This is a genomic window from Myxococcus sp. AM010, assembly GCF_013372585.1.
Lineage (GTDB): Bacteria > Myxococcota > Myxococcia > Myxococcales > Myxococcaceae > Myxococcus > Myxococcus vastator.
Map to the genome: position 1 here is coordinate 1 of NZ_JABXEO010000036.1, position 55,470 is coordinate 55,470.

Genomic DNA, 55,470 nt, shown 5'->3' on the forward strand with positions numbered 1-55,470 from the left:
GGGCTGGTGGGCGCGGGCGCCGTGGGCGGCGGCGACTCCCCGGGCGCCGGTGCGGTCGCCGAGGACCTTGGCGCGGGAGTGAGCTGCGCGGTGAGGTCGCGGTTGAGGGAGCGCACGTCGTCCTCGCCCAGCACCACCGTCTCCTCGGCCAGCGTGCGCTCACCCTGCGCGAGCGCCACGCGGTACGTCCCCGCGCGCAGCGGCAGCCGGGCCGGCGTGAGGTCCATGGGCTTGCCGTCCACCCGCACCATCAGCCCGGGGGGCGTGGACGTCACCAGCAGCAGGCCGCCGCGCGCCTCTTCCGTGGAAGTGGACTCCTGGCGAGGCTGAGCCCGGGCCGTGCCGCGCGCTGGCCGCGTGCGCTGGACGGAGCGGGCGGGGGCCGGCGTGGGCTCGCGCTGGGCCCGGGCCTGCTCGCCTTGCTGGCGCGCCTGTTCCCGCGTCCGCAGCTCGGCCGCGATGCGCAGCAGCTCCACGAGGTCGCCCTGGTCGTCCTTGCGCAGCCGCAGCGCCTCCGTGAAGTCGGCGACGGCCGCGTCGTAGTCCCGGTCCTCCAGCGCGGCCAGGCCCGCGGCGCGGCGGGCTCTGGCAAGCCCTTCATTCGGGTCCTCCCGCGGCGGCTCCACCGGCGCGGCGGGCGGCGGAGGCGTGGGGACCCGGGTGACGGCGTCCGGCGTGAGCTCGGGAGGGCTGTCGCGCCGACCGCGCACCACGCGATAGGCCACCACGTTGGCGGCGAGCGTGCCCAGGATGATGACGGCAATCCACGTCTTCTGTTTCATCGGAATCTCGTTGCCGCGCCGGCCGCGCCGGGCGGCAGCCGCTCAGGGGGCCAGGTACCAGAACAGCGCTGTGCCCACGGCCGCGCAGCCCGCGGCCAGGGCGATTGCCCACGGAAAGCCCTGGGCGCTCCCTTCGCGTGGCGCTTCCACCTCGCCATGCGCCCGCGTGGTGGCGGAGGTGCCGCTCGGCTCGCGCTCGGCGCTGGGGGCGGGCGTCCGGCCCGTGGAGGAGCTGCTGCCATGGGAGGTGCTGGAGGCGGGCAGCGCGGTGGGCGGCGGGCCCGTGACGCTGGACGGAAACAGCTCGGCGACGAGCGCCGCCATCTCATGCGTTCCCGACGCCCACTGCTGGGCGGCGCGGAAGCGCTCCAAGTCGTCCCGCAGCTCCCGGGCGCTCTGGTAGCGCGCGGCGGGCTCCTTCCGCAGCAGCCGGAGGATGATGCGCTCCAGCTCCGCGGGGAAGTCGGGCGTCCCCTCCGACGGCGGCGGCACGTTCGCCTGGGACGCGGCCATGATGGTGGCCTCCAGCGTGTCGCGCTTGAACAGGCGGCGCCCGGTGGCGGCTTCGTAGAGGACGATGCCCAGCGAATACAGGTCGGAGCGGTGGTCCAGCTCCTTGCTGGTGATCTGCTCCGGGGACATGTACGGATACTTGCCCTTCACCACCCCGGCGACGGTGCGCTCCGCGTTGACGGCGCTCTTCACGATGCCGAAGTCCGCCAGCTTGATGATGCCGTCGCGCGACACCAGCACGTTGCCCGGCGTGACGTCGCGGTGCACCAGCTTGAGCGGCGTTCCATCCGGCAGCGTCTTCGCGTGCGCGTACGCGAGCGCGTCCGCCACCGCGAGCCCCACGTCCACCGCCACGCGAATCCCCACCACCCGGCTGCTCCGGAGCGCCTGTCGCAGCAGCCGGTCCAACGAGTGGCCCTGAATCCACTCCATGGCCAGGTAGTACTGGCCGTCCACCCGCCCGAAGTCGAAGACCTGCACGATGTTCGGGTGCGTCAGCAGCGCGGCGACCTTCGCCTCGTCCGCGAACATGCGGCTGAACGACTCCAGGCTGGCGTACTCCGGCAGCACGCGCTTGATGACGCAGGACTTGGAGAACCCGTCGGGGCCGTCGATGGAGGCCAGATAGAGCTGGGCCATCCCACCGGTCGCCAACTGCTGGACAAGCCGGTACTTGCCGAATGAGCTGTCCTCGTTGTCCAACGTCGTCCCCAGGTATTTGCTGGAAAACGAGTAAGATATTGTCAGTGCCCCTACCCCACAAGTTTCCAGTCGGGTGGCAAATCTGTTGGAACCGTGGGGGCTGGAGGCGGCGCGGGCTCAGCGGCGCTTGGGCCGGGACTTCTTGGCGGCGGTCTTCTTCCGGCGGGACTTGCGCGGCGGCTCCGTCACCTCGGCGAAGCGCGCGCCGGTGATGCCGGCATGCTCCAGGGCCTCCTTGATGCCCTCTGACACGATGAGGCTCACCGGCCAGCCCCAGGTGCGGAACACCCGGGCGCCGTTCGTCTTCGTGGGGTCCACCCGGAGTCCGCTGACGTTGCGGTAGTGCCCCACGCGCTCGGGGAGGCCGTCCTCGGCGGTGTAGTGGATGACCTCCGCGCAGGCCCGGTCGTCGATGCAGCGCACCAGCCGGGTGGCGACGAGGATGAAGTGGGGCTCGTCGCGGTCCTCCACCTCCACCGGGAGCAGCTGTACGTCATCGGGCGCCAGCTCCCGGAAGACGGAGGCGACCCGCGCGGAGACGACGGGGGTGAGCCCCGCGCCCGCGAGCGAGAAGTCCAGCGGCGGTCCGGGCGGCGTCACCGTCAGGCGCAGCCTGCCCACGCTCCGCACGCGGGCGCCGGAGGTGAAGAGCCAGACGGAGTCCAGCTTCCGGTGGAGCTCCACCGCCACCGGGTCGCTCAGCTCGGGCCGGCCGGGGATGCGGAAGTCATCGTGGAGGTCGAAGTAGCGCGCCAGCCGGGTGGTGCGGGGGGGAGACCGGCGCGCGGCCGGCTTCTTCGTCCGGGGCCGCGCGTCAGCGGACACGTCGGCGAGGAGCATCTGCCGGGGGGCACCCGGCGTGGGGCCGGGACCTCTTGTCGGGGAGCGTCGCGTCAGGACGCGCAGCGCTTCCGTGAGCCGCCTGAACATCCGCCAATGTTACTTCCCCCTCCCGCGGGATGGGGGAGGAAGAAGCGGCGGACCTGGCTCTCCGCCGCCTCCCCGCCCGCTCGCGGGCCAGAGGCTACCAGGTGGTGTGCAGCGAGTAGCTCGCGGCCCGGGTGTCCAGGCTGAGGAAGGAGAACTGCCCCTCCGAGCACGTGCCGCTGTTGAGGAACAGCTTGCTGCCGTGCTCCACCCGCAGGCCCAGGTGGGTGTGGCCGGTGACGACGACGTCCGCGTGATGCGCGTTGGCCCGCGCCATGGCCCAGCGCTGGAAGGTGCACCGCTCCGGGTCCGGCAGCGCGTTGGTGATTTTCAAGTCCAGCGCCTGGAACCAGCGGAACATCGCCCGCATCCGCATCCGCCGCAGCCACGCCCCGGCCCACACCGCCGCCTCCGACAGCAGGCGCGCCTTGCGAATCATCCAGTCGTGGTGGTGTCCGTGGGTGAACAGCATCCGCACGCCGTCCGCCTGCAGAATCAGCTGGTCGGGCGCCCCCAGCACGGTGCCCGCCACCAGGTCGTGGTTGCCGTGGATGTAGTGGTAGCGCGGCAGCTCGAAGCGCCGGACGATTTCCGGGTGCGCCGCGCGGGCCGCCAGCAGCTCCGCCACCTTTCGCCCGGGCGTGCGCGGGGTGAGCGTCTCGAAGACGTCCCCGAGCAGCACGATTCGCTCGAAGTTGCCTTCCAAGAAACGGAGGAACCGCAGGAAGCCGGAGTCGTCGTGCCCGAAGTGGTCGGCGGCATCACGCCGCCCGAGATGAAGGTCCGAAATCACCGCGATCCGCATGCGCTCTCCCGAAGTGCTCCCGAAAGGTAGGAACTGCGTGCGGCGGCGGAATGGCCAGCGCGCGAAAATCCCGCTGCAACCGGATGCCATTCGTGTGTCGCCACCCTGTGCCCTTCCTCGTGGCCCGGCATCACTGACGCCAACGCCGGGGCTCCTGCCACCCTGCGCACGACCGGCGCATTCGTCCATGAGCCCTGTGTGCTTTGTGTCGCAACGCGGATGAACCGTGATTCGGCACCGGACATCCGCGGGCCCGCACCTCGCGCTTCCGCACATTGACTTGAAATCGTGTTTGTTTGACACTAACTAGGTGTCCTGAAGACACGAAGGCGGGCGGAGGGCCCATGGTCATCGGCTACATGAAGGCGGCACCGACGACGTACGTGATGCGGTTCGAGGGGGGAAAGGTGGTCCAGGAGGGGGCGGGGCTCTCGTTCTTCTACTGGAAGCCGTCGGCGACGCTGGTGTCGGTGCCGCTGTCCAGCGCGGACGTGCCGTTCGTGTTCAACGAGGTGACGCGGGACTTCCAGGCGGTGACGCTGCAAGGGCAGCTCACGTGGCGGGTGACGGACCCGCGCCGGCTCGCATCGTTGCTGGACTACTCACTGGGCTCCACGGGGCGCTACCGCTCGGATGACCCGGAGAAGCTCCAGGAGCGGCTGGTGCAGGTGGCGCAGGTGCGGGCGCGCTCGGTGGTGCAGGGGCTGACGCTGCGCGAGGTGTTGGTGCGCTCGGACGCCATTGAACAGCAGGTGCTGGCGGCCCTGGCCGTCGCGGAGCCGGTGAAGGCGCTGGGCGTGGAGGTCATGGCCTTCTCGCTGCTGTCGGTGAAGCCGGCGCCGGAGATGGCGCGGGCGCTGGAGGCCGAGTCGCGCGAGGCGCTGCAACGCGACGCGGATGAGGCCATCTACGCGCGCCGCAACGCCGCGGTGGAGCAGGAGCGGCGCATCAAGGAGAGCGAGCTGGCCACGGAGCTGGCGGTGGAGGCGCGGCAGCGGCAGATTCGCGAGGCGAAGATGGCCGCGGACATCGCGGTGGAGGAGCAGCGCGCCGCGCTGATGACGCGCTGGAGCGACAACGAGCGGCAGGCCGCGGATGCCCGCGCGTACGCGCTGGAGAAGACGCTGGCCCCCGTGCGCGGGGTGGACTGGAAGACGCTGATGGCCACGTCCGCGGGTGGTGGGGACCCGGCGCTCAACATCGCCCTGGCCTTCCGGGAGATGGCGGAGAACGCGCAGCGCATCGGCGAGCTGAACGTGTCGCCGGACCTCCTGCGCTCGCTGATGGGCGGCAAGGGCCGCGAGCGCTGAGGCCGGGGAGGGGACCATGTACGAGAAAATCGTGCTCGTCACGCGCCGCACGCGCATGGCGGGCCTGGTGGAGCGCTTCAACACCAGGAAGCAGGCGAAGTTCTACGTGGAGCACGCGGGCCAGGACTTCGACGAGTTCACCCGCGAGGACGAAGCCTACCGGTGCAACGTGGACACGCTGCGGGAGTCGCTGTCCTTCGGGCTGCCGGTGCAGCAGGTGGACCGGAGCCTGGTGCCCACCTTCCTCTTCACCGGCAAGGAGGTGGTGGTCGTCGCGGGGCAGGACGGGCTGGTGGCGAACGTGGCGAAGTACGTGGGCGAGCAGCCGCTGGTGGGCGTGAATCCGGACCCGGAGCGCTTCGACGGCGTGCTCTTGCCCCATGCGGTTTCGGGCGCGCGCGGGGCGGTGCGGCGGGTGTTGGAGGGCAAGGCGGCCTTCAAGCGCGTCACCCTGGCGGAGGCGCGCCTGGAGGACGGGCAGCGGCTGCTGGCCTTCAACGACTTGTTCATCGGGGCGCGCTCCCATGTGTCCGCGCGCTACCGGCTGCGCACCGGCGACGAGGAGGAGTCCCAGTCCTCCAGCGGCGTGGTGGTGTCCACGGGCGCGGGCGCCACCGGGTGGCTGTCCTCCATCTTCAACCTGGCGCGAGGCGTGACGGCCCACGCGGGTGGGGTGCCGTGCGCGCCCGTGCGCCTGGGCTGGGAGGACCCGCGGCTGATTTTCGTGGTGCGCGAGCCCTTCGCCAGCCGTCACTCGGGCGCCAGTCTGGTGATGGGCGACGTGACGGAGGAGCGCGAGCTGGTGCTGGAGTCGCGGATGGCGTCGGAGGGCGTCATCTTCAGCGACGGCGTGGAGGAGGACTTCCTCCGCTTTGGCGCGGGCGCTACTGCCCGCATCCGTCCCGCGCGGCAGCGCGCCAGGCTGGTGGCGGGCTGACGGCGCGCCACCTCGCGCGGCAGGGCGGTCCGCGCGAGGCTCGCGTCCTTGCCGTCAGGGCGTGACGGTGACCTCCACCACGGGGCACGGCACTTCCGCCGGGCGGAACCCGCCATTCGGAGCGGGCACCGGCTCGCCCTCCCGGGCGACGTCCATCAGCGGGCCCCGGAACGCGATGCGGTACGTTCCGGGCGTCTGCAGGTCATAGTAGCGGGCGACGTCCACCTTGCCTTCCACCGACGTGCCGGGGGAGAGGGTGAGGTAGCTGTCGGCCGTGGGCGGCGCGCGCTTCGCCATGGGCCCCCGGTAGTCGAGCGAGCCTCCGTCGCGAGACACGTCGAAGATTTCGTTGAGGACGCCCTCCAGCGGCGTGTGCCAGCCGAGCACGCGCAGGGCTTGCGCCGTGGGATTGCCGAGCTCGAACACCAGCTCCACGGGTTCGCCCGCGCGCACCTGCGCCGGGCCACTCAGCATGCACGTCAACGTCGTTGCCATGGCCGGGGCCTCCTGCGTCGCCTCAGCGGATGGCGCCACGTCCTGCCGCGCCGCGCACGCACCGCCCAGCATTCCCAGGGACAGCACCGCGACGCCCCACCGCCTACCGGAAGAGATGAACATGGGCCCACGATAACGCGCGCGGAACGCGCGCAGCCCGGTGTTCTGCATGACGAAGCCGTGGCCGTCCGCCGCGGCGCACTCCCCGCGGCGGCGCTCCGGGGCGCTGGGTCCCGGAGGCACCGCGCGCGTGCCCCTTCCGTCCGCTACTTGGCGGCGGAGGCCGGCGCGCCACCTTCCTGCGCCAGCGTGCGCACCAGCTCGAGCGCGCGCCGCACGTGCTCGCCGACGCGAACCTGCGACTCGAAGCTGTCGCGGACGACGCCCGACCGGTCCACCACGAAGGTGACGCGTCCAGGCAGCAGGCCCAGGAAGGACGAGGACACACCGAAGGCCTCGCGCGCCTCGCCGCGCGCGTCGCTGAGCAACTTGAAGGGCAGCCGGTGCTTCGCCGCGAAGCCTTCGTGCGAGCCCACCGAATCACCGCTGATGCCCACCACCTCCGCGCCCGCGGCGACGAAGTCCTCGTACTGGTCCCTCAGTCCGCAGGCCTGCGCCGTGCAGCCGGGCGAGTCGTCCTTCGGATAGAAGTAGACGACCAACACCTTCTGGCCCACCAAATCACGCAGCCGCACCGACTGCCCCCCCGCGCCGGTGAGGGTGATGTCGGGTACCGCATCGCCTTGCTTCAGCAACTTCGTCTTGGCCATGACGTCCTCGCGTCGCCCCGGAGTCAGGCCGGTGCGTTCAACGCCGGGCACATCCCATCCGGCCCGCCGCGTCCCCACAAGTAATCCGCCGTGCTGAAAGCGGCCGTCAAAGACGACCTCCGGATGCCTGCTCGCCGCCCTGGCGGTTGATACGGCGCCTAATGACTAACGTTCATTTCAACGCACCCTGAAAGTCGCCACCGCATCTCGTAGAGTGTGGGGGAAGCGGTGTCGCTCCCCCGTCCGGCAGGCGACAGCCCTGTGCGCGGCCGGACCCGAAATTTCGGGCACCACCGCTGTGGTCGTCTTAGCTTTCGAGGCAGGAAGAGGCAGCTTAGGTCAGAGGTCAGGGCGGAAACTTTCGCCGGAGTTGCGCGGCGCAGCGTTCAGGCGTAGGACGCAGCTTCGGGGGGTTGGTCAGGAGCGGACATGGTCGGCCTCGTCGTCGCAGCGCACGGACGTCTGGCGGAGGAGCTGGTCTCCACCGCGGAGCAGATCGTGGGAGAGCTTCCCGCGGTGGCAACCTGCAACATCGAGCCTGGGACTCCTGTCGAGGATATCCGGGCGAAGATGAAGCAGGCGATTGCCCGCGTGGATGAGGGTGCGGGCGTCATCATCCTGGCCGACCTCTTCGGAGGTACGCCCTGTAAGGAGTCGCTGATGATGTGTCAGCGAATGAATGTGGAGGTCCTTGCTGGCGTCAACCTGCCCATGCTGCTGAAGGCGAACTCGCTCCGCTCGGAGGAGCTGTCGCTACCGGAGATGGCCAACCAGCTGGCTTCCCACGGCCAGCGCAACATCACCTGCGCATCCGCCCTGCTTCGCGAGGCACAGCAGCCGCGAACTTGACGGACCCGCGCGGGTCGGCGATTCGAGACTGCCGTGATCACCCTGGTCCGCGTCGACAACCGCCTCATCCATGGTCAGGTCGTCGAGGCCTGGCTCCCGTTCCTCAAGGTCTCCCGAGTGGTCGTGGCGGATGACGAGGCGGCCTCCAGCCCTCTCATCCGCGCGGCCATGGCCCTGGCCGTCCAGAGCGCCATCGAGGTGCAGATTCTGCCCCTGTCCCAGGTGGACTTCGCCGCCCTGTCCAAGGACGGTGTGCGCACCCTGGTGTTGTTGAGGGATGTGGCCTCGGTGCCCTTCGCGCACGCGCATGGGCTGGCCATGGATGAGCTGAATCTGGGCAACGTGCACTTTGGCACCGGCCGCAGGCAGGTCTCCCCGTCCGTCTTCCTGGCGGAGGCCGAGCTGACGACGCTCCAGCAGCTGGCCGACCAGGGGGTCCGGGTGGCGGCCCGCGCGGTGCCCGCCGAGAAGCCCGTGGGCCTGCTGGACCTCCGCGAGCGGTGGGCGAAGGCCGGGTGAGCGCGTGAGCGTCGTCTGGACCCAGGTGGCGCTCGCGGGGCTGTGGGGCGGACTGGTGGCGTTGGAGCGCAAGGCGTTCCTCCAGGCCATGCTGTCCCGGCCCCTGGTCGCCGCCACTGTCATGGGCGCCCTGCTGGATGACGTGGCGTCCGGCCTGGCCATTGGCATGCTCCTGGAGCTGTTCTTCCTGGGCACCGCCAACCTGGGCGCCGCGCTGCCGGAGAACGACACCCTGGCGGCCACGGGCGCCAGCGCCGCCGCGGCCACGCTGTCCGCGGCCACGGGCGCGGGCTCCACGCCGGCCATCTGGTCGCTCGCCGTGCTGCTCTTCATCGGACTGGGACGCGTGGGGCGCAAGGGTGACCGGCTGCTGGAAGGCTACACGGCGCGGCTGGCCCGGGTGGCGCTGGCCTCCGCGGAGGCGGGAAATATCACCCGCGCCATGCGGCAGAACCTGTGGGGCATGTGGCCCCACTTCGCCGTGTACGGCACGCTCACCGCGCTGTGCGCGCTGCTGGGCTTCTTCATCGAGCCGCTGCTCCAGGCGCTGCCCCCCGTGGTGGTGCGCGGGCTGGCGTGGGCCTGGCCGGCCATGGCGTCCGTGGCGGCGGCCATCGCGGCGCAGGGCAGCCACGCGCGGCGCGCGCCGCTCTACGCGGGGCTGGGCGCGGCGGCGGTGACGGTGTCCGTCGTGTGTGTCCTCCTCCTGGAGGACCGATGAGCACGCCCCAGGCCGCGCTCTCCTTCGGCGTGCTGCTGCGCGTCTTCCTGCGCTCGCTCTTCCTCCAGGCGTCGTGGAACCCCAAGGGCATGCAGAACCTGGGGCTGGCCTACGCCGTCTACCCCGCGCTGATGGTGCTGTACCCGCGGGGGCCCGCGCGCGAGGAAGCGGTGCGCCGGCATCTGGTCTTCTTCAACACGCACCCCTACGTCGCGGCGGCGATTGTCGGCGGCGTCATCAACCACGAAGAGCGCATCGCCCGCGGCGAGGAGACGCCGGACAAGGTGGTGGCCTTCAAGGCCGCGCTCATGGGGCCCCTGGCCGCGCTGGGGGACGGCTTCTTCTGGCTGTCCCTCAAGCCCGCGACGGGGGCGGTGAGCGCCGCGCTGGTGCCGCTGTTGGGTGTGTGGGCGGTGCCGCTGTTCCTGGTGCTCTACAATCTGGTGCACCTGCTGCTACGGGTGCGCCTGTATTGGCTGGGCCTGACGCTGGGTGACAGGCTGGTGGAAGCAGTGGCTCGCGCCAACCTCCCCGCGCGGGGGGCCCGGCTGCGGGCGGTGGCGGCGGCGAGCGCGGGCGGTGTGGCCGCCTGGCTGGCGGTGTCATTCGGGGCCAACGCGGGTGGGCTGTATGCGCCCCTGCTGGCGGCCGGGTGCCTGGCCCTGGGGGTGGCGTCCTACGTGCTGGTCAGCCGTCGGGTGCCGAACTACGTGGTGCTCTATGTCGCGGCGGGCCTGGCCTGCGTGGCGGGAGCATTCCTCTAAGGAGAGTGGGAGTCGCGATGGCAAGCGTGGTCGAAGGGACATACGAGATCATCAACGCGCTGGGGCTGCACGCCCGGGCCGCGGCGCAGATGGTCAAGGTGGCCAACCGGTTCAAGAGCGAGGTCACCATCGAAGCCCAGGGACAGCAGGCCAATGCCAAATCCATCATGGGCGTGCTGATGCTCGCGGCGGCCCAGGGCACCCAGGTGAAGCTCACCTGCAAGGGCGACGACGCGGAGGCCTGTCTCCAGGAGCTGGCGAAGCTCATTGGGGACCGGTTCGGCGAGGCGCAGTGAAGGGTCGTTCGAAAAACGCGGTAGACGGACAGGAGCGGAAGGAACCGTGAGCAGCCAGGCCACCCCCACTTTGAGGTTGTTGGGCATCGGCGCCTCTCCCGGCGTGGCGGTGGGGCACGCCTTCATCCTGGACCGCAAACGCATCCGCACGCCCAAGCTGCGGCTGGCGGAGGCGGAGGTCGAGCCCGAGCGGATGCGGATGAAGACCGCCATCGACCTGTCGGACCGCCAGCTCGCCGAGCTGAAGGACCAGATTACGCGCACCGAGGGCAGCGACCACGCCCTCATCCTGGAGGCGCACCGGTTGATGCTCCACGACCCCATGCTCGTGGACGAGGTGAACCGGCTCATCATCGAGGACCGCATCAACGCCGAGTGGGCCGTCCGGCGGGTGGCGCGCAAAATCAAGCACCTGTTCGACAACATCCCGGACGAGTACTTCCGCGAGCGCCGCTCGGACGTGGACTACGTCGCCGACCGCATCATCCGCAACCTGATGGGGCAGGTGGTGGACGAGGAAGTGGAGGTCCCGGCGGAGGCCATCGTCGTCGCGCACGACCTGTCTCCGGCGGACGCGGCGCTGATGGCGCGCAGCGGCCGGGTGGGGGGCTTCGTGACGGACCTGGGCGGCCAGACGAGCCACACCGCCATCGTCGCCCGCGCGCGGGAGACGCCCGCGGTGGTGGGCGCCGGCCGGGCCAGCGAACAGATTTCGCCGGGCGACCTGGTGGCCATGGATGGCATCCGGGGCGTGGTGCTGGTGAACCCCTCGGACGAGCAGCTCGCCGTCTTTCGCGAGGAGCAGCGCCGCCACCAGGAGAGCGAGCGGCTGGCCCTGGCGACCAAGGACCTGCCCGCGGTCAGCACCGATGGCTTCCAGATTCGCCTCAACGGCAACATCGAGTTCCTGGAGGAAATCCCCTCGCTGCTGGCGCACGGCGCGGAGGGCATTGGCCTGTACCGCACCGAGTTCATGTTCCTGGACCGGAAGACGGCGCCCACCGAGGAGGAGCACTACCGCGCCTACCGCCAGGTGCTGGAGGCCATGGGCGGACGCCCCGTCACCATCCGCACCTTGGATTTGGGCGGTGACAAGGTGCCGGGCAAGACGAAGCACGAGAAGGAACCCAACCCGGCCATGGGCCTGCGGGCCATCCGCTACTGCCTGTCCAACCGGGAGCTGTTCCGCACCCAGCTGCGCGCCGTGCTGCGCGCCAGCGTGCACGGCAACCTGCGGCTGATGTTCCCCCTCATCTGCGGGGTGAGCGAGCTGCGCGAGGCCCGCAGCGAGCTGGAGGCCTGCCGCACGGAGCTGGGCCGCGCGGGGGTGCCCGTGGGCAAGCGCTTCCCCGTGGGCATCATGGTGGAGACGCCCAGCGCGGCCACCATCGCCGACCGGCTGGCCCAGGAGGCGGACTTCTTCTCGGTGGGGACCAACGACCTCATCCAGTACTCGCTGGCCATCGACCGCCAGAATCGCGAGGTCGCCTACCTCTACCGGCCCCTCCACCTGTCCGTGCTCCGGCAACTGCGCGGCATCATCGACGCGGGCCGGGCGGCCAACATCCCCGTGTCCATGTGTGGGGAGATGGCGGGAGATCCGCTCTACACGCTGATGCTGCTGGCGCTGGGCTTCGACGAGCTGTCCATGACGTCGGGGCAGATTCCGGTGGTGAAGCGCTTCCTGCGCCGGGTGAGCCGCGTGGACGCCATGGAGCTGCTGCAGAACGCCATGGAGCTGACCACGGCGGAGGAGATCGAGCGCTACGTGCGCACGGAGATGGACCGCCGCTTCAGTGAGACGATGGAGCCGGGCGCGCCGGGTGTAGGGAACGCGGAGCCCACGGACCACGAGCCCTCCGAGCACGGGGCCCCGCCCTCGGGACGGAACACGGCTTGACGCCGCCGCGCCCGTGAGGGCGGGGCGGATGGCGGTGGCTTGCCAACATGCCTACCGGACCCGAAGGGGATTCCGGACGCGCGCCGTCGTGTGCACCTTGCCGGGACGAGCGCAGGGGCCCGCCCCAGGAGCAAGCATGTTCAATCCCGCCAACATCCAGATGGGTATGACCGCGAGAGACCGGGACGGTGAGAAGGTAGGCACCATCATCGCCGCGGACGCGGCGGGTTTCTTCATCGGCAGGGGGCGCCTCTTCACGCGCGACTGCCGGAGGTCCTTCTCGGATGTGGCGGACATCGACGGCGAGGATGTCTACCTGCGTGAGGAGTTGTCGCACCTGCCGGACCTCATGCCGGAGGCCCTGGCGCCCGCGCGGCGCGCCTCCACCACGGCGGGCCTGCCGCTCCAGCACGATTTGACGGGTGGACTGGGCTGGGCGCACGACGACGCCGACGAAGAGCCCCCGGTGCCGTCTTCGGCCCGGGAGTCCTCCGGCATGGCGCGGCAGTGGGCCAGCGGGGAGGGCGAAGCGGCGCCTCGTCGCGAGGCGCCTTCCTCGGAGGCGCGGCGGCACACGCGCCACTGAGCGGCCGCCGCGGCGTGGCTCACCAGCTCGACTTGATGACGCCGGGAATCTCTCCCCGGAGCGCCTTCTCACGGAACGCGATGCGCGACAGGCCGAAGCGCCTCAGGTTGCCCCGAGGCCTCCCCGTCAGCGCGCAGCGGTTCGTCACGCGGTTGGGGTTCGCGTCGCGGGGCAGCGCCGCCAGCGCGTCCTGCGCCGCGCGCCTTTCTTCATGGGACACGGTGAGGTCGCGGATGCGGGCCTTCAGCGCCGCGCGGCGCTTCGCGTACTTCGCGACCAGGGCCTTGCGCTGCGCGTTGCGCGCGACCTTGCTCTTCTTCGCCATGGCTGTGTCTTTCTCGCTCAGGGGTTCGGGGGAGGGACGACGTTCAGGTGGGGCGGCGGCGCCGGGGCTTCGTCCGCGTCGTCCGCCGCGACGTCGACGAGCAGCGGGGGCGCGAACTCACGGCCACGAGGTCGGTGCCGCGCGGCGGCTCGGAGGCGGCGCGGACAGGTGGGGCGTCCATCGCGGCGGCGCATCAGAGCTTCACTCCCTCCGCGAGCAGCTCCCGCACCACGCGGTCGATGCCGCGCTGGTTGATGATGCGGATGCCGTGCGCGCTCACCCGCAGCTTCACGAAGCGGTTCATGCTGGGCACCCAGAAGCGGTGCCACTGGAGGTTCGGCAGCGAGCGCCGCTTGTGCCGGTTGTTGGCGTGGGAGACGGTGTTGCCGACGAGCGGCCGCTTTCCGGTGACCTGGCAGACCTTCGACATGGAGGGTTCCTTTAGAGTGCTTCAATGGAAAGAAAGAGTCGCCGCTGGCCACTTCCGGCGATGGCGGGGGAGCGGTGCACGGCGCCGTTGCCCTGATTGCCGGGCCAGGACTCGCCCTTGAGGAGCGCCACGTCGAAGCGCTCCAGCGCGTGGACAGTCGCGCCGGGCCGCGTGACGTCACCTGATGCGCCCAGCGCGCCGCGTACGACGTGCGCATTCTCCAGCCACTCGGTGGCCGGCCCCGCGTAGGTGCAGAGCAGCCGGACGCCCACGCGGTCCACGTGGAAGCGCGGGCACATGTCGCTGGCCAGGATGTGGAGGCGCACGCCCAGCTCCGCCGCCCCGACCAGGTCCGTGTAGAGGTGCAGCAGGAAGTGCACGTCCGCGAGCCAGGCCTCGAACAGAGGGCCCTGCGGCAGGCCGTCCAGCCGGCGCCGCAAGTCCGGCGCGTCGCCCCGCACCCGGGCGATGACGTCCAGCTCGCGCGTGGCCGTCACGTCGCTGAGCCACTGCGCCAGCGGCGCGTCCAGGCCCCGGCGCCAGACGCAGAGGTTGAGGTCCTCGCGGTAGACGTCCGCGAGCTCCTCGGGCGTCCACACGAAGGCGTGGGCGGGCGGCGCGAGGGGGCGGAGGGCGGAGTGCATCAGGCGTGCTCCTCGTCCTCTTCCGTCCGCTGCACCTGCCACTCGGGGAACGGGTCTTCCAGGCGCGCCCAGTGCTGGGGCCCGCGCGCCAGCTCCGCCGGCGTGAGCAGGCAGGCCTCGAGCAGGCGGGCCATCTCCTCGTGGTCCGCGTCCTGGGTGATGAAGACGATTTCCTGCCGCCGGTCGCCGTGCGGGCCCACGCACTCGCGCTCGATGTCGGCGCGCGCCTGGGCATCCTCCGGCCACTCGGCGCGGGGCATCGCGTCCCACCACACGCCGCCGGGCTCGAAGCTGCAGGCGCCGCCCGCCTGGGCCCAGACGCCGGCGATGTCCATCCGCGTGGCGAGCCAGAAGAAGCCCTTGGAGCGCAGCACGCCCTTCCAGCTCTCGTGGATGAAGTCCCACAGCCGCGCGGGGTGGAAGGGCACGCGGCTACGGAAGACGAAGCTGCGGATGCCGTAGGTCTCCGTCTCCGGCGTGTGCTCGCCTCGCAGCTCCTTGAGCCAGCCCGGGGCGCGCCGCGCGCGCTCGAAGTCGAAGCGGCCGGTGTTGAGCACGGCGGCGAGGGGCACGCGGCCCCGCTCGGCAGCGACGAGGTGCGCCTCCGGGTTGAGCTTGCGCAGGATGTCCTTGAGCCGGGCCAGCTCCTCCGCCGGGACGAGGTCCGTCTTGTTGAGGACGAGCACGTCCGCGAACTCCACCTGCTCCACCAGCAGGTCCACCACGGTGCGCTCGTCCTCGTCCGCCGCGGCCAGTCCGCGCGCCGCGAGGTCATCCGCGGCGTTCCAGTCCCGCAGGAAGTTGAGGGCGTCCACCACCGTGACGAGCGTGTCCAGCCGCGCCACGTCCGACAGGCCCTGGCCCTGCTCGTCCGTGAAGGTGAACGTCTCCGCGACGGGCAGCGGTTCGGAGATGCCGGTGGACTCGATGAGCAGGTAGTCGAAGCGGCCCTCCCGGGCGAGCCGGGAGACCTCCAGCAGCAGGTCCTCGCGCAGCGTGCAGCAGATGCAGCCGTTGGACAGCTCCACCAGCTTCTCGTCCACCCGGCTCAGCGCGCCGCCCGTCTTCACCAGCCGGCCGTCGATGTTCACCTCGCTCATGTCGTTGACGATGACCGCCACCCGCAGACCCTCCCGGTTCTGGAGGACGTGGTTGAGCAGCGTCGTCTTCCCCGCCCCCAGGAAGCCGGAGAGCACCGTGACGGGCAGCCGGGTCGCGGGCGCCGTCACGGCTTGCCCTCCACGAACAGCACATGCTTGCGCACGCGCGGGTCGTACTTCTTCAACTGGAGCTTCTCCTGCGACTTCCGCTTGTTCTTCGTCGTTGTGTAGACGTAGCCAGTGCCCGCCGACGACACGAGCTGGATGATGGTGCGGTTTCCCTTGGGCATGGTGGGCTCCGGCCGCCGCGGAGTCAGGCCGGGACGGTGGTAGTGGTTTCCGGGGTGTTGTTGTAACCAAGTTGCGTTAATGGCGCAAGCAGCAGCGCGGGCCGGACGTCCTGGAAGCGGGCGTCGCTAGGCCTCGGCGTCTTCGTCCGGGCCGCGCGTCGCGCTCCGCCGCTTGCGGTAGCGGTTGATGGCGCGCTCCAGGGGGCGCAGGCCCATCAGGCACAGCAGGGCAATGGCCATGGTGGTGACGGCGGCGAAGTAGAAGCCCAGGCCGGCCGCCAGGCCCACGGAGGCGGTGAGCCAGAGGTTGGCCGCCGTCGTCAGGCCCTTCACCTGTCCGTTGTGGCGCAGGATGACGCCCGCGCCCAGAAAGCCGATGCCCACCACCACCTGGCTGGCGATGCGGCCGATGTCGCCCCGGGTACCCTCGGGGGTGTCAGGGCCCAGCGCCACTTCGATGAAGACGCTGGCCAGCGTGAAGCAGCACGCGCCCAGACACACGAGGATGTGGGTGCGCAGCCCGGCCGCCTGGCCGCGCACCTCACGCTCCAGACCCAGCACGCCCCCAAGCAGGGCGGCCAGGGCCAGCCTCAGCGCGACCGTCTGTTCATCCACGAGCGGGGAGCCTACTCACCCAGCTCGATTTTCTCGTCCTTGTCCGCTTCGCTCAGTTCGGGATTGGGCAGGGTGTCCAGCGCGGCCGTCAGCAGCTTGCTGGACGGCACCACGTAGGGCGCCACTTCCTCACCCAGCTCCTGGACGTACTGGCCCACGCGCTGCGCGTAGTCCTCGTCCTTGGAGTTCCAGCTCCCGGCGGCCTCGGCGAACCAGACCTCTTCGCCGTCGCGGCAGCGCACCAGCTTCGCGTGCACCGCGGCCTCCGCGCCGCTGCCCCGGAGCTGAATCTGGGGGGACAGCCAGAGCACGCCCTCCAACCCCTCCACGCACAGGCTCTTGAACGTGGCGTCCGTGGGCACGTCAGGCAGCGCCGCGCTCTCCTTCACCAGGAAGTCGCGGTTCTGGTTCACCCACTGGCGGGCGATGAGGCTCCACAGCTCGCCCACGGCGACCTTGCCGTCGGGCAGCGGCTGCGTCACCACCACCAGGCGCTTCACCTGGTGCTTGTCCACCGTGTCGTAGTCACCGCGCAGCCGCTGATTCTTCACCGCGGAGCACCCGGACAGCAGGCCCAGCCCGAGCACGGGCAACAGTCGCTTCATCATGATGTCCCTCTCCCGGCCCCCTCCCGCGGGAAGGGGGCCTCCTTCAGGTGCACGCCCGGGCCAGGGCGGCTCAGGCCGCCTTCGGCTCGGAGTCCTTGCCACCGCCAGCCGCGCCGCCCCCACCCGAGGACGCGCCCGACTCGCGCTGACGCCGGTCGTACATGAGCTGCATCACCGCGGCCAGCACGGTGAAGGACACCACCAGCGTGGTGATGAGGCCAATGCACGCTACCAGACCCATGGAGCGCAGGCCGTTGTGGGCCGCGGCCAGCAGCGCCGCGAAGGCCACCACCGCGGTGAGCGTGGAGGACGCGACGGCCGCGCCCACGCTGCGCAGGGCCACCAGGGGGGAGGTGCCCTCCAGGAAGCGGTGGAGCAGGTACAGGCCGTGACTCACCCCGAAGCCCAGGAGGATGGGCAGGATGATGATGTTCATGAAGTTCAGGCGCAGCCCCGTCAGCGCCATGATGCCCAGCATCATCGCCACGCCCACGCCCAGCGGAATCACGGACGCCAGCGCCAGCTTCGCGTTGCGGAAGTCCAGGAAGTGCATGGCCAGAATCCACAGCGCGGTGAGCACCACCGTCACCTTGCCGTCCCAGAGGACGATGCGCGCCAGCCGCGCGTAGAGCTGCGTGGCGCCCGCGGCGCGGAACTCCTTCTCCACCGTGGGGGCCTTGGGGTCCCACGCGTCCTGGTCATACCTGCCCGGCGTGTACGCGGCCTTGATGACCTTCGTCTCGTCGGAGAACTTCAGCATCTTCTGGCCGTCCAGCAGGTCCACGCTCGCGTAGATGAACGTGAGGTAGCCGTGGTTCTCCGGCTTCGCGGAGGGCAGGTTGCGGAACTGGGCGGTGTAGTTGGACGGGACGCCGTGGACGTCAAAGGGCTTGGCGTCCAGCACCTTCTTGAAGAAGTCCGCGTTGGCCTGCATCTCCGGCGGCAGCGCGGCGACGGAGAAGCCTTCGTCCTCCAGTTGCTGCATCTCCGCCTTCCACTCCTCCAGCACCTTGGCGTTGGCCGCGGCCGTCTCCGCCGGGGGCACGAAGGTGAAGATGCTCACCACCTGGTCGATGGAGGGGTACTTCTCCGGGTTCTGCGTCAGCTCCCGGTACACACCCTCGGCCTCGTCCAGGTCCTTGGTGTAGATGGCCATCGGGTCGCTGGAGATGTTGAAGCGCTCGTTGATTTCGTCCTGGAGCAGCACGGACGACATGCCGTCGGGGATGAGCGCGCGGGTGTTGTAGTTGAAGCTCACGCCGTACTTGAGGCGCTCGAGGAAGCCCAGCTCCACGCCCTTGGGCGGCTCCTCCGAACCGGCCCAGGGCACCGCGGCGGCGCAGATGAGCGCGACGATGGTGGTGCTGATGCCCAGCACCCACTTCGGCTTGGGGATGCGCAGCTCCTTGCCGGTGGTGGCGGAGTTGGTGGGCGGCGGCTTCATCATGCCGATGAGCTTCTGGGGCAGCTCCGGGTTGATGCGGCCGGCCAGCGCCAGAATCGCCGCGCTCCAGCAGAACAGCGTCAGGCCCAGGATGAGCGTGCCCGCGCCGGCCAGGAAGCCGAACTGGCTGAAGCCGCGGAACTCGCTGACCATCAGCACGAAGAAGGAGCCCGCCGTCACCACCGCGGCCACCGCGGCCGGACGGCCCGCGTTCATCACCGCGTCCCGGATGGCCACGTCGTACGGCTTGCCCGCGCCCAGCTCCAGCCGCGTGCGGAAGACGAAGTGGATGCCGTAGTCGATGCCGAAGCCGAGCAGGATGCCGCCCAGGATGGACGTAATCATGTTCAGCTCACCCACCGTCGCGTAGGTGAAGCCCAGCGTGTACAGCGTGCCCACCACCGTCCCCGTCACGACGAGGAAGGTGGGCGCCAGCTTGCGGAAGAAGAGGATGGTGATGACGAAGATGGCGCCCAGGGCGATGAGCGTCACCGGCTCCAGCGACTCCTCAATCGCGTAGGAGTCATCCACCGTCGTCTTGTACGAGCCGGTGAAGCCGTAGGCGATGCGCTCCCCGTCGCCCATCCGCTGGTAGTCCTCCTCCAGCTTCACCTTGCCCGGCTGCGCGGAGTACGCGTCGAGCTGGCCCTTGAGCCGCTCCAGGTAGGCCTTCGTCTTGCCGATTTCGGTGTTGTCCCACATCGGCTTGACGAGCAGCAGGAGCATCTTCTTGTCGTCAGAGATGTTGTAGTCGTCGCGGATGCTCTTCTTGCCAATGGAAGAGTACTTGTCGACCAGGTCCTGCATGTTCAGCTCGACGGGCTCGGAGCCGCCCAGGTCGATGAAGAACGGGTTGCTGCGCTTCAGCTTGTCGCGCAGGAACGCCATGATGCGGCGCTTGCCCTCGACCAGGTCCTCCGTCTTCACGAAGAGGACCATGTTCTGCTGGATGAACTCGACGGGCAGCTTGTAGGAGACGTTGCGGACGTACTCCGTGTCCTCCTGCATGAGCTTCGCGAGGTCGTCGGCGGTGCGCTTGAGCGCGGCCTCGTCCGAAGAGCGCAGGGCGACCATGAGGAAGCCGCTGCCGCCCACCATGTCGATGACCTGCTTGACGTCCTTCACCTCGTCCAAATCCTGGGAGATGAGGTCGAGCTGGTTGGAGTTGATGTGCAGCTTCGACGTCCCCCACAGCGACACGGCCAGCAGGGCCAGCATCACCAGGAGGACCGCCCCGGGCCTGCGGACCAGCAGTCCGGCGAAGGCTTGGGCGAAACGGGAGTGGGAGTTCGGGTTTCTATCGCCGCTCATGCGGCGGCGACCCTACCGGCAAACGCCCGGGCCCGAAAGGCAAAGCCCGGCCGCCAGGCCGCTGCCCTGCCTCGGACGCCCGCGTCATGCCGGAGGGCGCCCCAGGCCCGTGCTCAGGGAGCGGGCGGCGCGGAGACCCGCAGCACGTCGTTTTCCGGTTCCTTGGGGGGCAAAAGGAACGAGCGCGGGTCCTTCACGAGGTGCGCGAGCACGGCGCGCAGGAAGGGCAGGGCCTCGCGGGTCGGGACGTCACGGGCGCGGACGGCCACCCCCAGCGCGAGCGAGAAGGACACCCCGAAGTTGATGAGGCCGGTGAGGGCCATGCCCGCCAGCGCGGCCAGGAACTCCGGCTGGAGCACCGCCCCAGGCCCCAGCGCCGTGCCCGCCAGGGAGAGCGAGCCCAGCACGAAGGTGACGTGGCGCACGTCCAGCCCCAGCCCGAAGAAGCCGCCCACCACGGGCCCCAGGGCCAGCAGGAAGCCCAGCGTCACGTTGGCCCCCAGGCCGGAGGCCGCGTGCTGGAAGCCCTCCGCCAGCCGCCGGGCGCGCGCCTCTCCCAGAAGCCGCCGCAGCACGCGGTGGTGGGCCAGCGCCTCGGGCAACCGCCGGTACACCACGAAGTTCTCCAGCCACCCGCCCGCCACGCTGCTCATCCACAGCATGACGCCCGTCATGACGGCGAAGATCAGCGTGCCGCTCTTCCACGGGTGCAGGGAGGCCACCGTGGCCTGGGCCTTGGCCGGGCTCATGAAGGCGTTGCCGGTGCTGAGCTGGTACCCCAGCGCGAACACGACGGCTGCTGGGGCCACCACGCCCAGGTTGCCCACGAAGGCCGCCAACTGGGAGCGGGTGATGCGCGGGATGAGCTCCACCAGGCTCGCCAGCCGCTCACCCCGGGCGCCTTCGCCCACCGCGCCCGCGAGCGTGGCCGCCGTCACGGACGGCTGCTTGGTGGCCAGGGTGAAGCCCAGCGCCTGGATGAGGAGGAAGGCCAGGGCGTAGTTGAGGCCCACGGCCAGGAAGGTGAAGAAGGGCGCCAGCAGCAAGCCCGACAGGAACGTCTTGTGGGCCACCGCCACCGCCGTCACCAGCCCGCCGCCCGCCGCGGAGTGCACCATGGCGTGGAAGCCCTCGCGGGTGCTGGTGATGTAGTGCTCGCCGGAGTGCCCCGCGCGTTCAATGACCTTGCGCGCCAGCATCCGCACGTTGCGCTTCACCAGCTCCACCACGGAGCGGTCCGCGTGCGCGCGCCGCAGCAGGTCCGACACCAGGGTCATGGCCTCGCGCCAGCGCGGCTCGCCCCGCGCGGCCCCCAGCACGCGGGCAATGGCCTCCATGCGCTCCAGGACCCGGCGGATGCGCTCCAGCCGGTACACCAGGTCCACGCTGACGCCCGCGTCCTCCAGGTGGCGTGACACGCTGCCCACCACCTGGCGGCAGTCCGCCACGCATTGCGACAAGTCCCGCAGCGTGTCCGCCGCCGCGTCGCGCGCCAGGACCGCGTCGCAGACGAGCCGCATCCGCAGGAAGGGCGAGGCGCGGAAGGACGTCTCCGGGCTGCGGTCGCGCACGTCCTCGGCCATGCCCAGGGCCGCCACCTGCACCGCCAGCAGCAGCAGCGCGTCCATCAAGTCCGCGCGCACGCGGGCGGCGGGCATGGGCTCTGGCGACGCGGGTTCACCGACCAGCGCCGCGAGCTGCGCGAGCCGCGCGGGGGACAGCCGCGCCAGCCAGTCCGCGTCGTCCGGGTCCGGGCACAGGCGCAAGAGCAGCTCCGACAGCTTGCCGGGCTCCGGCGGGGCGGGCAGCAGTGAACGGGCGAGCCGGTCCGACGCCTCCGCGAAGAAGCCCTGTCCGGCGGGCAGGCCCACCTGGGCGAAGAGCTTGAGGCCCCGGCTGCCCTCGAACACGGCGGACACCAGCCGGGTGAGGGTGGCGCGCATGGCGGGCTCGCCTTCGAGCACGCGCACCATCAGGGCCAGCCGGCTGTCGGCGGCGGAGGCCTCCGGTTCGGAGGCGTCCACCAGCGCGTGGGCGGGGATGCGCTCGCGCAGCCACTGCATCCAGCGCTCCACCCACTGGAGCCGGTCTTCCAGGCCGCCCTCGGGCACGTCGCACAGCAGCCGGTACAAATCCCGTACGGCGGAGTGGCCCGGCCGCCGGGCAGGTGCGGGCTACTTCTTCTTCACCTTCGCCAGCTCCGCGCGCATGCGCTCCAGCAAGAGGTCCCAGCCGCCCTTCGCCATCAGCGGCTTCACCTGCGTGTCCCGGATGTCCTGGAGCATGGACGAGCCCAGCACCGTCACGTCCACGACCTTCCAGGCGGCGGCCTCCTTCACCAGCCGGTACTTGAGCTTCATCTCCTGCGTCTTCAGCGGGTGCTTGATGAAGACGGTGGAGGCCACCGTGGCCTCGGCGCCCTGCACCTGGGAGGGCTCGTAGGTGATGGTGTCCAGGTTCTTGAAGTTCTCCCGCACGCGCGGGAAGGCGATGTTCGCGAAGAGGTCCTGGAACAGCGTGACGAACTCCTTGCGCTGCGCCTCGGTGCCCTCGGCCCAGTTGTCGCCGAGCAGGAACTTGCCCTGCTCCTCGCTGCCGAAGTGCTTGAGGGCCAGGGCGTCGCGCTCGTAGCGCACGGACTGCACCACGGTCTTCACCGGCTTGGCGACGGGGTCCTGCTTCGCGGCGAGCGCGGGGAGGGCGACGGCGAAGGTGGCCAGGAAGGCGAGGGTACGGTAGCGGGCGTTCATGTCGGGCTGTTCCTCCAGAGCGGATGCGCGGACGTCTGTTAGCCCAAGGGAACGTCCGGCGCCTCGCGAAATTCATGCGGAGGCGGAGAGCGGCCATGCGGCCGTCGCCGCCGGGACGCCGGGTGCTGGCGGATTCCGAAAAGTTGAATGATGCGGCCCGCTTGCGCGTTTGACTCCTCTAGGACGCCACGTTTAGTGTCCGGCTTTCGCGCACTGTCAGCGCAGCCTCTGAGACGACATGCCTACCGACTTCCTGTTCACGTCTGAATCCGTCACTGAAGGCCACCCGGACAAGATCGCCGATCAGATCTCCGACGGTGTGCTGGATGCCATCATCGCCAAGGACCCTCAAGCGCGCGTCGCAGTGGAGACGCTCGTCAAGACGGGCCTCGCCATCGTCGCGGGTGAGGTGACGACGAACTGTTACGTGGACATCCCGAAGATCGTCCGCGGCACCATCTGCCGCATCGGGTACACCGACAGCGCCATGGGCTACGACGGCAACACCTGCGGCGTCATGGTGGCCATCGAAGGCCAGAGCCAGGACATCGCCCGGGGTGTCGACAACAAGAAGGACCAGGGCGCCGGCGACCAGGGCATGATGTTCGGCTTCGCGTGCGACGAGACGCCGGAGCTGATGCCGGCCCCCATCCACTACGCCCACGCCATCACCCGCCGCCTGGCGGACGCGCGTCGCAAGCAGCACCCGTGGATTCGCCCGGACGGCAAGAGCCAGGTGACGGTGGAGTACCGCGACGGCCGCCCCGTCCGCATCGACGCGGTGGTGGTGTCCACGCAGCACTCCGATGAGGTCTCCAACAAGAAGATCCAGGAGGCCATCCGCGAGGACGTCATCGCGAAGGCGCTGCCCAAGAAGCTCATCGACAACAAGACGAAGTTCTTCATCAACCCCACCGGCCGCTTCGTGGTGGGTGGCCCCATGGGTGACTCCGGCCTGACGGGCCGGAAGATCATCGTGGACACCTACGGCGGCATGGGCCGTCACGGTGGCGGCGCGTTCAGCGGCAAGGACCCGTCCAAGGTGGACCGCTCGGCCGCGTACATGGGCCGGCACATCGCCAAGACGGTGGTGGCCGCGGGCTTGGCCCGGCGCTGCGAGGTGCAGGTGTCCTACGCCATCGGCGTGGCCGAGCCCGTCAGCGTCATGGTGGAGACCTTCGGCACCGCCACGGTCCCGGAGGAGCGCATCGCCCTGGCCGTCCGCAAGACGTTCGGCCTGCGCCCGCGCGAAATCACCGAGTACCTGAATCTGCTGCGGCCCATCTACCAGAAGACCGCCGCCTACGGGCACTTCGGCCGCACGGAGAAGGAGTTCTCCTGGGAGCGCATCGAGGAGAAGAAGGACGCGCTGCGGGATGCCGCCAAGGGCGCCACGCCCTCGGGTGGCCGCCGCCTGAAGGCCGTCTGAGTCAGGGCGCTTCGATTCGGGCCTCACGCCGCCTCGCCGGCGCGTGAGGGCCCGCAAGCACACGGGCCGCTTCCCAGGGAGGGAGGCGGCCCGTGGTGCTTCAAGGCTCCGGCAGGGCGGGCCCTCGCCCCGGGACAGGCGGGCGAGGGCGACAGCGGACCGCTTAGTAGCGGTAGGTGTCCGGCTTGTACGGGCCGGAGGTCTTCACGCCGATGTAGTCGGCCTGCTCCTGGCTCAGCTCGGTGAGCTGCGCGTTGAGCTTCTTGAGCTGGAGGCGAGCGACCTTCTCGTCCAGGTGCTTGGGCAGCACGTACACCTTGCCGACCTCGTAGTTGGCGCTCTGCGAGTACAGCTCAATCTGCGCAATGGTCTGGTTCGCGAACGAGCTGGACATCACGTAGCTGGGGTGGCCGGTGCCGCAGCCCAGGTTCACCAGCCGGCCCTTGGCCAGCAGGATGATGCGCTTGTTGTCCGGGAAGATGACGTGGTCGACCTGCGGCTTGATCTCCTCCCACTGGTACTTCTCCAGGGCGGCGACCTCGATTTCGTTGTCGAAGTGGCCGATGTTGCAGACGATGGCCTGGTCCTTCATCTTCGCCATGTGGTCGTGCGTGATGACGCCCTTGTTGCCGGTGGCCGTCACGAAGATGTCCGCCTTGTCCGCGGCGTAGTCCATGGTGACGACGCGGTAGCCTTCCATGGCCGCCTGGAGCGCGCAGATGGGGTCGATCTCCGTCACCCACACCTGGGCGGACAGCGCGCGCAGCGCCTGCGCGGAGCCCTTGCCCACGTCGCCGTAGCCCGCGACGACGGCGATTTTTCCGGCGACCATCACGTCCGTGGCGCGCTTGATGCCGTCCACCAGCGACTCACGGCAGCCGTACAGGTTGTCGAACTTGCTCTTCGTCACGCTGTCGTTGACGTTGATGGCGCGGAACAGGAGCGTGCCCTTGGCGGACATCTCCTGGAGGCGGTGCACGCCCGTGGTCGTCTCCTCGGTGACGCCCAGAATCTTCGCGCTCTTGCGCGTGTACCAGGTGCCGTCCTCGGCCAGCTTCGCCTTGATGGCGGCGTACAGCTCGCGCTCTTCCTCGCTCTGGGGGTTGGCCAGGACGCTGGCGTCCTTCTCCGCGCGCTTGCCCAGGTGCATGAGCAGCGTGGCGTCACCGCCGTCGTCCAGAATCATGTTCGGACCTTCGTGCTCGCTGCCCGCGGGGCCGAAGTCGAAGATGCGGTGGGTGAAGTCCCAGTACTCCTTGAGGGACTCGCCCTTGTGCGCGAACACGGGCGTGCCGACCTTCACCAGCGCGGCGGCGGCGTGGTCCTGCGTGGAGTAGATGTTGCACGACGCCCAGCGGACCTCGGCGCCCAGCGCCTGGAGCGTCTCCACCAGCACGGCCGTCTGGATGGTCATGTGCAGCGAGCCCGTCACGCGCGCGCCCTTGAGCGGCTGCGTCTTGGCGTATTCCTCGCGGATGGCCATGAGCGCGGGCATTTCGCTCTCGGCGATGCGGATTTCCTTGCGGCCCCAGTCGGCGAGCGACAGGTCGGCGATGGCGTAATCCTGCTTCTGGGACTTGGTTGCGGCGGTCATGGCAATGGCTCCTGGTCCAGCGGGCGCGGCGCCCCGGGCTCGGGAATGGTCGGTGTGGATGCTGCGACGACTCACCCTCGCAAGAGACGCGGACAGGTGAGCGCCGTTGGGTGATTCCGCTTCGAGCCTGGGGCCGGTTCCGGCCTCGCAGCGCTCCTCGAAGTCAGCGGGGAACCTACGAAAAGGGCCCCTTCATTTCAACGGGAGACTGCCGCCTCCCAGGGCGGGCGGACAGCCTGCTCCATCCACTTTCAGACGCCCACCTGGCGAGGGAACGTGGCGAGCGTGAGGGACTCGGGTGGGACGGAGAGCGCCTTGGGCGCCAGCGCCGTGCCGGACAGGTAGCGCCAGCCGGCGCCGTCATGGCGGAAGTCGGAGCGCTCCACGAAGGAGCGGTCCTTTCCCTTCTCGAACACCTTGGCGAAGAAGAGCACCTGCGCCAGCCCGTCCCCGTCCGGTGCCCGGCGGTCCATCACCACCAGCTTCGGGTACTGGTGCGCCTGGGCGAAGGCGCGCAGCTCGCGCAGGACCTCGTCCTGGGGGCGCGCGCGGTCGGGGTGGCTGGGGTGCAGCGTCTTCCATAGCCAGTCCACCTCGCGCAGGGCGAAGGCGCTGTAGCGGCTGCGCATGAGGCGCTCGGCGTCGGGCGGCTCGGCCTCGCCGCGGTGGAAGGGCGCGCAGCACTCGCGGTAGCGCAGGCCGGAGGAGCAGGGACAGAGGGGGGCAGGGGGCATGGTGCGGTCCGAGCCTACCCGTCCCGCGCGGGCCGTGGGTGTTCGTGCGTACAGAGGCGGTGGAACACCCTTGCTGGGCGGGGAGAGCGGGCATACATCCGGGAGCCGCACCCTATGAGCCTCCTCGAAGCCATTGTCCTGGGTCTGGTCCAGGGTCTCACGGAGTTCCTCCCCATCAGCTCCACGGCGCACCTGCGCATCGCGCCGGAGCTGTTCGGCTGGAGGGACCCGGGCGCGGCGTACTCGGCGGTCATCCAGTTGGGCACGGTGGCGGCCGTGCTCATCTACTTCCGCAAGGACATCGTGTCGCTGGTGGCGGCCTTCTTCCGGGGGCTGGCGCGGCGCGAGCCCTTCGGCACGCTGGAGGCGCGGCTGGCGTGGTTCGTCCTGGTGGGCACGCTGCCCGTGGGCATCGCCGGGCTGACGCTGAAGAAGTTCATCGAGAACGAGTTCCGCTCGCTCTACGTGATTTCGGGGAGCCTCATCGTGCTCGCCCTCATCCTCTTCATCGTGGAGAAGCGGGCCTCGCACCAGCGGACGCTGGCGGACATGCGGTGGAAGGATGGCATCCTCATTGGCATGTGGCAGGCGCTGGCGCTGATTCCGGGCGCGTCCCGCTCTGGCACGACGCTGACGGGCGGCCTGTCGCTGGGCCTCAAGCGCGAGGACGCGGCGCGCTACTCGTTCCTGCTGTCCATTCCGGCCACCACGCTGGCGGGCGTCTTCGAGCTCAAGCACCTGCTGGAGGCGCAGACGCGGCCATCCGCCATGGCCCTGTGGGTGGGGACGCTGGTGGCCTTCGTGTCGGGCATGGCGGCCATCGCGTGGCTGCTGCGCTTCCTGCGCACGCGGACGACGCTGGTGTTCGTGGTGTACCGCGTGGCGCTGGGCGTGCTGCTGCTGGCGCTGCTCCAGACGGGGAAGCTGCGTCCGATGTCGGGCGCGGAGAACGTGGAGGTTCCGGGTGAGCCGGGGACGCCGCCGGTGGAGAAGCAGCTCACCGACTAGCGTGAGAGGACGTGGGCCGTGAGTGTGGACGCGCTGTTCCAGACACTGGAGTCACGGCTGTCCTCGCGGCCGGCGCGTGAGGTGCACCTGCCGGGGTGGACCTTGCGGGAGGCCTCGGTGCTGGTGCCGGTGTTCGAGCGGGACGGCGTGCCGCACGTGCTCTTCACGCGCAGGCCCGCGACGCTGCGGACGCACGCGGACCAGTACAGCTTCCCGGGGGGAGGCAGGGACCCGGAGGACGCCACGCCCCTGCACACGGCGCTGCGGGAGACGGAGGAGGAGCTGGGCATCGACCGACGCGGCGTGCGGGTGCTGGGCATGCTGGATGAGGTGCCCACGATTTCGCAGTACCGGGTGCGACCCTTCGTGGGGGTGATTCCCGGGGACGGGAAGTACCGGCCGAGCCCCGAGGAGGTGGCCTTCATTCTGGAGGTGCCGCTGTCGGGCCTCTTGGACCCGTCCATCCTCCGCGTGGAGCGGAAGGAACTCCTGGGGGCGGAGCGGGACCTGTACTTCTACACGTATGGGACGCACGTCATCTGGGGGGCGACGGCGCGGATCCTGCGCGACTTCCTGAACCATGTAACGCAGGCGCCTGGCGGGCTGAGGTAGGGCGCCGCGTCAGGGCAGGCGGGTCCTGAACTGGAGCCATGGGACGAGTTCAGGGTGCTTCCGCTCCACCTGCGTCTTGTGAAGGGCGTGGGCCAGGGTGTTGAGCCCGTGCTTGATCCTGCGCATGACGAGGAGCTTCTCGATGGGGATGGCGCGGAAGTCTTCCTGCGCCAGCGCCATCCATCGTGACGCTTCCTCCAGCGACATCGTCGTGAGGCGCTGGATCCACGCGACGATGGGCTCCGAATCGAGGACGGGGTCACCTTCGCGTTCGCCAAGCTCGGCAATCATCCATGCGCGGAGGCTCATTGCCGATATCCAGAATGTGTGGGCATCGGCACCTGTAGGAGGCCGCTTCACGAGGGCATCGTAGATGCGAAGGGCAACGTGGGCCCAGTCAGGGCTTCTTTCTTCGCGCGCTCTGATTGCGATGGTGAACGCGAAGACCTCCCAGTTGAAGGGCTTGCCCTCTACGGCCCCACCCAGGGTGAGCTGGTCGAGCCATGCATTCATTTTCGAGAGGGGCCACTCCAGGGCCTCATCAAAAATGTCACGAGTCGGGTTCATTGGGCAGGTCTCTAGGGGAACACGATACCGGCTTGAGAGAAGGCCCGTCTGCCGATTTCCAGCGCCCTGGCGCTTATGGCTGCAGGGGCTTCGAAGAGGTAGTGGCCACTGTGCGGCTTGATCGCCACCCCCATGCGCAGCGTGCCATGGGCGGCGATTTCAGCTTCGCCTGCTGCGAGCACTGGGCGTCCTCCGCTGGCGACCGCGTGCGAGATCTCGGTTGCTCGCCATGTGTGCGGGACAATCAGCAACTCCCCCTCCGCAGTCACCACCCACTTGATGGAACCGTTGTTCACATACCGTAGAAAGTCGGGGTCTGTGACTCGGACGGGGCGAACGCCTACCAACCGTGCGATTTTCTGCTCCTTGTCCAATAGGTGGGGTTGTTGATTCTCAAGGAGCTTCGTGGGGACGCCGTCCGAAGATGAGGGTGCGTCTGCATCGCCGGGCCCGCGAGCGGTCATGGCAACCGCGTTGGGCGCGAGGCCCACAGTCATGACGCCCTCCGCCACGGAGATGGAGCGCACGCCCCCTGCCATCGCCGCGGACAGCCGGAAGCCCGCCTGAGTCTCGGCGGCCAGGGCCGCGCTGGCGAAGCCGGGCAGCGTCGGTCCCTTGGAGGCCATGCTCGCGGCTCCACCACTCAGCGCCGCCGTCAGCGCGAGGATGAGCACGCGCGCTCCGTTCTCCCCCATGACCTGGCCGAAGCGGTGCCCCGCGTCCTCCAATTCCTGGAACGACACCGCGCGTTCTGCGTCCGCGGACAGTCGCTGCCAGCCAGCCACGAGGCCCATGAAGGCGTCCACGCCGAGGTAGGCGAGGACGAAGGTCGTCAGGGTGATGGCGACGAGCTTCGTCACGGGCTCGGGCGCGACGACGAGGAGCATGTACGCGGCCAGCGCCGATGTCAGCATGGCCTTGAGCGCGAGCGGGTTGACGACCTCCTCCACGGCGTCCTGCACGCCCTCCCACACGCCATCCCAGGCGAAGGTGAGCGCCATCTGCCGGCGCGCCTTGGCGTCCAGGAAGGTGAAGCCACCCTCCAGGAGCGTGAGGCACTCGCCAGGGCTGTCCTGGCGGGAGCACCAGGCGCCGTAGTCGCGTCCGGCACCTTGGGGCTCCGAGTTCCACGAGGCGTGGCGGACCCGTGGACGCTCCGCCTCCTCGCGAAGGGAGAAGCGCATGTCGAGCACGAGCCGGGTCATCACTTTCCGGAACGCGGCTTCGTCCACCACGACGGGCTTCGCGTTTTTCGGAGGGAGGTAGACGATAGGCTCGCCTTGTCCAGTGTCCAGGCGCACGACTCGCGGTGTCGCGCAGCCCACGAGAAGCACACTCAAGAGCAGTGCACCTGCTTCACGCAACGTCATGCCGTCCCCCTGACGCATGCTCCGAACTCATGGGAGCGCCCATCAGGAGTTAACACCCGGCTCTGACGACGCGAGGAAGCCCGGAAGCACCGGGCCTCATCCCGCCGCGCCTCACGCCTTCTGCTTCTGCTCCAACTCGGCGCGCAGCTTGTCCTCCTGCGCGCGCAGCTCCGGGGTGAACTCGGCGCCGAAGTCCTCGGCCTCGAAGACGGGGCGAATCTCCAGCTCCGACTCCTCACCGGGCATGGGGGGCGGGCAGCGGCGCGCCCACTCCACGGCCTCTTCCATCGACTTCACCTGCCACATCCAATAGCCGGCGATGAGCTCCTTCGTCTCCGCGAACGGACCGTCGATGACGCTCTTCTTCCCATCCGCGAACCGGATGCGCTTGCCCTTGCTGCTCGGGTGCAGCCCGTCACCGGCCAGCATGACGCCGGCCTTCACCAACTCCTCGTTGTAGTTGCCCATCTCGGTCAGCAGCTTCTCGTCGGGCATCACGCTGGCCTCGGAGTTCTTCGTCGCCTTCACAATGACCATGACGCGCATCGGTGCTTCCTTTCAGTTCGGGAGGCGCTGCGTCCTCGTTCAAAATGGCGACGAATAAACCCGGCGAGGATCGACACGCGGCAGAAAAATCGCGATTCCCGCCCGCCGATTGCGCGGTTGCGGACCTTGCGCAGCGCATCAGGGCAGGCGCATCGCCGTGCGCGGGGGCGGGTCCGTAGCCTCACCCCGCGGAGTGGGAGGACTCCGCGAGCGGGGCGCGTGCCCGGTGAATGCCCACCCAGGGGCTCTCCGGGTTGCCTGAACCGGCGGCCGGGCCCAGCAGGCCCTCTCCTCGCGCCTCCCGTGCGGCGTTGTAAAGCGCCGATGCCAGCCTCACCGTCCCCAGAGCCAGCGCCGGTGCGAGGGCGCGCCAGGAGGCGGACATGGTACGGGGCGCACGGAATGAAGGGGGCGGGCTGTTCAGCGCGCTCTCGCGCTTGATGGCGATGCCGCTCCAGGCGCTGGCCGCGGACGCGCTGCCGTCGTGGAACGAGGGGCCCGTGAAGCAGGCCATCCTCGACTTCGTCACCCGCTCCACCACGGAGGGGGACGCCGGCTTCATCCCGCCCGAGGCGCGCATCGCCACCTTCGACAATGACGGCACGCTCTGGCCGGAGCAGCCGCTCGTGCAGGGCGCCTTCATGCTGAAGCCGCTCCGTGCCCGCGTGAAGCAGGCCCCGTCGCTCGCGAAGCGACAGCCGTTCAAGGCCGTGCTGGAGGGCGACCTCTCCGGACTCTCCAGCATGGACAAGTCCAAGTTGATGAAGTTGCTGGGGGAGACCCACGCCGGCATGACGGAAGAGGTGTTCATCCGCGAGGTCCGCACCTTCTTCCAGCATGCCCGCCACCCCAGGTGGAGCGTTCCGTACAACCAGCTCGCCTACGCCCCCATGCTGGAGTTGCTCCGGTTCCTGCGCACGAACGGCTTCCAGACGTGGATCTCCTCGGGGGGAGGCATTGACTTCATCCGCGTCATCTCCGAGGACACCTACGGCATCCCGCCCCAGCAGGTCATCGGCAGCCACCTGAAGAAGACGTTCGACGGCGGGCACGCTCCCTCGGTGCTGCGCCGTGAGGCGCGCGTGGCCCACGTGAATGACAAGGCGGGCAAGCCGGTGGGCATCGACGAGCACATCGGCCGGCGGCCGGTCTTCGCGGCGGGCAACGTGCGCTCCGGCGGCGACATCCAGATGCTCCAGTACACGCGCAGGCGCCCGCGCCCGGGCTTCGCCTTGCTCATCCACCACGACGACGCGGCGCGCGAGTTCGCCTACGAGGAGAAGGACGGGGCGTCACTGAAGGCCGCGCGCGAGGGCGGCTGGGCCGTGGTCAGCATGCAGCGGGATTGGAGGCGCATCTTCAATGGAACGCGAGGCGCACGGACTGGGAACGGGAGGGGATGAAGCGGCGGCGTCCCGCTTCCTGCTGGACCTGGCCAGGGCACTGCATCTGGCCTATCAACCCTCGCTCCTGGTGGAGGCGCGCGTGCGCCGGGTGGCGACGGCCTGGGGGCTGAAGACAGAGGTCTTCACGGTCCAGAGCCTGGCCATGACGCAGGTGGTGGCCCCGCGACGGGCGCCCGCGGGCTTCACGCGGCTGCCCTTCAACCCGCACTGGAATCTGGGCCGCGCGGCGGCGCTCCTCCAGTTGACGGACGACATCGCGGCGGGCGGCGTGGCGCTCCCGGAGGCCCGTGCGCGCTTGGAGCGCATCGTGGCCCAGCGCTCGCCCTTCCCGAAGTGGCTCGTGCTCCTGGCCTACGGCGTGTATGGCGCGGCCGTCGCGGCGCGCGTGGGGGGCGGGTGGTGGGAGATGTTCGCGGCCCTCCTCGTGGGAGGCCTCGCGGGCGTCATCCACTTCGGGACGTTGCGCTCGCAGCGGGTGGACCTGCAGAAGAGCTTCCTCGCGGCGTTCCTGGGGACGCTGGTGGCGTTCGGGCTCCGGTTCGTCCTGCCGCCCTTTGATGTGGTCCAGGCGTTGTTTGGCGGGGCGGTGCTGCTGGTGCCCGCGATGGTGGTGACGCTCGGCTCGTTGGAGCTGGCGACGGAGTCCGTGGAGGCAGGCATGACGCGCCTGGTCTATGGCCTGCTGCGCTTCCTGATGCTTGGCGTGGGCATCATGGCGGCCACGACGTTGTGGCGTTTTGTCTGGCCGCTCCCCGTCCACAGCGACGCGCACGTCCTGCCCCCGCTGGTCACCTTCTTACTGCTGGCCGTCGGCGGCGTGGCGCTGGCCGTCTGCATGGCGGGCCGGCCGCGCGACCTGGTGGGGATTGTCGGCGGGGTGCTGCTCGCCTATGGGACGCAGGCCGGGATGAAGGTGGTGCTGGGGGAGCAGGGGAGCCCGATGGTGGCCGCGTTCGTGCTGGGCGTGGCGGGTCTACTCTATGGCCGGGGCGGGCAGCGGATGCCCATGACGGTCATCATGCCCGGCCTGTTGCAGCTCGCGCCGGGCTTCATGGGCACGCAGGCCGTCATCGCGTTGCTTGGCATGGGGCGCCCGGGTACGGAGGATGCCCGGCCGTTCAACGTGCTGCTGGTGGCGCTCCAACTGGTGCTGGGGCTGGTGTTCGCGACCTTGGTGGTGCCACCGCGCGTCACCGTGGACCGCGACGCCGCCGAGCCGTCGGCTTCCGGGAGCGCGTAGCGCCGGCGGTCGCCGGACGCGCACGGGCGGCGGCGCTCCTTCAGCCGCCCGGCGCCGCGGGCAACTACGCGTGCGACTGCTGGGCGCGGCGGACGAAATGCTCCACCTCTTCGGCCAGCGCCATGACCTGGTCGGCGATGCTGGTCTCCTCCTTGCGCTCGTGCGCCTCCGCCAGCTGGCGCTTCACGCGCTCCTTGATAGGGCCGATGCTCAGGCTGCCCGGGGCCTGGCTTGGGGGGAAGTCGAGCAGGCTCTGCGCGAACCTCTGGACCAGCGCCTGCGCGGGCACGAAGGTGAACATGCGCTCGCCGTACCACTTCAGGTACAGGCCGGACCTCGGGCCGTACTCGAACGGGTCCGAGCGCAGGTTGATGAGGTAGGGCCAGGCCGGGTTGAAGCGCTTGCCGCTGAACCACATGTCCGGGCCTTCGCCGTCCTGGTAGCTGAAGATGAGCTTCCAGTCGTCGTACCGGACGGCCGCGAGGTTCCCGCTGTCGAGCACGTAGATGAACTCGCGCCGGCGGCCCTCCTCCTTGCCCGCGAGCAGCCCGGTCTGGTCATACCCATCCAGGTAGACCTTGAAGGTCTTGTCGCCCGCCTTGTAGCCGCGCTGGCACTGCTCCACGAGGTCCGTGGGTCCGCCCGCCGCGGCGACCAGCGTGGGCATCCAGTCCTCGTGCGCGAAGATGTCGTTGATGACGCGCCCGGGCTCCACCACGCCCGGCCAGCGCACCAGGCAGGGCACGCGCACGCCGCCCTCCCAGGTGGAGCCCTTCTCGCCCCGGAACGGGCTGTTGCCGCCATCCGGCCAGCCCATCTTCTCCACGCCGTTGTCGGTGGAGAAGACCACCAGCGTGTTGTCCGCGATGCCCAGCTCGTCCAGCTTGGCCAGCAGCGCGCCGACGATGTCGTCCAGCTCCCGCATGGCGTCCGCGTAGAGGCCGTGGCCCGTGGCGTTCCGGTACTTCTCCTGGAGGTAGGTCCAGACGTGAGTGCGCGTGGTGTTGTGCCAGAGGAAGAACGGCTTGCCGTCCTTCACGGCGCGCTCCATGAAGTCCAGCGTCCCCTTCAGGAACTCCTCGTCCACGGTCTCCATGCGCTTGCGGGTGAGCGCGCCGGTGTCCTCGATGCGCTGCCGGCCCACCACGCCCCAGCGCTTGTCCTCGGTGGGGTCGTCGCGGTCCGTGGCCCAGGTGTGGAGCACGCCGCGCGGCCCGAAGCGCTCCTTGAAGGCCGGGTCCTTGGGGTAGTCCGGGCACTCCGGCTCGTTCTCCGCGTTGAGGTGGTAGAGGTTGCCGAAGAACTCGTCGAAGCCATGCACCGTGGGCAGGTAGGGGTTGGAGTCGCCCACGTGGTTCTTGCCGAAGTGGCCGCAGGTGTAGCCCAGCGGCTTGAGCAGCTCCGCGATGGTGGGGTCGGAGTCCTGGAGCCCATACTTCGCCCCGGGCATGCCGATGGTGGTGAGCCCCGTGCGGAGCGGGTTCATGCCGGTGATGAAGGCCGCCCGACCCGCGGTGCAGCTCTGCTGGCCATAGCAGTCCGTCATCATCGCGCCTTCCTTCGCGATGCGGTCGAGGTTGGGCGTGCGGTACCCCATCATCCCCTGGTTGTAGGCGCTGACGTTCCAGACGCCGATGTCATCTCCCCAGATGACCAGGATGTTGGGCTTGCGCTGCTTCTGCTTGCCGTTGCCGTTTCCATTGCCCGTGGTTTTCGCTTTGCTTGCCATGTGTTGCCTCCTGGACAGGAGGTGCGCACGTGGGGCCACGGGCGCATGGTCCTGGAGGGCGGGGCGCCAGCCGGTCCCCTCGCGAGGGCGCTCGAGCCCCCGCTCAATGCAGGTGAGGGGGCGCAGGAGGTTCTCCGGCGAGGGGGGGCCTGGCGCTGGCGTCCATGAGGAAGCGGCGCACCGCCACGCCCACGGTGGGGTGCATGTTCTCCGGGCCCAGCCGCTCCAGCAGGCCGGTGCGCCGCAGCAGCGCGCGCAGCGGCGCCCGGGCCTCGGCGATGCCCAGCACCACGTCCGCCTCCTCGAATTCGCGGCGCAGCTTCTCCAGCCCCTCCGCCGCGGTGACGTCCATGTCGAACACGGCGGAGGTATCAATGACGAACCACCGCACGGGCGTCTCCGCGCTGGCGACCAGGGCCCGGGCCTGCTCCCGCAGGTGGCGTGCGTTGGCGAAGAACAGCGGCGCGTCGAAGCGGTAGATGACGAGCCCGGGCACCGTCTCGGAGTTCTCGGACCGCTCGATGTCATGGTAGCCGGGCACGCCCTCGCGCTCGCCCAGCACCGCGTCGTGGGGCCTGGCGGCGCGGCGGATGAGGTCCGCCAGCGCCAGCGCCACCGCGACGAGGATGCCTTGGAGGATGCCCAGCACCAGCACCCCCAACATGGTCACACACGCGAGCACCGCCTCCACGTGCCGCACGCGCCACAGGTCGACGATGGCGCGCACCTGCAGCAGGTACACCGCGGCCACGAAGACGATGGCGCCCAGCGTCACCATGGGCAGGTCGCGCAGCAGGGGCGTGAGGAACAGGGCGAACACCAGCACCACCCCGGCGGCGAGCACCCCCACCAGCTGGGTCCGCCCCCCCATGGTGACGTTGACGGCCGTGCGCGAGTCGCTCCCCGTCACGGGGAACCCCTGGCTGAACGCGTTGGCGAGGTTGGCGGCCGCCTGTCCGAGGAACTCCTGGTTGCTGTCCAGCTTGTATCGGAACCTGTCCGCGTAGAGACGGCCCGTCAGCACGGAGCCGGCGTAGTTGACGAGCGCCAGGCTGAAGGCGGCGGGGAGCAGCGCCCGCACGTCCTCGAAGCGCAGGGATGGCAGGCCTGGCGTGGGGGGCTCCGCGGAGAGTGGGCCCACGACCTTGATGCCCCCGTGCTCCAACTGGAACAGCGCCCCGCCGCCGTGGTGAGGGCCACCAGGATGAGCGGACCGGGCGCCTTGGGGAGCAGCCGCCGTAGCAGCACGAGCGCGGTGATGACGCCCAGCCCCAGCAGGAGCGTGGGGACGTGGGTCCGGTGGAGGTTGGCGGCGACCTCGAACACCTGACCGGAGAACGTGTTGGACTGGCGCTCCAGGCCGAAGAGCCGCGCGAGCTGGCTGCCGATGATGATGAGCGCCGCGCCGTTGATGTAGCCGATGAGGATGGGCTTGGACAGGAAGTCCGCGAGCGCGCCCAGCTTGAGCATCCCCCCGAGCAGACTCAGCGCGCCGACCAGCAACGCCAGCAGCGCCGCCAGCGAGGCGTAGCGGGCGGTGTCCTCCCCCGCCGCCATCGGCGCGAGCGCCGCGGCGGTGAGGATGGCGGCGCCGGCCTCTGGGCCGATGATGAGGTGCCTTGAGGGGCCGAACAGCGCATAGGCCAGCATCCCCACCACGCCCGCGTAGAGCCCCGCCGCGGGGCGCACGCCCACGAGCTGCGCATACGCCAGCCCCTGGGGGATGAGCATCGCGCCAATGGTGAGCGAGGAGAGCAGGTCCGTCCGAAGCCAACGGCGCTGGTAGCGGCGCGCCTGCCGCAGCCCCGGCGGGCCCCGCCGTACCGCCCGCCACGTCCGCGCCGCCAGGTCGCTCACCACCATTTCCCTCTCGTGCCGTCGACTCGTGACACGCTGCGAACGCCGGGCGCGCTTCGCAACGCATGGCTCCCGCGCATGCGGTGCCCGGAGTGGCCGGCTGCCCGGGGTGAATGGCGCGCGGGGGACGTCGTCCCCAGCCCTGCTTCGTTCGCGGGCCGCCATGCGCTGATTGCGGGGCTCCTCTTGCTGTTGGCGGGCGTGCTGCGACTGGGGCGAATCGCCCAATGCTCCTGTCCCTCCGGCTTCGCCTTCGGCCACGCCGGGCGCCGTCGTCTGCCTCAAAAGCCAATCGCGGGCAGCGGAGGCAAGGGGCTCCCCTCCATCGCCCGCTCCAGTGACTCCGCGTAACGGCGGATGCCCGCAAGCCACGAGGCGTCCTTCTGACGATGCTCCGTGGCCGCCAGGATGCGGTGCAGCACCTCACGCGCTGCCCGGTGCGCCTCTTCCTTCCGCGTGTGCTGGCCCACGGCGCCCACCAGCCGCAGCAGCCGGAGCACGACAGCGGGTTCGGCGGCGCCGTAGCGGAGCGTCTGGTCCGTGACCAGGTCCAGGTAGTCGCGCAGCGACGGAGCACGAAGGAAGACGCGCGGGCGCCCGGACATGTCTGGCACCACGCGGAGGCCCAGCCGCAGCCGGCTCAGTTCGCACATCAGGAAGGTGAGCTGATCCAACGCCTCCACCGCGGTGTAGGGGTCGTTGATGCCCGGCGACAGTGCCTTGACGGCCACGTCCACCAACTGGCGCACGCCCAACGCGACGTCCACGTCCTCGTCCCGCCAGCGGTCCGTGCGGATGGCCCGGAGCAGGAGGGCCTCGGCCTCCTCACGCGAAGCGGGGGATGGGCGGTCATCCGCTGCGAACCAACCCACTTCGCCGCCTTGAATCACCGGCTCGCCGATGGCTCGCTCCAAATGGACGACGAGCCGCCTCGTCGTCGCCACTTCCAGCAAGGCCCGCGCATTCACGGAGACGACGAAGCCGTTCTGCTGTGCTCGAAGCGGCCACAGCTCACCCGTGGGCGCTGGGACCTCGGCTGGCGCCTTCATGTCCCCCGCGCGCAGGCGCTCCATCCTGTGCGCGACACGCAGCGTGTCCACGCGCACCCGCTGGACGATGTTCTCCACGCGCATTGTCTGAAGCGTATGGAGCACCTGGAAGATGAGCGCGCCCTCGCACGCCACGAGCAGCAACAAGGCCAGACTGAGCGCCGGACGCGGCGCGCGCCCCGAGTCCGAGACAAGCCCGAACTCGTGCGTGGCCACGAGGCAGAAGACGCTCGTGGCGACGAACACCGGAATCACCACGCGGATGCCCGCTCCGTGCAGGAAATGGCGCAGCAGCCGTGGCGAAAACTGACCGGCGGCGTTCTGCACGACGAGCATGGAGAGGGACAGGACGATGCTCAGCGACGTCAACGCGATCCCCAGCGCGGTGGAGAGCATGTCTCGCGCCTCCGGGGCGGTGGCCTGCCACGCGACACCGCGGAGGACTCTTGCCACGAACGCGGGCGGGTCTACGAACACTACGCCCAGGCCTGCCCCGACCACCGCCCCCACCACGGGCGTGAGCCACAACCGGCGCCGCAGCCACCAACGGAGTGGCTGGGTATTTCGGGGTGGACCGTGCCTGGGGGCACCACGTCCCATGACCGTGCGGGACAGTGCCCGGATGCCCGCCATGCGCAGTCCCTCCGTGACGGCACTGGCCCTGCGCCAGCGCGCTCAAGCCGACCGGCCCCGGCGACCAGGCGTGCCCCTGGGGGCCCTTCCTGGCTCCCAGCGACGAGCCCACCCACCAGAGACTGGGAACGCGCAAGCCTGGCGGCAAGACGCATGAACGGGGCGGGGACCCGCGGGCGGAGCGCCCCTCCTCGGGTGTTCCCGCGCCGCGTGTGGCGCCAGCCCCGGCGGCAAGGGCCCGGCGGCCCGCATCCCCGCCTAGAACTGCAGGTACACGTACGGGCGCGTCTCCACGGAGGACAGGTGGCGGATGCCCAGGCCGAGCACCACCAGCGCCGCGGCGCGCACCGGCACGGGCATGCGGACGAAGAGGTCCGACGACACCGTGTAGAGCTTCATCGGTACGGCATGGAAGAACACGGCCGCGGCCAGCATGGCCCACACCAGCGGGCTCACGTTGGCGATGCCGGGCACGCCCGCCATCATCCGCTCGTAGAACTCACCCGCGTGCGTCATGTCCGCGGCCCGGAACACCACGCGCGTCAGCACGACGATGGTGAACGTCGTCAGCATGCCCAGCGCCACGCGGGGGACGCCCGGGGACTCGGGCTTGCCCACCGACCACTCCCAGCAGCGCGACACGCACAGCGCCACGCCGTGCACCGCGCCCCAGACGGCGAAGCGCCAGTCCGCGCCGTGCCACAGGCCGCCCAGCACCATCACCGTCATCAGGTTGAACAGCACCCGCGGCTTCGACACGCGGTTGCCGCCCAGCGGCCGGTACAGGTAGTCCCGCAGCCAGGTGGACAGGCTCAGGTGCCACCGGTTCCAGAACTCGCCGATGTTCTTCGCCAGGTACGGCCGGTTGAAGTTCTCCGGGAACGTGAAGCCGAACAGCGCCGCCACGCCAATCGCGATGTCCGAGTACCCCGAGAAGTCGTAGTAGAGCTCGAAGGTGTAGGCCACCGCCGCGACGATGCACTCCGCGGAGGCGTACTTCTCCGGCGCGGCGAAGACGGGGTCCACCAACCCCGCGCCCAGCACGTCCGCGATGACCAGCTTCTTCACCAGGCCCACCGCGATGCGGAACAGGGCGTGGGCACCGGCCTCGGGCGTGAGGCCCGGCGTCTGGCGGAAGTGCGCCATCAGCTCCGACGCCCGGACGATGGGGCCGCTCACCACGCGCGGGAAGAAGAGCAGGTACAGCAGGTGCTCCAGGAACGAGTGCTCCGCGCTCGCCTTCCGCCGGTACACGTCCACCGTGTAGCTGATGGCCTGGAAGACGAAGAAGGACAGGCCCACCGGCATCAGCAGGTTGAAGGGCTCGGCGCGGACCTCAATCCCCCACGGCGCCAGCAGCGACAGCAACGTCTGTCGCAGCATCTCCAGGTACTTGAAGCCCGCGAGCAGGCCCAGGTTGGAGACGACCGACACCGTGACGAGCGCCTTGCGGACCCCCTGTGACTGCGCGCGGGCCATGCCCTTCACGCACAGGTGGTCCACCGTGACGCCCACCAGGAAGATGAGGATGGGGAAGGGCGTGAAGGCCGCGTAGAAGAAGAGGCTGCCCACCAGCAGCACGCCAATGCGCGGCCAGTAGTGTCGGTGCACCGCCCAGTACAGGGCGAACACCGCGATGACGAAGACGAGGTACTGGACGCTGTGCGACAGCACGTCAGTTGTCCTCCACGCGCGAGGTGGGGCCCGACTTCTTGTGGACCTCGTACGCCGTGAGCAGCTCCCGGGAGAAGGCCCCCGCCAGTCGCGCGTAGCCTTCCGGAGTCAGTTGGACGCCATCCGCGTGGCCCAGCGCGGGCTGCGCGCGCTGCCACCGCAGCATGGCGCGCTCTCCGCCCATGGCCGCGCGCGGCGACCAGTACGCGCACCCCGCGTCCTTCGCCACCTGCGGCAGCGTGTTCAGCACCGACGCCAGCGAGGGCGCCTCGCTCCACCGGCCGTTGGCGCCCCGCGCCAGCCGGTCCGTGGGGCCCATCACCAGGCACTCCGCGTGGGTGGCCTTGCGCAGCCGCGTCAGCAGCGCGGTGTAGTCCCGGCGCAGCGCCGAGGCATCCAGGCCCGGCTGGTTCGCCTCGTCGGTGCCGTACCAGAACACGAGCAGGTCCGGCCGCCGCGACGCCAACTGCGAGTCCACCGCCGCCGCGTCCATGGCCCCCAGGGTCGACGCCGTGGCGCCGGGGAGCCCCAGCGCGTCGTACACGACGCCCGGCGTGTCGTACTCCAGGGACGCCCCCAGCACCGTGACGTGGCCGTCCTTCGGCGCCGTCACCTCCACGGTGTGCGAGGCCCCCGTCACGGGGAAGGAGCGGACGCGCACGGTGGGCTGGGTCAGCGGCTCCGGCAAGGGCGCGTCCGGCGGCAGCAGCTCGCCGTCCACCGCGATGTCCGGCGCGCGCACGTCCGGCGCGTCCAGCGCGTACAAATCCAACCGGCCCGAGGTCTCCTTCGCCTCCGGGCAGTCCTTGCAGAACTGGATGCGCAGCTTCGCGCCCGGACCGCCCACGGCGCGGATGCCCGTCAGGCCCCACAGGCCTCCAGGGGGCGCGTCCTTGGCGGCGTCCTCCAGGGTCCAGTCCCCCTCCAGCGCGCGCGTCACGCCCGCGGGCTCCAGGCGCGCAGACGCCTTGCCGGCGGCGATGAAGCCCCGGCCCGCGTCGCCGAAGCGCTTCGTCAGCACCTCGCGCACCGCGTCCGTGAATTCATGCGATGCGGTGTGCGTGCCGCCCAACTGCGCGACGCCCACGCGGAGGGCCTCGCCGGACTCGCGGCGCTTCAGCTTGTCGAACGTGCGCGCCAGCGCGGTGTCCGCGTACTGCAGGCCGGTCGGGTCCGCCGCGGCCACCAGCGGCGCCCGGCTCTTCGCGAACGTGCGCTGGAGGGACAGGTCGAAGAGGTGGCCCAGCAGGTCGGAGCCCCGGGCGCGTGGGTGGACGAGGTCGTCCAGCATCAGCCCTTCCTCGAGCCAGCGCAGCGCGGAGCCCTCGCCGCCCATGGCGGCGTAGGCGTCCCAGAACGCGCAGCCGGCCGCGCGGGCCTCCTCGCGGTAGATGTCGCCAATCTCCCGGGTGCCCCGGCGCGACACCACCTCGCCGCTCATGGTGCGCACGCCCGCGTCGATGGGCGCCATCAACAGGCACGCGGCGTTGGGCACGTTGGCGCGCACGCGGGACATCAGCTCCTTTATCTGCGCGCGCACCTCGTCCAGCGTGGTGCGGCCGCGCGAGTAGAAGAAGGCCTCGTTGCCGCCCACCATCATCACCACCAGGGACGGCTTGCGCTGACGCAGCTGCGCGCGGAAGGCGGCGGGCTGGGCGCGCAGGTACACCTCCGCCATGCCGCCCAGCAGGCCCACCGTGTCGTAGACGACGCCCGGCGTGCCCGACTCCAGCGTCATGCCGTGCAGCTCCACCTTGCCGGACGTGGTGAGCGTCAGCGACTTCGCGCCCCGCGGCAGCGTCACGCGGGCGAAGGCCGCCTCCGACTTGCTCTTGGAGAAGCCTCGCGTGTGGATGCGCTGCAGCGGCTTGCCGTCCACGGAGAACTGCACGGAGCCGCTGGCGGGCTGCGCCAGGAAGAAGAGCTCCGCCACGCGCGAGCCCCTCACGTCATAACGCGTGCTCTGGGAGCCCTTCTCCGTGCTGAAGGCCACGCCCGTCCAGCCCACCCGGTCGCGGGGCCACTTGGAGTCCACCAGCCGCTCGATTTCCCAGCCGTCCGAGCCCCGGCCCGAGCGCGTCCAGCGGCCCGCGCTGGCGGGGCGGGTGATGAAGAGGAAGCCCTTGCCGCCCGCGCCGAAGCGCTCCTGGAGCCGGTCGCGCACCAGGTCGGTGATGTGGTCGGAGGCCACCAGCGAGTCGCCCAGGTGCACCACGCGCACCGGCGTGCGCCGGGTGTCCTCGCGCAGCTCGGCCAGGGCCCGGGTGTAGGGCGCCAGCCCGTCCTCCAGGCAGCTCCCGTCCGGCCCCGCCTTGCGGCAGTTGAGCTCGATGTCCACGTGCTGGGAGCCCATGCGCTCGCGCAGGGCCTCCAGGTCCTTCGCGCGCGCCAGGGTGGGGGCGCTCAGCTCCTCCAGGCCGATGCCCGGCGCCGTGGGCACCGCGGGCAGCGGCTCCGCCACCAGGGCGCCGGCGTCGACCTCGTCCTCCACCTCCTCCGTCTCTTCCGGCGGGCGTTTGGCCGCGCCCGCCCCCGCCGTCATCACCTCTCCGGGCGGACGCGCGGCGCGCCCGCCCGACAGCGAGGTCGGCAGGACGAGCGCCACCAGCTTCTCGGGCAGGGGTCCCCGCTGGAGACTCGGGAGGGGCCGGAGGGCGTCTGGGACCGGCGCAAGCGACAGCCCCAGCGCCAACGCGACGGTGAGGATGAGCGTCAGCCCGGTGGATCTGGCCTTGAGGAAGTCCAACAGCGCGGCATGAGACTGGCTTTTGGGTGGCGGGTCAAAACTCTCACCACCCTTCGTGGCCTCGCCGTCTGGAGGGCGGGCAGGCGAGTCCCTCTTTCCCGGCGAGGCCGAAACGGTATGGTGCGCCGCCATGGCAACACCCGCAACAATGGCCCTCTACCCCGTCATCATGGCCGGTGGCTCCGGCACCCGCTTCTGGCCGCTGTCCCGTCAGGCGCGGCCCAAGCAGTTCCTGCCGCTGGCTTCCAAGCTGCCGCTCATCACCGACACGTCCGCGCGCCTCAAGGGGCTCGCCTCGGTGAAGGACACCTTCATCGTCTGTGGTCCCCTGCACGCGAAGGCCGCGGCGAAGCTGGTGAAGGGGCTGCCCAAGGCGAACCTGCTGGTGGAGCCGGTGGCGCGCAACACCGCGCCCGCCATCGCCCTGGCGGCGGTGCAGGTGGCCGCGCGCGACCCCAAGGGCGTCATGGTGGTGCTGCCCTCCGACCACCACGTGGCGGACGTGCCCGGCTTCAAGCGCACGCTCGCGGACGCGGCGGAGCTGGCGGAGGCGGGGCACATCGTCACGCTGGGCATCAAGCCCTCGCGCCCGGAGACGGGCTACGGCTACATCCAGGTCGGCGCGGCGCTGGAGGGCGGAGGCCGCAAGGTGCGGGCCTTCAAGGAGAAGCCCGACCTGGAGACGGCGCGCGGCTACGTTTCCTCCGGTGACTACCTGTGGAACGGCGGCATCTTCGTCTTCCGCGTGGACGTCATCCTGGAGGCCTTCGCGAAGCACATGCCGGAGATGCAGAAGGGCCTGGACGCCCTGCGCAAGGCCGCGGGCAAGCGGACCTTCGGCGCGGTGCTGAAGAAGGTGTTCCCCAAGCTGCCCTCCCTCTCCATCGACTACGGCGTCATGGAGAAGGCCTCCAACATCGCGGTGCTGCCGGGTGACTTCGGCTGGTCGGATGTCGGCTCGTTCGCGGCGATTCCCGAGGTGCGCCCCGCCGACGCCCACGGCAACGTGGTGTCCGGCAACCTGGCCGTGGTGGTGGACTGCCACAACTGCGTGGTGCTGGCCGACAAGCGTCCGCTGTCCGTGGTGGGCCTCTCCGACATGGTGGTGGTCGACTCCGGCGACGCGGTGCTCGTGGTTCCGAAGGACAAGAGCCAGGAGGTGCGCAAGGTGGTGGAGGCGCTCAAGGCTCGCAAGCTGACGAAGTACCTGTAGGCGTCCAGGTGGGGCAAGGTGCGCTGGAGAAACGCCCGGTTCCCACCCTGGAAGAAGTACCGGCGGCGAGCCCCTGATTCACCGGTGACCTTGCGCTCTTGGGGGCTTGCTCTGTCGGTGAGTGGACAAGGGTCCTCTGCACGCCGGTTGCAAGGCCCCCCACCGCCTGCCCCGCTCCGGGGCGGCAGAGGGTGGTGGGGTATGGCCTGCATGCGGTGTGACGTGGACCATCCGACCGAGGCGTCTTGCCTGGCGGTGCATGACGGCGTCGCGGTGTCGGCGAGCTGCCTGGAGGGACAGCGGCACGGTCCGCTCGTCTTCCGGCGCTGGTTGGGAGCGGGGGCGCTGGGCACGGTGTACCTGGCGGAGTATCTCCCCACGGGGCACCGCTTCGCGGTGAAGGTGCTGCACCCGCACCTGGCGGCGCGGCCGGCCATGCAGCGCCGCTTCTACGCGGAGGCGCGGGCGCTGCGCGAGCTGGTCCACCCGCACGTGGCCCGCGTGCTGGACGCGCGCCCGGGGCCGGGCGGCCTGCCGTGCCTGCTGATGGAGTACGCCGACGGTGAGTCCTTCTCCCGTCTCCCCATGCCGCTGGCGCCCGTGGAGGCGGTGGAGCTGCTGGGGCAGACGCTGGAGGCCGTGGAGGCCGCGCACGCGCGGGGGCTCATGCACTGGGATTTGTCCGCGGACAACCTCGTCCTCACGCGGGACGCGCGGGGGGAGCGCCGGGTGAAGGTGCTCGACTTCGGCGCCAGCGCCATCCTCAGCTCGAGCCTGTCTCCGGAGGAGCGGGCGCGCGGCATGGTGGTGGGCTCGCCGGCCTTCATCGCGCCCGAGCAGTGGTCCGGTGAGGCCGTGGATGGCCGCGCGGACGTGTATGCGCTGGGCGTGGTGGGCTACCTGCTGCTCACCGGGCGGCTGCCCTTCGGCATCGGTCGCGCGGGGGAGCTGGCGCCGCCGGAGCCGCATGTCCTCAATCCGTGCGTGCCGCCCGCGCTGTCCTCGGTGCTGCTGCGGGCCCTGGCGCCGCGGCCGGCCGAGCGCTTCCCGGATGCCCGCGCGTTCCGCGAGGCGCTGGCGTGTTGCATGGACCCGCGTGCCCTCGCGGCGGAGCGCGAGGCGGCGCTGGTCGATGACGTGGAGTTGCTGGTGGACATCGACCTCGCGTTCGACGTGGACGAGGACGCCGCGTCCCAGGCGCCCATCCTGCTGCTGCCGGAGATGCGCGTGCCGGAAGGCAACGTCACCATCTTCGGCCAGGCGATTCCGGAGGACGGCGCCACGCCGCTGCACCTGGCGCTGCGGGCGGCGGCCCATGCGGAGCCGGTGCTGGAGGCGCCCGCCCCGCGCGTCGCCGCGCCGGCGGGATTGGAGGTCCGCGTGAAGCTGGCGGAGGGCTGGACGCGGGTGGTGGCCAGCGACATGTCGGTGGATGGCTTCTTCGCCGCGTGGGACGGCGCGCTGCCGCCGCTGGCCGCGCGCCTGGGCGTGGAGCTGTCCTTCGCGGGGCGCACCACGACGTGCGAGGGCGACGTCGTCCGCCATGTCACGGGGGACGAGGCCCGGACCTGGGGCGTGGCCGCGGGCGCGTTCCTCCACTTCGACGAGCCCTCGCCGGCGCTGCGCCAGTGGGTGGCGTGGATGCTGGAGGAGGGCCGCCGGCCACAGCCGCGTCCGGATGGAGAGCTGGCGCGGCTGCTCGCCCGGGCCGCGGAGGCCGCGAAGGACCCGTATGCCCTGCTGGGCGCGCGGCCCGACGCCGACTTCGAGGAGCTTCGCCGCCGGGCCAGCGCCGCCCTGCGCCGGCTGGACGGCTTCCGCGCCCGTCCGCTGCCGTCCGGGCAGCGCCGCGCGCTGGAGGCCCTGCGGGGCCGGGTGGAGTCCGCCCGGCGCACCCTGGGCGAGCCGCTGAGCCGCGCCGGCTTCGACGCCGTCCGGGGCAACCTGCCCGGGCTGGCCCGCTGCGTGGAAGCAGGGCTGCCGGACGAGGAGGTGGAGCCCCTGCGCCACGCCTTCCTGTCGGCCCGGCCAGGCTCGGAGGCCCGGGCCCGGGTGCTCTTCACCCAGGGGCACGCGCTGGAGGCGCAGCGGGCCCTGCGCGCCGCGCTCTCCCGGTATGCGAACGCGCTGGCGTTGGACCCGCTCAACGTGGCGTGGCTGCGGCACTACCAGGAGCTTCGCCAGCGGGCCCAGGGGCTGACGCCCTCCATGCCCCCCGTGCTTCACGAGGAGGGCCCGGCTCCTCGGGCCCCGCTTCCGTAGCGCGGGAGCCCTTGCCGGCCCCTTGGCCCTCCAACGGGCCCGGGGCGCCCTCTGGCCGGGTGCCCCCCTGGCCCGCGCTCGTGTAGAGTCCGCCGCCCTCTGCCATGCCCTCCGTCGTCACGGGGGCGGGGACACCTTCATGAACGCGCACATCTTCCGCGAATACGATATCCGAGGCCTGGTCGATAAGGACCTCACCACCGAGGTGGTGGAGCTGCTGGGCAAGGGCCTGGGCACCATCATCCGTCGCCAGGGCGGGCGCTCCATCGCGGTGGGCCGCGACTGCCGCGAGTCCTCCACCCGCTTCCGGGATTCGCTCTGCGCGGGCCTCACCTCCACGGGCCTCAACGTGTTCGACGTGGGCGTGGTCCCCACGCCGCTGACGTACTTCGCCGCCAACACCCTGCCGGTGGACGGCCTGGCGATGATTACCGGCAGCCACAACCCGCCCGAGTACAACGGCTTCAAGATTGGCGCGGGGAAGACGACCTTCCACAGCCACGAGATTCAAGCCCTGCGCAAGCTCATCGAGGCGCGGGACTTCGAGGTGTCGCCCAAGCCGGGCACGGTGACGCCGTACGACATCATCACCCCGTACAACCACTTCGTCCGCCAGACGGTGAAGGTGGGCCGCAAGGGGATGCGCATCGTCATCGACGCCGGCAACGGCACGGGCGGCGCCATCGCGGTGCCGCTGTTCGAGAGCATGGGCTTCGACGTGGTGCCCCTGTTCTGTGAGATGGACGCGACGTTCCCCAACCACCACCCGGACCCGACGGTGGTGGAGAACCTGGAGGACCTCATCGCGGCGGTGAAGCGCGAGAAGGCCGAGGTGGGCATCGCCTACGACGGCGACAGCGACCGCATCGGCGTCATCGACGACCAGGGCAACATCCTCTGGGGCGACCAGATCATGGTGCTCTTCAGCCGCTACGTGCTGAAGGAGAGCCCGGGCGCGGCCATCGTCGGCGAGGTGAAGTGCAGCTACACGCTGTACGACGACATCGCGAAGCGCGGCGGCAAGCCCGTCATGTGGAAGGCCGGGCACTCGCTCATCAAGTCGAAGATGAAGGAGACGCAGGCGGAGCTTGCCGGGGAGATGAGCGGCCACATCTTCTTCAAGAACCGCTACTTCGGCTTCGACGACGCCATCTACTCCACCGCGCGCCTGCTGGAGATTCTCACGCACGAGAAGGCGACCCTGTCGGAGCTCCTGTCCGACGTGCCGAAGACGTACGCCAGCCCGGAGCTGCGCTTCGACACGAAGGAGGAGAAGAAGTTCGAGATGGTGAAGCGCGCCACGGAGACGCTGCGCGCCGCGGGCCACGACATCATCGACGTGGACGGCGTGCGCGTGACGTTCCCCGACGGCTGGGGACTCATCCGCGCCTCCAACACGCAGCCCATCCTGGTGCTGCGCTTCGAGGCCAACACGCCCGAGCGCCTCAAGGAAATCCAGGCCCTCATCGAGGGCACCGTGGAGAAGGTCAAGGTCGAGGTCGGGGGCTGACATGACGACGCCGCGCATCCTCGCCATCAGTGGCAGCCTCCGGACCGGGAGCTTCAACAGCAAGCTCCTGGACATCGCCGTCGCCCACGCCCGCGCGCTGGGCGCGGAGGTGGACGTGGTGGACCTGAAGACGCTGGCGTTGCCCGTCTACGACGGCGACGTGGAGGCCAAGGCCCTGCCCGCTCCCGTGGAGGCGCTGCGCGAGCGGCTGGGCAAGGCCCAGGGCCTGCTCATTGCCAGCCCGGAGTACAACTCCTCCATTCCGGGCGGTCTGAAGAACGCCATCGACTGGGTGTCCCGCCCCCCCGGCAGGCTCTTCCAGGAGAAGTGGGTGGCGATGATGGGCGCCACGCCCGGCGGCTTCGGCACCGCGCGCATGCAGCCGCACCTGCGGCAGGTGATGGCCTCCGTGGGGGCGCACGTGCTGCCCACGCAGGTGCACCTGGCCCGCGCGTCGGAGGCCTTCACTCCGGACGGGAAGCTCAAGGACGAGGCGCGCCAGAAGGAAGTAGAAGGCCTGGCGGCCGCGTTGGTTTCCAAGCTGAATCCCTGAGAGGACGCGCCCATGCCAACGCTCGGAATCGACCTGGGGGGGACGTTTGCCCGCGCCGCCGTGGTGGACGAGGTGGGCAGGCTCATCACCGCCTCGAAGGTGGCCCTGGTGGAGCGCAGTCCCTCGGGGGTCGTGGAGACCATTGCCCAGGCGGTCTCGGACGCGGTGAAGCTCGCCGGCGTGCCACTGAGCGCGTGCGGCGTGGCGGCCGCCGGGCAGATTCACAAGGACTCGGGCGTGCTGTCGGTCGCTCCCAACCTGGGCTGGCGCAACGTGCCGCTGGGCGCGCTGCTCACGGCCCGGCTGGGCCAGCCGGTGCGCGTGGTGAACGACTTGTCCGCGGCGGCCTGGGGCGAGTTCAACGCCGGCGCGGGCCGGGGCTCCCAGGACATGCTGGTGGTGTTCGTGGGCTCGGGCGTGGGGAGCGCCATCATCGCGGGCGGGCGGCTCGTGGATGGCGGCGGCGGCGTGGCGGGCGAGCTGGGCCACATCAAGGTGGTTCCCGGCGGACGCCGCTGCGGCTGCGGTGAGCTGGGGTGCCTGGAGGCCTACGTCGGCGGCCACAACCTCATCGCGCAGACGCGGGAGTTGCTCGCCAACGGGGGTTCGCCCGAGGTGGCTCGGCTGACGGGCGGCGACCCGGCGCGCATCACCCCGGTGACGCTGGAGCAGGCGGCGGAGGCGGGCGACGTGGCGGCCCGTGAAGTCTATGAGCGGGCGGCGCAGTTCCTCGCGTTGGCCGTGGCCAACCAGGTGACGATGCTCAACCCGGCGCGGCTGGTGCTGGGCGGTGGCGTGTTGACGCACTGCCCGGGGCTGCGGCGCCGCGTGGAGGAGGGCGTGCGCGCCTGGTCCTCCACCACGTCGCGCGAGGGCCTGCTCATCGCGGACGCGGAGCTGGGAGACGACAGCGGTCTGATTGGCGCGGCGTTGCTGGTGAAGTAGTCCGCGCCCCTTTCCAGAGGAGGAGGCATTCCATGGCCGAGCACAAGGGCATCGTCACGTTCAAGGGTCAGCCGGTGACGCTGGTGGGAGACGAGGTGAAGGTGGGGGACGCGGCTCCGGACTTCACCGTCTTCAAGGGGCTCAACGACGCCGTGAGGCTGTCCGACGCGAAGGGCAGCGTGGTGGTGGTGAGCGTGGCGCCCAGCGTGGACACGCGGGTGTGCGCGGCGCAGCTTCGCGCGTTCAACAAGGAAGCCACGGCGCTGGGGCCGGACGTGAAGGTGTGGTTCGTCACGTTGGACCTGCCCTTCGCGCTGGGGCGCTTCATTGGCGCCGAGGGCATCCAGAACGTCACCACGCTGTCGGACTACAAGGACCGCGAGTTCGGTGAGAAGTACGGCGTGTTCATGAAGGAGCTGGGGCTGCTGGCGCGCAGCACCTTCGTGGTGGACCGTGCGGGCAAGGTCGTGTTCCGGGAGATTGTCCCGGAGATGACGCACGAGCCGGACTACGACGGCGCGATGAAGGCGGTTCGCGCGGCGCTGTGACGTTGGCTCAGCCGCGCTGGGGTGGTTTCCAACGCCGCAGCGCGGTCTGCTGTTCGTAGGGCTGGGGCGACGGGTAGGTGATGAGTTCGATGAGGGTGCCCCAGGGTGCCCGGGCGTAGCAGAAGGCGTTGCCGGGGCCTTGCTCCAGCGCTGGCAGTTCGTGGGGGCTCGAGAAGACCTCGCCCCCCGCCGCCTGGAAGCGCGCGCGCGCCGCGTCCATGTCATCCACGTAGACGGCCAGGTGCTGGATGCCCAGGTCATTGGGCCGCGCTGGCGGGCGCTGCTCGGGGGCTGTGTATTCGAACAGCTCGATGCTGGCGCCGTTGCCCAGGCGGAGCATGCGCATCGCGCGGATGCTGGAGCCGGAGAGGAAGCGCAGGCGCCGTTGCAGGTCCGCGCCTTCCTGGGGCGGTTGTCCTTTCTCCAGGCTGTCGTAGAGCACTTCGGCGCCAAGGGCCTCGATGAAGAAGGCCGTTGCCACATTGAGGTCCGGCACGGTGATGCCGACATGGTCGATGCCGCGTACTCCGGGAGAGGCCGAAGGCATGGCGCGCACGCTCCTGAATGGGATGGAACGCCAGACTGCTGGGTCATCCAGGGTGCGGTGGGATGAAGTGTCCCGTCAATGTGTGGTGCCCCTCGGGGTGGGCGGGTGTTCATTCATGGGCGGGCCATGCCTGGGAACGAGAAGCCCCGCCCCAGTGCTTCGCGGCACCGGGACGGGGCGGGGTGTGGGTGAAACAGGTTGCGGCGTGACTACAGCGTGGGCGTGCCGACGCGGTTGCTGCAGTACGCGCTGGAGCCGCAGGTGGTGCCGACGTTGGCGTACCAGGCCGTCTTGCGCGTGCCGTACTGACGGTTGTCCGCGTGGACGTGCGCGCCCGTGGAGTTGCCCGTGGAGCCCACGAGCCCCAGCGCGCAGCGGTCGCACGTCTTGGAGCCCGACGACACGTTGGAGTTCAGGTGGAGCTGGCGGAAGTCCCAGCCGCTGCCGCCCGTGACGACGTAGTAGTTGCCCGCGCCGCCGTTGCAGCTCGTGCCGCCGCTGCAGTTGTTCGCACAGCCGCCGTAGTAGGCGTAGTAGCGGCTGACGTTGATCATCCCGCGGTGGTTCCACACGCTGCAGGTGCCGTTGCTCATGTCGAGCGCGTTGTGGCTGCCGCCCGAGCACGAGTAGTACGTCGTGGACCCCACGCGCGCGGCGGTGTCACAGATGGGACCCACTGCCGTCGCGGCCGTGACGGAGGTGGCCCAGCCCGCTGCGGCGAGCACCAGGCCCGCCATGGTCAGCTTCATCGTCTTCATCAAGAGACTCCCTCGTTGGTGTTGCGCTGCGTACTGCGGTGAAGCAGGGGTCACCTCCGGCGGCGCTGCTTCTCGCGCAGCACCAACTCCCACTCCTGGAGGTTGAGCTTCAGGACGGACACCCAGGCGTCAATCTCCGCGTCCATGGCGCGGTCCACGCCGCGCAGGGACTCCAGCACGGGCACCGCGTGGGCCTGCCCCAGCCGGGCAATCCCCTGGAGCGCCGCCTTGCGCACCGCCGGGTCCTTGTCTTCGCGGAACAGGTCCACCAGCGAGCCGCGCGCACCCGCGGACTCACCGCCGGGCACGCCGCCCAGCGCCGTGGCCGCCGCCGCGCGCAGCTCAGGGCTGTCCGAGCGCAGCTGGCGCGTCACCTGCTCCACCGCCTCGTGCCCCACGGCCTCCATGGAGACCTCGCGCAGCAGCTTCGCCGCCACCGCCGGGTCCTCGGACGCCGTCGCCACCGACACCGCCGCCTCCGACACCCGGCGGTCATGGCCGCTGTAGACGTCCGCGCTCTCGGAGACGATGTTGTCCGCCACCGCCGCGCGCACCTCGGGGGATGCGTCGCGCACCAGCTGCTCGTAGGTCACCACGCCGCCGTTCTTCTCCATGAACTCGACGGAGGGCACGCCGCGCAGGCCCCGCACCGCCGCCGCCCGCAGCGCCGGGTCCGAGTCCCCGGTGGCTCGGGCGAGCAGCGGCTGGATGAGGCCGGGGTTCTCCGCGTTGCTGGCCTTGGTGGCCAGCGCCACGCCCAGCGCCTCCAGCACCTCCGGGTCCCGCTCACCTTGCAGCGCCGCCAGCAGGGACTCCGCGGGCATGGCGAGCGCGGCTTCCTTCAGCCGCATCTTCACGTAGCGCTTCAGCGCGGGGGAGCCGTTCTTCATCGCCACGCGCACGTCGTCCAGCATGCCCTGCACCGTGCATTGCGCGGGGCGGAGCGTCAGCTCGGCGCGCGCCGTCACGGGCAGCAGGGACGACAGGGCCACCAGGAGCGCCGCGCGCCCCATTCGCTTCATCGACAGGGGTGACATCAGTGCGGCGCTCCTTCCTCGACCAGGCAGTTGTGGTGCTCGCGCTTGCCCAGCCAGATGCGGGCGAAGTCCACCGTGCCCGACGCGTAGAGGGCTTTGAACTCCAGGTAGTCCTGCGTGAAGCGCGGGTCCTTTGCGGCGAACTGCTCCAGCAGCGGCAGCGCCTTCTCTCCGCCCGCCCGGACGGTGAAGCGGAAGATGGCCCAGCGCACGCAGAGGTCGTGCTCGGCCTGGAAGGCGGCGCTGAGGATTTCCATCGCCTGGTCCGGCTCGCTGGTGACGCCCAGCCGGAAGGCCGCCATCTCCCGCACGTCCCGCTCGCGGTCGCTGGAGAGGATGCGCTTGAGCGAGTCGAAGGACTCCGAGCCGATAAGGGGGTTCGAATACGACGGCATCTCCAGCGCGAGCAGCCGCACGGCCATGTCGTCGGACGAGCCGCTGATGTCCAGCAGCTCCTTCCAGTAGGGCGCGTAGTTGCCGGTGCGCTCGAGGTCCTCCTTCATCACCCGGCCCAGTGTGCGCGTGGCCACCCACGCGGTGGAGTCCAGCGTCTCATCCAGCGCCAGCTTCTTGAGCCGCTGGATGTCTCCCGGGGCCAGCTTCCGCTGCGTCTCCAGCGCGTCCAGCGCGGCGGAGCGCGTCTGCAGGGGCGCGCCGGGGTCCTCGCCCAGCTTCAGCAGGCCCTGCGCCACCTGCTGCGCGTGCACCGCGGGCGCGGCCTTCAGCGCGTCCATGTAGATGCCCAGCTCCGGTCCGCTGGCGCCCTTGGCCCACTCCAGCACCTGGAGCGCGCGGGCCGCGTCGTTGCCCACCAGCTCCGTCAGCCGCTCCTGGAGGTACGCCGCCAGGTACCGGTCGCCGTTGCCGATGGCCGTCGCCAGCGCCTGCCGGAACGAGTCCATGGACACCGCGGCGTCGAAGGCGTGCAGGCCGTCCCAGCACCCGGGCATGGGGATCTGCTCCACCACGGGCTCGGGCTCCGTGGGCGGTGCGCCTGGGACGCCAGCGCCGGGCATGCCGCGAGGACCGGAGGCCGCGGAGGCGGTGGGCTCGGCTGCTCCGGGCTCGCCAGGAAGAGAGGGGCCAGTCCGTGGCCACAGCAACGCCACGGCCGCCGCGACCAGCAGGACGCCCGCGGCCACGGTCCAACGAAGGTTTCTGGAAGTCATCAGGTGGGGGGCTGACTCGGTGAATACTGCGAATTCTTGAATACTTTGAATTTGAGGTCCTTGGCAATGAGAACCCACGGAACTCAGCCTGTGCGCCGCGTCATCGCTTCAAGGGGGGCGGAAATGTCCACGACACGCACGGTTCGAATGGGCGTCATTGGCGCGGGCTTCGCGCGCACCACGCAAATCCCCGCGCTGCGCGCGTTGCCGGGCGTGGAGGTGGTGAGCCTGGCCAGCGCGCGGCGCGAGAAGGTGGAGGAGGCCGGCCGGCGGCTGGGCGTCCCGCATGTGACGACGGACTGGCGTGAGGTGGTGTCACGGCCGGAGGTGGCGTGCGTGTGCATCTCCACGCCGCCCGCGCTGCACCGGGACATCACCCTGGCCGCGCTGGAGGCGGGCAAGGCGGTGCTGTGTGAGAAGCCCACCGCGTTGGACGCGAGGGAGGCGGCGGCCATGTGGCACATGGCCCGTGAGCGGCGTGTGCTGGCGCTGCTGGACCATGAGCTGCGCTTCCTGCCCGCGCGGCAGCGGATGCGGGCCTTGCTGCGCTCCGGTGAGCTGGGCGCGGTGCGCGGCGCGCGTGTCTTCTACCGCAACGACAACCGCGCCTCGCCGGAGCGGCCGTGGGACTGGTGGTCGGACGCGTCCCAGGGAGGCGGCCTGCTGGGCGCCATCGGCTCGCACGCGGTGGACACGCTGCGCTTCCTGCTGGGCGCCGAGCCCGACGCGGTGCTGGGCGAGCTCACCACGCACACGTCCCAGCGGCCGGAGGCGCTCACGGGACAGGCGCGCCCGGTGACGAGCGACGACGAGGCGCGGCTGCTGCTCCGCTTCGGCGCGACGACCGCCGCTATCGAGCTGTCGATGGTGGCCCCCGGCAAGCCCGTGCACGGCGTCGAGGTGGCCTGCGCGCGCGGGGGCCTGCGCGTGGAGGGCCGCGAGCTGTGGCGCTCCACGGTGGGGGTGCGTGCCTGGGAGCGGGTGGCGCTCCCCGAGGAGCCGCCGCTGCCACCTGGATTGCCGGACAACGAGTGGGCGCGCGGCTTTCTCCTGCTGGCGGGGGCGCTGACGCAGGCCCTGCGCGAAGGCCATGCCTCGGTGGAGGACGCGGCCACGCTGGAGGACGGCTGGCGCAACCAGCAGGTGCTGGACGCGGCCCGGCGCTCCCATGTGGAGCGCCGGTGGGTCTGCCTGTCCTCCGGGAGTTGATGCGGCACACCTGCTTCACAATCTCGTGCGCCTCCTGGACCCATTGACCGTCGCGGGGTGATGGCCACCCGCCCCCTGCCCAGGTGGAGATGCGCGCGACCGTTGCCACATTGGGTGGGAAGGAGCCACCGGATGAAAGAACTGCCCGCCGCACCCGAGCGACCGGATGTACCAGCGCCCGCCAGGCCGCCCGCCGGCACGAAGCCCCCCTGGCATGCGCTGCCGCCGGACCAGGTGCTGTCGTCGCTCGAGAGCACGGCGGAAGGGCTGACGGACGAGGAAGCGCGCCAGCGCCTGTCACGCCATGGGCCCAACGTGCTGGAGCGCGCCCAGGGGGATGGCCCGCTGAAGCTGCTGTGGCGGCAGGTGAACAGCCCCTTCATCTGGGTGCTCATCGCCTCCGCGGTGCTGGCCGTCATCATGGGCAAGGTGACGGACGGGCTGGTGGTGGCCGCGGTGGTGGTGCTCAACACCCTCATCGGCTTCGTGCAGGAGTACCGCGCGGGGAAGGCCATTGAGTCGCTCAGCCGCATGGTGCCGGAGAACGCCACGGTGATTCGCGCGGGCCGCAAGCTGCGGGTCCCCGCGGCGCAGGGCGTGCCAGGGGACGTCATGGAGCTGGCGCCGGGGGACAAGGTGCCCGCGGACATGCGGCTGCTCACCGCGCGCAACCTCACGGTGGAGGAGGCCGCGCTCACGGGCGAGTCCGTGCCCGCGCAGAAGGCCGTGGCCCCCGTGCCGGAGGACGTGGAGCTGGGAGACCGGACCAGCCTGCTCTTCGGTGGCACCCTGGTGACGTCCGGCTCCGCCACCGCGGTGGTGGTGGCCACCGGGCAGGCCACCGAGCTGGGCCGCATCTCCACGCTGCTCCATGAGGCCACCGACCTCCAGACGCCGCTCACCCAGGCGCTGGCCGTCATCGCCAAGTACATCACCCTGGGCATCCTGGTCATCTCCGCCGCGCTGCTGGCGGTGGGGCTGGTGCGCGGCTACGCGGTGAGCGAGGCCGTCGTGGTGGCGATTGCGCTGGCCGTCGCCGCGATTCCCGAGGGCCTGCCCGCCATCGTCACCATCGCCCTGGCCATTGGCGTGCAACGCATGGCCGCCCGGCGCGCCGTCATCCGCAAGCTGC

The 55,470-nt window shown here is 70.4% G+C and carries 54 protein-coding genes and 1 riboswitch (1 of these 55 only partly in view); of the genes, 22 read left to right on the plus strand and 32 right to left on the minus strand.

What is annotated here, in order from left to right; all coding sequences use genetic code 11:
* From HV826_RS17890 to HV826_RS17905, 4 genes are all read right to left on the minus strand, one after another.
* Positions 1-782 (minus strand): PEGA domain-containing protein (locus HV826_RS17890; protein WP_176418244.1); only part of this gene is annotated, 782 nt, incomplete at its 3' end.
* Positions 783-824: 42 nt separating this feature from the next.
* Positions 825-1,997, minus strand: a complete 1,173-nt coding sequence (locus HV826_RS17895; protein WP_176418245.1) for a serine/threonine-protein kinase — start codon at positions 1,995-1,997, stop codon at positions 825-827.
* A 117-nt stretch (positions 1,998-2,114) separates the two neighbouring features.
* Positions 2,115-2,837, minus strand: a complete 723-nt coding sequence (locus HV826_RS17900; RefSeq protein WP_176418246.1) for an imm11 family protein — start codon at positions 2,835-2,837, stop codon at positions 2,115-2,117.
* A 184-nt stretch (positions 2,838-3,021) separates the two neighbouring features.
* Entirely contained in the window at positions 3,022-3,729 is a 708-nt protein-coding gene (locus HV826_RS17905) for a metallophosphoesterase family protein (protein WP_176418247.1), read from the minus strand.
* 344 nt (positions 3,730-4,073) lie between these two features.
* Between HV826_RS17905 and HV826_RS17910 the strand changes: the two genes are divergently transcribed.
* Complete coding sequence (locus tag HV826_RS17910; protein WP_176418248.1) at positions 4,074-5,039, plus strand: SPFH domain-containing protein; 966 nt, start codon at positions 4,074-4,076, stop codon at positions 5,037-5,039.
* Between the two features lie 16 nt (positions 5,040-5,055).
* Positions 5,056-5,976, plus strand: a complete 921-nt coding sequence (locus tag HV826_RS17915) for an NAD+ kinase (RefSeq protein WP_176418249.1) — start codon at positions 5,056-5,058, stop codon at positions 5,974-5,976.
* A gap of 54 nt (positions 5,977-6,030) precedes the next feature.
* On the opposite strand, the gene HV826_RS17920 is transcribed toward HV826_RS17915, so the two are convergent.
* Together HV826_RS17920 and HV826_RS17925 are read right to left on the minus strand one after the other, a co-directional pair.
* Entirely contained in the window at positions 6,031-6,714 is a 684-nt protein-coding gene (locus HV826_RS17920; RefSeq protein WP_368670946.1) for a protease, read from the minus strand.
* A 23-nt stretch (positions 6,715-6,737) separates the two neighbouring features.
* Positions 6,738-7,241 (minus strand): peroxiredoxin, encoded by a 504-nt coding sequence (locus tag HV826_RS17925; RefSeq protein WP_176418250.1) that lies wholly within the window; start codon positions 7,239-7,241, stop codon positions 6,738-6,740.
* A 429-nt stretch (positions 7,242-7,670) separates the two neighbouring features.
* Between HV826_RS17925 and HV826_RS17930 the strand changes: the two genes are divergently transcribed.
* The 7 genes from HV826_RS17930 (at position 7,671) to HV826_RS17960 (ending at position 12,876) form a co-directional block, all read left to right on the plus strand.
* On the plus strand, positions 7,671-8,090 hold the full coding sequence (locus HV826_RS17930; protein ID WP_140795462.1) for a PTS sugar transporter subunit IIA: 420 nt from the start codon (positions 7,671-7,673) through the stop codon (positions 8,088-8,090).
* Positions 8,091-8,123: 33 nt separating this feature from the next.
* Complete coding sequence (locus HV826_RS17935) at positions 8,124-8,609, plus strand: PTS sugar transporter subunit IIB (RefSeq protein ID WP_176418251.1); 486 nt, start codon at positions 8,124-8,126, stop codon at positions 8,607-8,609.
* A 4-nt stretch (positions 8,610-8,613) separates the two neighbouring features.
* A complete protein-coding gene (locus tag HV826_RS17940; protein WP_176418252.1) occupies positions 8,614-9,330 on the plus strand; it encodes a PTS sugar transporter subunit IIC in 717 nt (238 codons plus the stop codon).
* Positions 9,327-10,094, plus strand: coding sequence for a PTS system mannose/fructose/sorbose family transporter subunit IID (locus tag HV826_RS17945; RefSeq protein WP_176418253.1), 768 nt, complete (start codon positions 9,327-9,329; stop codon positions 10,092-10,094). The genes HV826_RS17940 and HV826_RS17945 overlap by 4 nt, the downstream gene beginning before the upstream one ends.
* A 17-nt stretch (positions 10,095-10,111) precedes the next feature.
* Positions 10,112-10,390, plus strand: coding sequence for an HPr family phosphocarrier protein (locus tag HV826_RS17950; protein WP_163783964.1), 279 nt, complete (start codon positions 10,112-10,114; stop codon positions 10,388-10,390).
* A gap of 46 nt (positions 10,391-10,436) precedes the next feature.
* On the plus strand, positions 10,437-12,290 hold the full coding sequence (gene ptsP / locus HV826_RS17955) for a phosphoenolpyruvate--protein phosphotransferase (RefSeq protein ID WP_176418254.1): 1,854 nt from the start codon (positions 10,437-10,439) through the stop codon (positions 12,288-12,290).
* 136 nt (positions 12,291-12,426) lie between these two features.
* Positions 12,427-12,876 (plus strand): hypothetical protein, encoded by a 450-nt coding sequence (locus HV826_RS17960; RefSeq protein WP_176418255.1) that lies wholly within the window; start codon positions 12,427-12,429, stop codon positions 12,874-12,876.
* A 19-nt stretch (positions 12,877-12,895) separates the two neighbouring features.
* Here the strand turns inward: HV826_RS17960 and rpsN are convergent, their stop codons facing one another.
* The 11 genes from rpsN to HV826_RS18015 all read right to left on the minus strand — a co-directional run bounded on the left by rpsN (position 12,896) and on the right by HV826_RS18015 (position 22,393).
* Complete coding sequence (rpsN, locus tag HV826_RS17965; RefSeq protein WP_176418256.1) at positions 12,896-13,201, minus strand: 30S ribosomal protein S14; 306 nt, start codon at positions 13,199-13,201, stop codon at positions 12,896-12,898.
* Positions 13,202-13,218: 17 nt separating this feature from the next.
* On the minus strand, positions 13,219-13,395 hold the full coding sequence (locus HV826_RS17970) for a hypothetical protein (protein WP_176418257.1): 177 nt from the start codon (positions 13,393-13,395) through the stop codon (positions 13,219-13,221).
* Entirely contained in the window at positions 13,395-13,631 is a 237-nt protein-coding gene (gene rpmB, locus HV826_RS17975) for a 50S ribosomal protein L28 (RefSeq protein ID WP_002633194.1), read from the minus strand. Before rpmB ends, HV826_RS17970 begins: the two co-directional genes overlap by 1 nt.
* A gap of 11 nt (positions 13,632-13,642) precedes the next feature.
* The gene (locus HV826_RS17980; protein ID WP_176418258.1) at positions 13,643-14,275 is read right to left on the minus strand and encodes a DUF1826 domain-containing protein; all 633 of its coding nucleotides are present in this window, start codon (positions 14,273-14,275) and stop codon (positions 13,643-13,645) included.
* Positions 14,275-15,504 carry a zinc metallochaperone GTPase ZigA gene (zigA, locus tag HV826_RS17985; RefSeq protein WP_176418259.1) on the minus strand — a complete coding sequence of 410 codons (1,230 nt, stop codon included), beginning with the start codon at positions 15,502-15,504 and terminating at the stop codon, positions 14,275-14,277. Before zigA ends, HV826_RS17980 begins: the two co-directional genes overlap by 1 nt.
* Positions 15,501-15,665 carry a 50S ribosomal protein L33 gene (gene rpmG / locus HV826_RS17990; RefSeq protein ID WP_176418260.1) on the minus strand — a complete coding sequence of 55 codons (165 nt, stop codon included), beginning with the start codon at positions 15,663-15,665 and terminating at the stop codon, positions 15,501-15,503. The genes zigA and rpmG overlap by 4 nt, the downstream gene beginning before the upstream one ends.
* Before the next feature lie 126 nt (positions 15,666-15,791).
* Complete coding sequence (locus HV826_RS17995; protein WP_176418261.1) at positions 15,792-16,280, minus strand: MgtC/SapB family protein; 489 nt, start codon at positions 16,278-16,280, stop codon at positions 15,792-15,794.
* An 11-nt stretch (positions 16,281-16,291) separates the two neighbouring features.
* Positions 16,292-16,888: an MXAN_6521/LA_1396 family lipoprotein gene (locus HV826_RS18000; RefSeq protein ID WP_176418262.1), complete on the minus strand. Its 597-nt coding sequence runs from the start codon at positions 16,886-16,888 to the stop codon at positions 16,292-16,294.
* Between the two features lie 70 nt (positions 16,889-16,958).
* Positions 16,959-19,643, minus strand: a complete 2,685-nt coding sequence (locus tag HV826_RS18005; protein WP_176418263.1) for an RND family transporter — start codon at positions 19,641-19,643, stop codon at positions 16,959-16,961.
* A 113-nt stretch (positions 19,644-19,756) separates the two neighbouring features.
* Complete coding sequence (locus HV826_RS18010; protein ID WP_368670947.1) at positions 19,757-21,754, minus strand: site-specific recombinase; 1,998 nt, start codon at positions 21,752-21,754, stop codon at positions 19,757-19,759.
* Positions 21,755-21,817: 63 nt separating this feature from the next.
* Positions 21,818-22,393, minus strand: coding sequence for an ABC transporter substrate-binding protein (locus HV826_RS18015; protein ID WP_176418265.1), 576 nt, complete (start codon positions 22,391-22,393; stop codon positions 21,818-21,820).
* 238 nt (positions 22,394-22,631) lie between these two features.
* Between HV826_RS18015 and metK the strand changes: the two genes are divergently transcribed.
* Positions 22,632-23,822, plus strand: coding sequence for a methionine adenosyltransferase (metK, locus tag HV826_RS18020; protein WP_176418266.1), 1,191 nt, complete (start codon positions 22,632-22,634; stop codon positions 23,820-23,822).
* 163 nt (positions 23,823-23,985) lie between these two features.
* Here metK and ahcY read toward each other — a convergent pair whose 3' ends face one another.
* Together ahcY and HV826_RS18030 are read right to left on the minus strand one after the other, a co-directional pair.
* Positions 23,986-25,416, minus strand: a complete 1,431-nt coding sequence (ahcY, locus tag HV826_RS18025; RefSeq protein WP_176418267.1) for an adenosylhomocysteinase — start codon at positions 25,414-25,416, stop codon at positions 23,986-23,988.
* A gap of 91 nt (positions 25,417-25,507) precedes the next feature.
* A riboswitch (S-adenosyl-L-homocysteine riboswitch) is annotated at positions 25,508-25,581 on the minus strand.
* Between the two features lie 86 nt (positions 25,582-25,667).
* Positions 25,668-26,150 (minus strand): YchJ family protein, encoded by a 483-nt coding sequence (locus HV826_RS18030; RefSeq protein WP_176418268.1) that lies wholly within the window; start codon positions 26,148-26,150, stop codon positions 25,668-25,670.
* Positions 26,151-26,264: 114 nt separating this feature from the next.
* Here HV826_RS18030 and HV826_RS18035 point away from each other — a divergent pair, with 114 nt between their 5' ends.
* Both HV826_RS18035 and HV826_RS18040 read left to right on the plus strand, forming a co-directional pair.
* Positions 26,265-27,158, plus strand: a complete 894-nt coding sequence (locus tag HV826_RS18035; protein WP_176418269.1) for an undecaprenyl-diphosphate phosphatase — start codon at positions 26,265-26,267, stop codon at positions 27,156-27,158.
* 18 nt (positions 27,159-27,176) lie between these two features.
* Entirely contained in the window at positions 27,177-27,770 is a 594-nt protein-coding gene (locus HV826_RS18040; RefSeq protein ID WP_176418270.1) for a CoA pyrophosphatase, read from the plus strand.
* Positions 27,771-27,779: 9 nt separating this feature from the next.
* Here the strand turns inward: HV826_RS18040 and HV826_RS18045 are convergent, their stop codons facing one another.
* The 3 genes from HV826_RS18045 to HV826_RS18055 form a co-directional block, all read right to left on the minus strand.
* Positions 27,780-28,337: a hypothetical protein gene (locus HV826_RS18045; protein ID WP_176418271.1), complete on the minus strand. Its 558-nt coding sequence runs from the start codon at positions 28,335-28,337 to the stop codon at positions 27,780-27,782.
* Positions 28,338-28,348: 11 nt separating this feature from the next.
* On the minus strand, positions 28,349-29,725 hold the full coding sequence (locus tag HV826_RS18050) for a hypothetical protein (RefSeq protein ID WP_255217275.1): 1,377 nt from the start codon (positions 29,723-29,725) through the stop codon (positions 28,349-28,351).
* 93 nt (positions 29,726-29,818) lie between these two features.
* A complete protein-coding gene (locus HV826_RS18055) occupies positions 29,819-30,253 on the minus strand; it encodes a YciI family protein (RefSeq protein WP_176418272.1) in 435 nt (144 codons plus the stop codon).
* Positions 30,254-30,636: 383 nt separating this feature from the next.
* On the opposite strand from HV826_RS18055, the gene HV826_RS18060 reads away from it, so the two are divergent.
* Together HV826_RS18060 and HV826_RS18065 are read left to right on the plus strand one after the other, a co-directional pair.
* On the plus strand, positions 30,637-31,656 hold the full coding sequence (locus HV826_RS18060) for an HAD family phosphatase (RefSeq protein ID WP_176418273.1): 1,020 nt from the start codon (positions 30,637-30,639) through the stop codon (positions 31,654-31,656).
* Complete coding sequence (locus tag HV826_RS18065; RefSeq protein ID WP_176418274.1) at positions 31,616-32,899, plus strand: threonine/serine exporter ThrE family protein; 1,284 nt, start codon at positions 31,616-31,618, stop codon at positions 32,897-32,899. The genes HV826_RS18060 and HV826_RS18065 overlap by 41 nt, the downstream gene beginning before the upstream one ends.
* Positions 32,900-32,963: 64 nt before the next feature.
* On the opposite strand, the gene HV826_RS18070 is transcribed toward HV826_RS18065, so the two are convergent.
* From HV826_RS18070 to HV826_RS18090, 6 genes are all read right to left on the minus strand, one after another.
* Positions 32,964-34,628 carry an arylsulfatase gene (locus HV826_RS18070; RefSeq protein WP_176418275.1) on the minus strand — a complete coding sequence of 555 codons (1,665 nt, stop codon included), beginning with the start codon at positions 34,626-34,628 and terminating at the stop codon, positions 32,964-32,966.
* A gap of 103 nt (positions 34,629-34,731) precedes the next feature.
* Positions 34,732-35,733 carry a SulP family inorganic anion transporter gene (locus HV826_RS37275; protein WP_255217279.1) on the minus strand — a complete coding sequence of 334 codons (1,002 nt, stop codon included), beginning with the start codon at positions 35,731-35,733 and terminating at the stop codon, positions 34,732-34,734.
* A complete protein-coding gene (locus tag HV826_RS37280) occupies positions 35,646-36,491 on the minus strand; it encodes a SulP family inorganic anion transporter (RefSeq protein WP_255217276.1) in 846 nt (281 codons plus the stop codon). Before HV826_RS37280 ends, HV826_RS37275 begins: the two co-directional genes overlap by 88 nt.
* A gap of 275 nt (positions 36,492-36,766) precedes the next feature.
* Positions 36,767-38,167, minus strand: coding sequence for a DUF2254 domain-containing protein (locus tag HV826_RS18080; protein ID WP_176418276.1), 1,401 nt, complete (start codon positions 38,165-38,167; stop codon positions 36,767-36,769).
* A gap of 258 nt (positions 38,168-38,425) precedes the next feature.
* The gene (locus HV826_RS18085; RefSeq protein ID WP_176418277.1) at positions 38,426-39,841 is read right to left on the minus strand and encodes an MBOAT family protein; all 1,416 of its coding nucleotides are present in this window, start codon (positions 39,839-39,841) and stop codon (positions 38,426-38,428) included.
* 1 nt (position 39,842) lies between these two features.
* Entirely contained in the window at positions 39,843-42,719 is a 2,877-nt protein-coding gene (locus HV826_RS18090) for a GDSL-type esterase/lipase family protein (protein ID WP_176418278.1), read from the minus strand.
* Positions 42,720-42,735: 16 nt separating this feature from the next.
* Here HV826_RS18090 and HV826_RS18095 point away from each other — a divergent pair, with 16 nt between their 5' ends.
* The 6 genes from HV826_RS18095 to tpx all read left to right on the plus strand — a co-directional run bounded on the left by HV826_RS18095 (position 42,736) and on the right by tpx (position 49,618).
* The gene (locus tag HV826_RS18095) at positions 42,736-43,800 is read left to right on the plus strand and encodes a mannose-1-phosphate guanylyltransferase (RefSeq protein WP_176418303.1); all 1,065 of its coding nucleotides are present in this window, start codon (positions 42,736-42,738) and stop codon (positions 43,798-43,800) included.
* Between the two features lie 201 nt (positions 43,801-44,001).
* Positions 44,002-46,062 (plus strand): serine/threonine-protein kinase, encoded by a 2,061-nt coding sequence (locus tag HV826_RS18100; protein ID WP_176418279.1) that lies wholly within the window; start codon positions 44,002-44,004, stop codon positions 46,060-46,062.
* 139 nt (positions 46,063-46,201) lie between these two features.
* Positions 46,202-47,572, plus strand: coding sequence for a phosphomannomutase/phosphoglucomutase (locus HV826_RS18105; RefSeq protein ID WP_176418280.1), 1,371 nt, complete (start codon positions 46,202-46,204; stop codon positions 47,570-47,572).
* Position 47,573: 1 nt separating this feature from the next.
* Positions 47,574-48,125, plus strand: a complete 552-nt coding sequence (locus tag HV826_RS18110; protein ID WP_176418281.1) for an NADPH-dependent FMN reductase — start codon at positions 47,574-47,576, stop codon at positions 48,123-48,125.
* A 12-nt stretch (positions 48,126-48,137) separates the two neighbouring features.
* Complete coding sequence (locus HV826_RS18115) at positions 48,138-49,070, plus strand: ROK family protein (RefSeq protein WP_176418282.1); 933 nt, start codon at positions 48,138-48,140, stop codon at positions 49,068-49,070.
* A gap of 32 nt (positions 49,071-49,102) precedes the next feature.
* Entirely contained in the window at positions 49,103-49,618 is a 516-nt protein-coding gene (gene tpx, locus HV826_RS18120; RefSeq protein ID WP_176418283.1) for a thiol peroxidase, read from the plus strand.
* 7 nt (positions 49,619-49,625) lie between these two features.
* Here tpx and HV826_RS18125 read toward each other — a convergent pair whose 3' ends face one another.
* The 4 genes from HV826_RS18125 to HV826_RS18140 all read right to left on the minus strand — a co-directional run bounded on the left by HV826_RS18125 (position 49,626) and on the right by HV826_RS18140 (position 53,129).
* Positions 49,626-50,165, minus strand: a complete 540-nt coding sequence (locus tag HV826_RS18125) for a VOC family protein (RefSeq protein WP_176418284.1) — start codon at positions 50,163-50,165, stop codon at positions 49,626-49,628.
* A 209-nt stretch (positions 50,166-50,374) separates the two neighbouring features.
* Complete coding sequence (locus HV826_RS18130) at positions 50,375-50,923, minus strand: peptidase M23 (RefSeq protein ID WP_176411369.1); 549 nt, start codon at positions 50,921-50,923, stop codon at positions 50,375-50,377.
* A gap of 50 nt (positions 50,924-50,973) precedes the next feature.
* Positions 50,974-51,960, minus strand: a complete 987-nt coding sequence (locus HV826_RS18135; RefSeq protein ID WP_176418285.1) for a HEAT repeat domain-containing protein — start codon at positions 51,958-51,960, stop codon at positions 50,974-50,976.
* A complete protein-coding gene (locus tag HV826_RS18140) occupies positions 51,960-53,129 on the minus strand; it encodes a HEAT repeat domain-containing protein (RefSeq protein WP_176418286.1) in 1,170 nt (389 codons plus the stop codon). Before HV826_RS18140 ends, HV826_RS18135 begins: the two co-directional genes overlap by 1 nt.
* A 123-nt stretch (positions 53,130-53,252) precedes the next feature.
* Here HV826_RS18140 and HV826_RS18145 point away from each other — a divergent pair, with 123 nt between their 5' ends.
* Together HV826_RS18145 and HV826_RS18150 are read left to right on the plus strand one after the other, a co-directional pair.
* Positions 53,253-54,338, plus strand: a complete 1,086-nt coding sequence (locus HV826_RS18145) for a Gfo/Idh/MocA family protein (protein WP_176418287.1) — start codon at positions 53,253-53,255, stop codon at positions 54,336-54,338.
* 132 nt (positions 54,339-54,470) lie between these two features.
* Positions 54,471-55,470: the start of an HAD-IC family P-type ATPase gene (locus HV826_RS18150; protein ID WP_176418288.1), read on the plus strand. Its footprint extends 1,826 nt past the window's final position; 1,000 of the gene's 2,826 nt are visible here — the first part of the coding sequence; its start codon is at positions 54,471-54,473; the stop codon falls past the right edge of the window.

What these genes read in the sequence shown, in the direction of transcription:
- HV826_RS17900 (WP_176418246.1), bottom strand. Translation starts at nt 2,837, where the DNA reads ATGCTCCTCGCCGACGTGTCCGCTGACGCGCGGCCCCGGACGAAGAAG.
- HV826_RS17905 (WP_176418247.1), bottom strand. Translation starts at nt 3,729, where the DNA reads ATGCGGATCGCGGTGATTTCGGACCTTCATCTCGGGCGGCGTGATGCC.
- HV826_RS17910 (WP_176418248.1), top strand. Translation starts at nt 4,074, where the DNA reads ATGGTCATCGGCTACATGAAGGCGGCACCGACGACGTACGTGATGCGG.
- HV826_RS17915 (WP_176418249.1), top strand. Translation starts at nt 5,056, where the DNA reads ATGTACGAGAAAATCGTGCTCGTCACGCGCCGCACGCGCATGGCGGGC.
- HV826_RS17925 (WP_176418250.1), bottom strand. Translation starts at nt 7,241, where the DNA reads ATGGCCAAGACGAAGTTGCTGAAGCAAGGCGATGCGGTACCCGACATC.
- HV826_RS17930 (WP_140795462.1), top strand. Translation starts at nt 7,671, where the DNA reads ATGGTCGGCCTCGTCGTCGCAGCGCACGGACGTCTGGCGGAGGAGCTG.
- HV826_RS17945 (WP_176418253.1), top strand. Translation starts at nt 9,327, where the DNA reads ATGAGCACGCCCCAGGCCGCGCTCTCCTTCGGCGTGCTGCTGCGCGTC.
- HV826_RS17950 (WP_163783964.1), top strand. Translation starts at nt 10,112, where the DNA reads ATGGCAAGCGTGGTCGAAGGGACATACGAGATCATCAACGCGCTGGGG.
- HV826_RS17960 (WP_176418255.1), top strand. Translation starts at nt 12,427, where the DNA reads ATGTTCAATCCCGCCAACATCCAGATGGGTATGACCGCGAGAGACCGG.
- rpsN (WP_176418256.1), bottom strand. Translation starts at nt 13,201, where the DNA reads ATGGCGAAGAAGAGCAAGGTCGCGCGCAACGCGCAGCGCAAGGCCCTG.
- HV826_RS17970 (WP_176418257.1), bottom strand. Translation starts at nt 13,395, where the DNA reads ATGCGCCGCCGCGATGGACGCCCCACCTGTCCGCGCCGCCTCCGAGCC.
- rpmB (WP_002633194.1), bottom strand. Translation starts at nt 13,631, where the DNA reads ATGTCGAAGGTCTGCCAGGTCACCGGAAAGCGGCCGCTCGTCGGCAAC.
- HV826_RS17980 (WP_176418258.1), bottom strand. Translation starts at nt 14,275, where the DNA reads ATGCACTCCGCCCTCCGCCCCCTCGCGCCGCCCGCCCACGCCTTCGTG.
- rpmG (WP_176418260.1), bottom strand. Translation starts at nt 15,665, where the DNA reads ATGCCCAAGGGAAACCGCACCATCATCCAGCTCGTGTCGTCGGCGGGC.
- HV826_RS18000 (WP_176418262.1), bottom strand. Translation starts at nt 16,888, where the DNA reads ATGATGAAGCGACTGTTGCCCGTGCTCGGGCTGGGCCTGCTGTCCGGG.
- HV826_RS18005 (WP_176418263.1), bottom strand. Translation starts at nt 19,643, where the DNA reads ATGAGCGGCGATAGAAACCCGAACTCCCACTCCCGTTTCGCCCAAGCC.
- HV826_RS18015 (WP_176418265.1), bottom strand. Translation starts at nt 22,393, where the DNA reads ATGAACGCCCGCTACCGTACCCTCGCCTTCCTGGCCACCTTCGCCGTC.
- metK (WP_176418266.1), top strand. Translation starts at nt 22,632, where the DNA reads ATGCCTACCGACTTCCTGTTCACGTCTGAATCCGTCACTGAAGGCCAC.
- ahcY (WP_176418267.1), bottom strand. Translation starts at nt 25,416, where the DNA reads ATGACCGCCGCAACCAAGTCCCAGAAGCAGGATTACGCCATCGCCGAC.
- HV826_RS18030 (WP_176418268.1), bottom strand. Translation starts at nt 26,150, where the DNA reads ATGCCCCCTGCCCCCCTCTGTCCCTGCTCCTCCGGCCTGCGCTACCGC.
- HV826_RS18035 (WP_176418269.1), top strand. Translation starts at nt 26,265, where the DNA reads ATGAGCCTCCTCGAAGCCATTGTCCTGGGTCTGGTCCAGGGTCTCACG.
- HV826_RS18045 (WP_176418271.1), bottom strand. Translation starts at nt 28,337, where the DNA reads ATGAACCCGACTCGTGACATTTTTGATGAGGCCCTGGAGTGGCCCCTC.
- HV826_RS18050 (WP_255217275.1), bottom strand. Translation starts at nt 29,725, where the DNA reads ATGCGTCAGGGGGACGGCATGACGTTGCGTGAAGCAGGTGCACTGCTC.
- HV826_RS18055 (WP_176418272.1), bottom strand. Translation starts at nt 30,253, where the DNA reads ATGCGCGTCATGGTCATTGTGAAGGCGACGAAGAACTCCGAGGCCAGC.
- HV826_RS18060 (WP_176418273.1), top strand. Translation starts at nt 30,637, where the DNA reads ATGGTACGGGGCGCACGGAATGAAGGGGGCGGGCTGTTCAGCGCGCTC.
- HV826_RS18065 (WP_176418274.1), top strand. Translation starts at nt 31,616, where the DNA reads ATGGAACGCGAGGCGCACGGACTGGGAACGGGAGGGGATGAAGCGGCG.
- HV826_RS18070 (WP_176418275.1), bottom strand. Translation starts at nt 34,628, where the DNA reads ATGGCAAGCAAAGCGAAAACCACGGGCAATGGAAACGGCAACGGCAAG.
- HV826_RS37280 (WP_255217276.1), bottom strand. Translation starts at nt 36,491, where the DNA reads ATGGTGGTGAGCGACCTGGCGGCGCGGACGTGGCGGGCGGTACGGCGG.
- HV826_RS18080 (WP_176418276.1), bottom strand. Translation starts at nt 38,167, where the DNA reads ATGGCGGGCATCCGGGCACTGTCCCGCACGGTCATGGGACGTGGTGCC.
- HV826_RS18090 (WP_176418278.1), bottom strand. Translation starts at nt 42,719, where the DNA reads ATGGCGGCGCACCATACCGTTTCGGCCTCGCCGGGAAAGAGGGACTCG.
- HV826_RS18095 (WP_176418303.1), top strand. Translation starts at nt 42,736, where the DNA reads ATGGCCCTCTACCCCGTCATCATGGCCGGTGGCTCCGGCACCCGCTTC.
- HV826_RS18100 (WP_176418279.1), top strand. Translation starts at nt 44,002, where the DNA reads ATGGCCTGCATGCGGTGTGACGTGGACCATCCGACCGAGGCGTCTTGC.
- HV826_RS18105 (WP_176418280.1), top strand. Translation starts at nt 46,202, where the DNA reads ATGAACGCGCACATCTTCCGCGAATACGATATCCGAGGCCTGGTCGAT.
- HV826_RS18110 (WP_176418281.1), top strand. Translation starts at nt 47,574, where the DNA reads ATGACGACGCCGCGCATCCTCGCCATCAGTGGCAGCCTCCGGACCGGG.
- HV826_RS18115 (WP_176418282.1), top strand. Translation starts at nt 48,138, where the DNA reads ATGCCAACGCTCGGAATCGACCTGGGGGGGACGTTTGCCCGCGCCGCC.
- tpx (WP_176418283.1), top strand. Translation starts at nt 49,103, where the DNA reads ATGGCCGAGCACAAGGGCATCGTCACGTTCAAGGGTCAGCCGGTGACG.
- HV826_RS18125 (WP_176418284.1), bottom strand. Translation starts at nt 50,165, where the DNA reads ATGCCTTCGGCCTCTCCCGGAGTACGCGGCATCGACCATGTCGGCATC.
- HV826_RS18130 (WP_176411369.1), bottom strand. Translation starts at nt 50,923, where the DNA reads ATGAAGACGATGAAGCTGACCATGGCGGGCCTGGTGCTCGCCGCAGCG.
- HV826_RS18135 (WP_176418285.1), bottom strand. Translation starts at nt 51,960, where the DNA reads ATGTCACCCCTGTCGATGAAGCGAATGGGGCGCGCGGCGCTCCTGGTG.
- HV826_RS18140 (WP_176418286.1), bottom strand. Translation starts at nt 53,129, where the DNA reads ATGACTTCCAGAAACCTTCGTTGGACCGTGGCCGCGGGCGTCCTGCTG.
- HV826_RS18145 (WP_176418287.1), top strand. Translation starts at nt 53,253, where the DNA reads ATGTCCACGACACGCACGGTTCGAATGGGCGTCATTGGCGCGGGCTTC.